The 50,825-nt window shown below is 43.7% G+C and carries 44 protein-coding genes and 2 tRNA genes; 24 read left to right on the top strand and 22 right to left on the bottom strand.

Annotated features, from left to right (window positions below):
- Window positions 1-1,157: 1,157 nt before the first annotated feature.
- Complete coding sequence (purU, locus tag EXT48_RS01730; protein ID WP_130163420.1) at window positions 1,158-1,988, bottom strand: formyltetrahydrofolate deformylase; 831 nt, start codon at window positions 1,986-1,988, stop codon at window positions 1,158-1,160.
- Window positions 1,989-2,105: 117 nt separating this feature from the next.
- Window positions 2,106-5,531: a PAS domain-containing hybrid sensor histidine kinase/response regulator gene (locus EXT48_RS01735; protein WP_130163421.1), complete on the bottom strand. Its 3,426-nt coding sequence runs from the start codon at window positions 5,529-5,531 to the stop codon at window positions 2,106-2,108.
- Between the two features lie 410 nt (window positions 5,532-5,941).
- Here EXT48_RS01735 and EXT48_RS01740 point away from each other — a divergent pair, with 410 nt between their 5' ends.
- The 12 genes from EXT48_RS01740 to EXT48_RS01795 all read left to right on the top strand — a co-directional run bounded on the left by EXT48_RS01740 (window position 5,942) and on the right by EXT48_RS01795 (window position 21,111).
- Complete coding sequence (locus tag EXT48_RS01740; RefSeq protein ID WP_010607553.1) at window positions 5,942-6,205, top strand: DUF4212 domain-containing protein; 264 nt, start codon at window positions 5,942-5,944, stop codon at window positions 6,203-6,205.
- 11 nt (window positions 6,206-6,216) lie between these two features.
- The gene (locus tag EXT48_RS01745; protein WP_017216580.1) at window positions 6,217-7,941 is read left to right on the top strand and encodes a sodium:solute symporter family protein; all 1,725 of its coding nucleotides are present in this window, start codon (window positions 6,217-6,219) and stop codon (window positions 7,939-7,941) included.
- Between the two features lie 90 nt (window positions 7,942-8,031).
- Window positions 8,032-9,870: a DUF294 nucleotidyltransferase-like domain-containing protein gene (locus EXT48_RS01750; protein WP_069022152.1), complete on the top strand. Its 1,839-nt coding sequence runs from the start codon at window positions 8,032-8,034 to the stop codon at window positions 9,868-9,870.
- 3 nt (window positions 9,871-9,873) lie between these two features.
- Window positions 9,874-10,491 carry a 3'-5' exonuclease gene (locus EXT48_RS01755; RefSeq protein WP_039491478.1) on the top strand — a complete coding sequence of 206 codons (618 nt, stop codon included), beginning with the start codon at window positions 9,874-9,876 and terminating at the stop codon, window positions 10,489-10,491.
- Window positions 10,492-10,600: 109 nt separating this feature from the next.
- A complete protein-coding gene (gene epd / locus EXT48_RS01760; RefSeq protein WP_010607557.1) occupies window positions 10,601-11,611 on the top strand; it encodes an erythrose-4-phosphate dehydrogenase in 1,011 nt (336 codons plus the stop codon).
- A 127-nt stretch (window positions 11,612-11,738) separates the two neighbouring features.
- Window positions 11,739-12,917, top strand: a complete 1,179-nt coding sequence (locus EXT48_RS01765) for a phosphoglycerate kinase (protein ID WP_039491475.1) — start codon at window positions 11,739-11,741, stop codon at window positions 12,915-12,917.
- Window positions 12,918-13,115: 198 nt separating this feature from the next.
- Window positions 13,116-14,180, top strand: coding sequence for a class II fructose-bisphosphate aldolase (fba, locus tag EXT48_RS01770; RefSeq protein WP_010378749.1), 1,065 nt, complete (start codon window positions 13,116-13,118; stop codon window positions 14,178-14,180).
- 729 nt (window positions 14,181-14,909) lie between these two features.
- Window positions 14,910-15,863, top strand: coding sequence for a porin (locus tag EXT48_RS01775; RefSeq protein ID WP_130163422.1), 954 nt, complete (start codon window positions 14,910-14,912; stop codon window positions 15,861-15,863).
- Window positions 15,864-16,163: 300 nt separating this feature from the next.
- Window positions 16,164-16,853, top strand: coding sequence for a phosphate regulon transcriptional regulator PhoB (gene phoB, locus EXT48_RS01780; RefSeq protein WP_010378755.1), 690 nt, complete (start codon window positions 16,164-16,166; stop codon window positions 16,851-16,853).
- Between the two features lie 51 nt (window positions 16,854-16,904).
- Entirely contained in the window at window positions 16,905-18,233 is a 1,329-nt protein-coding gene (phoR, locus tag EXT48_RS01785; protein WP_039491473.1) for a phosphate regulon sensor histidine kinase PhoR, read from the top strand.
- Between the two features lie 77 nt (window positions 18,234-18,310).
- Window positions 18,311-19,279, top strand: a complete 969-nt coding sequence (locus tag EXT48_RS01790) for a PstS family phosphate ABC transporter substrate-binding protein (protein ID WP_017216573.1) — start codon at window positions 18,311-18,313, stop codon at window positions 19,277-19,279.
- Between the two features lie 209 nt (window positions 19,280-19,488).
- Window positions 19,489-21,111, top strand: coding sequence for a methyl-accepting chemotaxis protein (locus EXT48_RS01795; protein ID WP_010378764.1), 1,623 nt, complete (start codon window positions 19,489-19,491; stop codon window positions 21,109-21,111).
- Between the two features lie 333 nt (window positions 21,112-21,444).
- Here the strand turns inward: EXT48_RS01795 and EXT48_RS01810 are convergent, their stop codons facing one another.
- From EXT48_RS01810 to sfsA, 10 genes are all read right to left on the bottom strand, one after another.
- Complete coding sequence (locus EXT48_RS01810) at window positions 21,445-21,852, bottom strand: phosphate ABC transporter substrate-binding protein (protein WP_045990319.1); 408 nt, start codon at window positions 21,850-21,852, stop codon at window positions 21,445-21,447.
- 11 nt (window positions 21,853-21,863) lie between these two features.
- Entirely contained in the window at window positions 21,864-23,057 is a 1,194-nt protein-coding gene (locus tag EXT48_RS01815) for a porin (RefSeq protein WP_069022159.1), read from the bottom strand.
- A 331-nt stretch (window positions 23,058-23,388) separates the two neighbouring features.
- Complete coding sequence (locus EXT48_RS01820; RefSeq protein WP_039491465.1) at window positions 23,389-23,619, bottom strand: hypothetical protein; 231 nt, start codon at window positions 23,617-23,619, stop codon at window positions 23,389-23,391.
- Window positions 23,620-23,628: 9 nt separating this feature from the next.
- The gene (gene panC / locus EXT48_RS01825) at window positions 23,629-24,477 is read right to left on the bottom strand and encodes a pantoate--beta-alanine ligase (protein WP_130163424.1); all 849 of its coding nucleotides are present in this window, start codon (window positions 24,475-24,477) and stop codon (window positions 23,629-23,631) included.
- Window positions 24,478-24,562: 85 nt separating this feature from the next.
- The gene (gene panB / locus EXT48_RS01830) at window positions 24,563-25,357 is read right to left on the bottom strand and encodes a 3-methyl-2-oxobutanoate hydroxymethyltransferase (RefSeq protein ID WP_017216568.1); all 795 of its coding nucleotides are present in this window, start codon (window positions 25,355-25,357) and stop codon (window positions 24,563-24,565) included.
- A gap of 20 nt (window positions 25,358-25,377) precedes the next feature.
- A complete protein-coding gene (folK, locus tag EXT48_RS01835) occupies window positions 25,378-25,860 on the bottom strand; it encodes a 2-amino-4-hydroxy-6-hydroxymethyldihydropteridine diphosphokinase (protein WP_130163425.1) in 483 nt (160 codons plus the stop codon).
- Window positions 25,861-27,177: a polynucleotide adenylyltransferase PcnB gene (gene pcnB, locus EXT48_RS01840; RefSeq protein WP_029215927.1), complete on the bottom strand. Its 1,317-nt coding sequence runs from the start codon at window positions 27,175-27,177 to the stop codon at window positions 25,861-25,863.
- A gap of 173 nt (window positions 27,178-27,350) precedes the next feature.
- Window positions 27,351-28,298: a tRNA glutamyl-Q(34) synthetase GluQRS gene (gluQRS, locus tag EXT48_RS01845; RefSeq protein WP_130125783.1), complete on the bottom strand. Its 948-nt coding sequence runs from the start codon at window positions 28,296-28,298 to the stop codon at window positions 27,351-27,353.
- A 10-nt stretch (window positions 28,299-28,308) separates the two neighbouring features.
- Window positions 28,309-28,752, bottom strand: a complete 444-nt coding sequence (gene dksA / locus EXT48_RS01850) for an RNA polymerase-binding protein DksA (RefSeq protein ID WP_039491461.1) — start codon at window positions 28,750-28,752, stop codon at window positions 28,309-28,311.
- Window positions 28,753-28,926: 174 nt separating this feature from the next.
- Window positions 28,927-29,646 carry a DNA/RNA nuclease SfsA gene (sfsA, locus tag EXT48_RS01855; RefSeq protein ID WP_039491458.1) on the bottom strand — a complete coding sequence of 240 codons (720 nt, stop codon included), beginning with the start codon at window positions 29,644-29,646 and terminating at the stop codon, window positions 28,927-28,929.
- A gap of 76 nt (window positions 29,647-29,722) precedes the next feature.
- Here sfsA and pepB point away from each other — a divergent pair, with 76 nt between their 5' ends.
- The gene (gene pepB / locus EXT48_RS01860; protein ID WP_010378789.1) at window positions 29,723-31,018 is read left to right on the top strand and encodes an aminopeptidase PepB; all 1,296 of its coding nucleotides are present in this window, start codon (window positions 29,723-29,725) and stop codon (window positions 31,016-31,018) included.
- A gap of 53 nt (window positions 31,019-31,071) precedes the next feature.
- On the opposite strand, the gene EXT48_RS01865 is transcribed toward pepB, so the two are convergent.
- Entirely contained in the window at window positions 31,072-31,491 is a 420-nt protein-coding gene (locus EXT48_RS01865; RefSeq protein ID WP_010378791.1) for an HPP family protein, read from the bottom strand.
- A 137-nt stretch (window positions 31,492-31,628) separates the two neighbouring features.
- Between EXT48_RS01865 and EXT48_RS01870 the strand changes: the two genes are divergently transcribed.
- The gene (locus EXT48_RS01870; protein WP_130163426.1) at window positions 31,629-32,282 is read left to right on the top strand and encodes a DUF2987 domain-containing protein; all 654 of its coding nucleotides are present in this window, start codon (window positions 31,629-31,631) and stop codon (window positions 32,280-32,282) included.
- Between the two features lie 21 nt (window positions 32,283-32,303).
- Here the strand turns inward: EXT48_RS01870 and EXT48_RS01875 are convergent, their stop codons facing one another.
- The 5 genes from EXT48_RS01875 to gpmM all read right to left on the bottom strand — a co-directional run bounded on the left by EXT48_RS01875 (window position 32,304) and on the right by gpmM (window position 37,561).
- Entirely contained in the window at window positions 32,304-32,777 is a 474-nt protein-coding gene (locus EXT48_RS01875) for a GNAT family N-acetyltransferase (protein WP_130163427.1), read from the bottom strand.
- Window positions 32,778-32,786: 9 nt separating this feature from the next.
- The gene (locus tag EXT48_RS01880; RefSeq protein ID WP_045990310.1) at window positions 32,787-33,530 is read right to left on the bottom strand and encodes a divergent polysaccharide deacetylase family protein; all 744 of its coding nucleotides are present in this window, start codon (window positions 33,528-33,530) and stop codon (window positions 32,787-32,789) included.
- An 81-nt stretch (window positions 33,531-33,611) separates the two neighbouring features.
- A complete protein-coding gene (locus EXT48_RS01885) occupies window positions 33,612-34,823 on the bottom strand; it encodes a S41 family peptidase (protein WP_069022176.1) in 1,212 nt (403 codons plus the stop codon).
- Window positions 34,824-34,861: 38 nt separating this feature from the next.
- On the bottom strand, window positions 34,862-36,007 hold the full coding sequence (locus tag EXT48_RS01890) for a murein hydrolase activator EnvC (RefSeq protein WP_069022178.1): 1,146 nt from the start codon (window positions 36,005-36,007) through the stop codon (window positions 34,862-34,864).
- 12 nt (window positions 36,008-36,019) lie between these two features.
- Complete coding sequence (gene gpmM / locus EXT48_RS01895) at window positions 36,020-37,561, bottom strand: 2,3-bisphosphoglycerate-independent phosphoglycerate mutase (protein WP_010607579.1); 1,542 nt, start codon at window positions 37,559-37,561, stop codon at window positions 36,020-36,022.
- 277 nt (window positions 37,562-37,838) lie between these two features.
- Here gpmM and EXT48_RS01900 point away from each other — a divergent pair, with 277 nt between their 5' ends.
- The 4 genes from EXT48_RS01900 to gpsA all read left to right on the top strand — a co-directional run bounded on the left by EXT48_RS01900 (window position 37,839) and on the right by gpsA (window position 40,124).
- On the top strand, window positions 37,839-38,270 hold the full coding sequence (locus EXT48_RS01900; protein ID WP_069022180.1) for a rhodanese-like domain-containing protein: 432 nt from the start codon (window positions 37,839-37,841) through the stop codon (window positions 38,268-38,270).
- A 12-nt stretch (window positions 38,271-38,282) separates the two neighbouring features.
- A complete protein-coding gene (gene grxC / locus EXT48_RS01905; RefSeq protein WP_069022190.1) occupies window positions 38,283-38,540 on the top strand; it encodes a glutaredoxin 3 in 258 nt (85 codons plus the stop codon).
- A gap of 84 nt (window positions 38,541-38,624) precedes the next feature.
- On the top strand, window positions 38,625-39,113 hold the full coding sequence (secB, locus tag EXT48_RS01910; protein ID WP_010607582.1) for a protein-export chaperone SecB: 489 nt from the start codon (window positions 38,625-38,627) through the stop codon (window positions 39,111-39,113).
- Between the two features lie 3 nt (window positions 39,114-39,116).
- Complete coding sequence (gpsA, locus tag EXT48_RS01915; protein WP_010607583.1) at window positions 39,117-40,124, top strand: NAD(P)H-dependent glycerol-3-phosphate dehydrogenase; 1,008 nt, start codon at window positions 39,117-39,119, stop codon at window positions 40,122-40,124.
- A gap of 32 nt (window positions 40,125-40,156) precedes the next feature.
- Here the strand turns inward: gpsA and EXT48_RS01920 are convergent, their stop codons facing one another.
- Window positions 40,157-40,453: a hypothetical protein gene (locus tag EXT48_RS01920; RefSeq protein ID WP_010378819.1), complete on the bottom strand. Its 297-nt coding sequence runs from the start codon at window positions 40,451-40,453 to the stop codon at window positions 40,157-40,159.
- Between the two features lie 127 nt (window positions 40,454-40,580).
- On the opposite strand from EXT48_RS01920, the gene EXT48_RS01925 reads away from it, so the two are divergent.
- The 6 genes from EXT48_RS01925 to msrB all read left to right on the top strand — a co-directional run bounded on the left by EXT48_RS01925 (window position 40,581) and on the right by msrB (window position 48,557).
- Window positions 40,581-41,315: an RNA methyltransferase gene (locus EXT48_RS01925; protein ID WP_205992050.1), complete on the top strand. Its 735-nt coding sequence runs from the start codon at window positions 40,581-40,583 to the stop codon at window positions 41,313-41,315.
- Window positions 41,316-41,379: 64 nt separating this feature from the next.
- Window positions 41,380-44,769 (top strand): AAA family ATPase, encoded by a 3,390-nt coding sequence (locus EXT48_RS01930; RefSeq protein ID WP_130163429.1) that lies wholly within the window; start codon window positions 41,380-41,382, stop codon window positions 44,767-44,769.
- 18 nt (window positions 44,770-44,787) lie between these two features.
- Window positions 44,788-45,513, top strand: a complete 726-nt coding sequence (gene zipA, locus EXT48_RS01935) for a cell division protein ZipA (RefSeq protein WP_130163430.1) — start codon at window positions 44,788-44,790, stop codon at window positions 45,511-45,513.
- 66 nt (window positions 45,514-45,579) lie between these two features.
- Complete coding sequence (gene ligA, locus EXT48_RS01940) at window positions 45,580-47,598, top strand: NAD-dependent DNA ligase LigA (protein WP_130163431.1); 2,019 nt, start codon at window positions 45,580-45,582, stop codon at window positions 47,596-47,598.
- A gap of 4 nt (window positions 47,599-47,602) precedes the next feature.
- The gene (locus tag EXT48_RS01945) at window positions 47,603-48,115 is read left to right on the top strand and encodes a DUF2919 domain-containing protein (RefSeq protein ID WP_045990300.1); all 513 of its coding nucleotides are present in this window, start codon (window positions 47,603-47,605) and stop codon (window positions 48,113-48,115) included.
- Between the two features lies 1 nt (window position 48,116).
- Window positions 48,117-48,557, top strand: coding sequence for a peptide-methionine (R)-S-oxide reductase MsrB (gene msrB, locus EXT48_RS01950; RefSeq protein WP_039491435.1), 441 nt, complete (start codon window positions 48,117-48,119; stop codon window positions 48,555-48,557).
- Between the two features lie 23 nt (window positions 48,558-48,580).
- Here msrB and EXT48_RS01955 read toward each other — a convergent pair whose 3' ends face one another.
- From EXT48_RS01955 to EXT48_RS01965, 3 genes are all read right to left on the bottom strand, one after another.
- Window positions 48,581-50,212, bottom strand: coding sequence for a response regulator (locus tag EXT48_RS01955; protein WP_039491432.1), 1,632 nt, complete (start codon window positions 50,210-50,212; stop codon window positions 48,581-48,583).
- Window positions 50,213-50,606: 394 nt separating this feature from the next.
- Window positions 50,607-50,682: transfer RNA gene (locus tag EXT48_RS01960), tRNA-Val, on the bottom strand.
- A gap of 65 nt (window positions 50,683-50,747) precedes the next feature.
- Window positions 50,748-50,823, bottom strand: a tRNA-Val gene (locus EXT48_RS01965).
- Window positions 50,824-50,825: the final 2 nt, after the last annotated feature.

Consider the following 50,825-nt stretch of genomic DNA (forward strand, 5'->3'; position numbering starts at 1 on the left):
CGAACTCAGAAGTGAAACAAAACAGCGTCGATGATAGTGTGGATTACCCATGTGAAAGTAGAACATCGCCAGGGCCAAATAGAGAAACCCGTTGCAGCAATGCGACGGGTTTTTTGCTGTCTAGGATTTAGAAAACCTCGCGAGATGAACTCACTCCTACCACACTATCAGCACAGTGCAACATGTTAGGAGGTGGTTTACCCGCCGATGGCTTGCGATTAAGGTTTCCAGTCAATGGTAGTGTGGATCTCCCATGTGACTCTCTATTTAAAAAATGAGAACATCCTACTTCGTAGCGAGCCAGGGCAAAATAGAGAAACCTGTTGCAGCAATGCGACGGGTTTTTTGCTGTCTGGGGTAAAGTACTTCCATGTAGTATCTCCCCTTCGCGCGTCCTTGCGCTCACTTCCTCGAACTGCGAAGCGGTGCTTCGGTTTCTCGTCACCCAAACTCAGAAGTGAAACAAAACAGCCGAAGGGTCGGCCCCGGTCAATGATAGTGTGGATTACCCATGTGAAAGTAGAACATCCTACTTCGTAGCGAGCCTGGGCCAAATAGAGAAACCCGTTGCAGCAATGCGACGGGTTTTTTGCTGTCTGGGGTAAAGTACTTCCATGTAGTATCTCCCCTTCGCGCGTCCTTGCGCTCACTTCCTCGAACTGCGAAGCGGTGCTTCGGTTTCTCGTCACCCAAACTCAGAAGTGAAACAAAACAGCCGAAGGGTCGGCCCCGGTCAATGATAGTGTGGATTACCCATGTGAAAGTAGAACATCCTACTTCGTAGCGAGCCAGGGCCAAATAAGAGAAACCCGTTGCAGCAATGCGACGGGTTTTTTGCTATGTGTGATTTGAAAATCTCGCGAGATGAACTCACTCCTACCACACTATCAGCACAGTACAACATGGTGGGAGGTGGTTTATCCGCCGATAGGTTGCAATGAAGTTCCGGCAAAAACCATGTACATAAAAACCCGTTACAGTAATGCAGCGGGTTTTTTGCTGTTTGGGGTATAGAGATTTGATAGATATAAAACCTCGCAAGCCAATCAACACATCGCGAGGTAAACTCGCTTCTACCACCGAATACACAGCATTGTGGGAGTGCACGCATCCATGCGTTTATTTCCTGAGTTGCTAAACTGCGTTTTTGGACTTGATTATGAAAAGACGACTGTTTTATTGCCGTTAATGAAAAGCTTATGCTCGCAGGCTAATTGTAACGCGTTACAAAATACTGTTTTTTCAATGTCTCTACCGATTTTTGCCATCTCTTCAGCATTTTGAGCATGGCTAACTTGCGTGACATTTTGGGCAATAATAGGTCCTTCATCTAATTCATCATTAACAAAGTGAGCGGTAGCGCCAATAATTTTCACGCCACGCTCAAATGCCTGATGGTAAGGTTTTGCACCGATAAAGGCAGGCAAGAATGAGTGGTGAATATTGATAATTTTCCCGTCAAAGCGTGAGACAAATTCCGGTGTTAAGATCCGCATATACTTTGCCAAGCCAACAATATCAGGATCATATTGTGCGATTAAATCGGCCATTGCACTGTCGTGTTCAGCTCTACTCAACCCTTCATGTGATACCAGATGAAAAGGAATACCAAAGCCTTTAACAAGGGATTCCAACGTATCATAGTTTGCAATAACTGCTTGTACTTCAATATTGAATGCTTGTTCATATTGTTTAAGCAACACGCCGCCTAAGCAGTGCGCTTCCTTCGTCGCAAGTAGCACCACTTTTGTTCGTTCTTGCCCGTATAGGTTTAATTTGGCGCCAGTTGGTAATGACTGACGAAGTTGTGTCAGAAAGTTATCACTGGGAGTACCTGTGAGCTCTGTACGCATAAAGAAGCGCTGTCCTTCTTTATCTACAAACTCATTATTGCGCGTGATGTTTAGGTCGTGCTCATGACAAAGGCTAGTGATCTTCGCGATCAGTCCGATGTCATCTTTGCACTCTGTCGTAAGTATGTAACTCATTTCCTCATTCCAATTCGTCTAAGCGAACTTTCAGAATACTGTGAATTGGCAGTGAGATAAATGCTTAACAACAAAAAACTTCGCGATTGCTATCGTATTCAACAGCTGTCTGTGCGCTCACCGCCCATGGTTGAGCAGAGCCTTGAGTTTTGCTGGCTTTACTGGCTTAGACAGATAATGGATCTGTTCATTCTTAGCGGCGACTTTTACTTCTTCATCCCTCACAGCGGTAATTAAAATAGCAGGAACCGTATCTTGCCACACGGAGCGTAGCGATTTGATCAAAGAGATCCCATCACAGTTATCGTTAAGTTGGTAATCCATTAAAATAACATCTGGTGCGGAATTATGTTTTGCGTAAGCAAGCGCGTCTTCTACTTTGTAAAACAGCTGATAGTAGCAATGCCATTTATCTAGCAGGCTCGCCATGGCTTCTAGGTTTTTCGGATCGTCATCAACCGCGATGACATTAAGTTGAGTTTTGCTTTGCGGTTTTTGGCTAATATCTTCTTTTACTTGGAGTAAATCCACATTGCCATAGGGTATGTCTATGGCAAAGCGGCTGCCTTGATTGACAACCGAGTTCACAGAAATTGTGATGGATAATAGATCGCATAGACGTTTTACAACACCAAGCCCAAGCCCAATACCTTTATTATCGCCTGCTTGAATACGATAAAAATCGTTAAAGATCTTATTCTGCTCATGGTTTGAAATACCTGGACCGGTATCCCACACTTCAAGCCTTAAACTATGTTTACGGCGTCGACAGGCGATGAGCACTTTGCCACTGTCGGTATATTTAACGGCATTGGAAACCAGGTTTTGAATGATCCGGCGCAGGTAAGTGGTGTCACTGTGCACAATACTGTGGGAGCTTCTCACCTTAAGTTCTAGACCTTTCTCTTTGGAAATGATGGCATACTCATTTGCCAGTGGTAGTAAGATATCGTCAATGTTGAAATGCCTAGGGGTTGGTTTCATTGCACCTTGTTCAAGTTTTGCAATATCCAAAAGCGCACTCATCAGATGTACGGTGGAGTCTAGGCTATCGGTGAGTTTTTCAAAGTTACCCTGATCTTTACTTATTAGATTGTGGGTATCAATCGCTGCTAAGTATAGGCGTGCGGCATTGAGTGGCTGCAAAATATCATGACTCGCAAGCGCTAAGAAGCGGGTTTTACTCTCATTTGCTTGTTCTGCTTCTTTTTTAGCTGCCATTAACGCCTGCTCTGTTTCGTGACGATTGGCTATTTCCGCTTTAAGATCCATATTAATAGTGCGGATCTCTTGGGTTCTGGCTTCAATACGGTTCTCTAGATCCATATTGATTTCTTCCAGTGCGTTTTGCGTCGCAATATGCGTAGTGATATCTGAAAAACTCGTCACAAACCCGCCTTCAGGCAGCGGGTTCCCCGTCATCTCAAATACTTGGCCATTACGACGGTGGCGAATAAAGTGGTGAGGAGTGCCATTTTTCAGATGTTGAACTCGTTTATCGACGTGTTTATCAATTTCACCAGGACCGCATTCACCGCGCTCGGCGTTAAATCGGATCACTTCCTCTATCGGTTGTCCGACTTCTAAGAAACCATCTGGGTAGGCGAACATCTCGTGATAACGCCTGTTCCATGCAACAAGTTTTAGATCTTTATCAACAACCGAAATCCCATGGCTTAGGTTTTCTAATGAGGTATAAAGTAGGTTTTGGTTGAACTGTAGTGCTTGTGTGGTTTCATCAAAAAAGTTAACCACCTCTTCAAATGCCATTTGGCGACCCGATGACACGGTACGGATCAGAGCTTGGGCAGATGAAGCACCGAGCACTCCCGTGAGTGCGCGCTCGCAGAATGAGATAAATTCAGGAGCTGGGTACGCGTCATTATCTTCTAAAATATTATTTTGAGCATAGTGCCCGAGCAGTTGCTGACTACGCTGAACGCCCAAGAAGGTTTGTAGTAGCACTTTAAAGTCATACACGGTAGCGCGAACTTGTTTATTCAAGCGTTTAGAGAGAGCAGCCTGATCTTTAGGGTTTACGAATGCCGCGGCCTGAATACGGTCGATTAGGCGCTCCTGTGCACCGATAGAAAAGCTAATATAGCAGCTAATGTTAGCGAGCAGTGCAAGTAAAGTTCCTCGGGTGATAAGGGTCTGACGCATTTCATAATCAAGTAATCCTCCAGCTTCCAGAATTGGAAACATAAGAAATAGCATCCAGCAGATAAAACCCGCGATGAGCCCCGCATATACGCCATACGCATGGCCTTTACGCCAATAAAGTCCACCGACAATCGCAGGCAATAGCTGAGTAACTAATGAGAAGGCAACTAACCCCATATTCGCGAGAGCTTCACCATGACCAAACCATTGCTGGTACATATACGAAAGTAATAAGATGGCGGCGATAACAAAGCGTCGAACTAAGAGTATTTGACTCTTAAAACTGCTGTTTAGAATGTTCTTCTTAAATTTACGCTTGAACAACAAAGGCAATACCACATCGTTTGATAACATGGTGCTAAGTGTGAGAGTCGCAACGACTATCATGGCCGTTGCCGCTGATAAACCGCCGATAAAGACAAATGTAGCGAGGATCGGATGCTCCATCATGATAGGTAAAGCAAGTACGAAACTATCCGGTGCGGCGCCATAGCCAATATCGGGGTGGATAGCGGCGGTAGCGATTGGGATGATCATGGCTGCTATCAATAACAAGTAAAGCGTAAATGCCCAGCGTGCGGTTTTTAAGTGTGAAGTATTGTGGTTATCTACTACTACAACATGAAATTGTCGGGGCAAACAGACGATGGCAGCCGCTGCCATAAGCGTTTGTCCAACGAAGTTGAAGTTAAAGAAGTCAAAAGATTGCCAATGTTCGCTCAATGCTTCAAATGAGTCTGGAACTTGAGCTAAAGATTGCCATGCAAGCACGGCAACAATACCGAGTGCGAGTAACTTAACGATAGATTCAAAAGCAACGGCCAACATCAACCCTGAGCGATACTCAGTCACATCTACCTTTCTAGTGCCAAAGAAAATCGCAAATAATGCCATGATCAAGGTGCCAGCTAATGCGAGCGCAGTGCCAGATACTTGCTCATCCTGCTGTAATAACAAAAAGCTACTACTCAAGGCTTTGAGCTGGAGTGCAATATACGGAATGGTTGCCAATAGGGCTATCATCGTTACCATGACGGCCGTAGTTTGGCGTTTACCGTATCGTGCCGAAATGAAGTCGGCAATGGTGGTGATATTCTGCTTTTTACTGACCAATATGAGTTTGCGCAAAAACCCCTGACCGAACAAAAACAGTAAAATGGGCCCTAAAAGAATGGGGAAGTAATGCCAACTACTGGTGGCCGCAGTACCTACCGAGCCGTAATAAGTCCAAGAAGTACAATAAATCCCTAAGGAAAAGGCATAAACAAACGGATGATGACTAATTTTGAGTGCGCGGGGGGTGGTTTTATCTCCCCAGTTGGCGAGCCAAAAAAGTACACCAATATAAGCAGCGGCAACAAGGAGTAAAATGGCAGTCATAATGTTTGTTATAGTTTTTGGTATTAATATCGTCATACTTTAGCAAACAAATGGCACCCATAGTCTAGTTTGCTCTATAATTTTATTTGAGATTTATATCTTATTTAAAATCAAAGTGTTATAGTTTTGTTTGGTGAGTAAAGAGGTTCATTCACCATTCAAGTTAGACTAATGTCTTACTGTCGTACCCACTCATTGAAAATACATCTTCATCCAACCTGTTTTGATTTATCTATTTGTTTATAAAGACTTTTTAATTCTAATGAATACCACGTATTTGCAGTTTACGTAAACGTTAACTTGGCGTTACGACTAAGGTCTCAATTTCAACTTACTAAGCCGTTGCTACTCTCATTAAGGTCTATTAACACAACTTGCTCCATGTTGGAGCGGGTGATAGGAGATTTAAAATGGCTTTTAAAAGTGAAGAACAAGCGAAAGCATATTGGTCAGAAAATCTCGCCTTGATGTTTAAGCTACTCGCTATCTGGTTTGTCGTTTCATTTGGATTCGGCATCCTGTTAGTTGATGTGCTCAACGAAGTTCGTTTTTTTGGATTTAAACTCGGATTTTGGTTTTCTCAGCAAGGCGCAATTTATACCTTTGTTGCGTTAATTTTTGTCTACGTTTCAAAAATGAATGCGTTGGACAAAAAATACGGCGTGGATGAGTGAGGAGCTAATCGATGGATGTTCAAATTTTAACTTTTATTATCGTCGGCCTTAGTTTTGCGCTTTATATCGGTATCGCTATCTGGGCGAGAGCTGGGTCCACGAATGAATTCTATGTTGCTGGCGGCGGTGTACCTCCTGTTGCAAACGGTATGGCAACTGCAGCAGATTGGATGAGTGCAGCGTCCTTTATTTCAATGGCGGGGATTATTTCCTTCGCTGGTTACGACGGCGGTGTTTACCTTATGGGGTGGACCGGCGGTTATGTATTACTTGCCCTGTGTTTAGCACCTTATTTGCGTAAATTTGGTAAGTTCACGGTACCAGATTTTATCGGTGATCGTTACTATTCTCAGGTTGCACGTGTGGTTGCGATCCTGTGTGCTATCTTCATCTGTTTTACCTATATTGCCGGTCAAATGCGTGGTGTTGGTGTGGTGTTCTCTCGTTTCCTTGAAGTGGATATTGAAACGGGTGTTTACATTGGTATGGTGATTGTATTCTTCTACGCGGTACTTGGTGGTATGAAGGGGATCACTTATACACAGGTCGCTCAATATTGTGTACTTGTCTTTGCTTATTTAGTTCCTGCTATTTTCATCTCACTGATGATGACGGGCCATTTACTACCACAAACTGGTTTTGGTGCAACGTTGGCTGATGGCTCGGGCACCTATCTACTCGACAAGCTAGATGGACTCAGTACCGAGCTCGGTTTTGCGCAGTACACCGAAGGCTCTAAGAGTATGGTTGATGTGTTTGCTATTACTGCTGCACTTATGGTTGGTACTGCTGGTCTGCCACATGTAATCGTTCGCTTTTTTACCGTTCCTAGAGTAAAAGACACTCGTATTTCAGCCGCTTGGACCTTAGTGTTTATCGCTATCGTATATACAACTGCACCCGCTGTTGCTTCGTTCGCTCGTGTAAACATGATCGATACTATCAACGGTAAAGATGGTAGTGGCACGGTATATGAAGAAGCACCACAATGGGTGAAAAACTGGGAAAGAACAGGCCTTATCGTATTCAATGATAAGAATGGTGACGGCAAAATGCAGTACTCTGCAGGCAAGATTGATGATCCTGCAAGTGCAAACGAAGTGAAGATTGACCGCGATATTATGGTATTGGCAAATCCAGAAATTGCGAATCTACCTGCGTGGGTGATTGCATTGGTCGCTGCAGGTGGTATTGCTGCGGCGCTATCGACAACCGCTGGTTTGCTACTGGTTATTTCAACATCGGTATCACATGACTTGTTGAAGCGTACCATCAAGCCGGATATCAACGATAAACAAGAATTGCTGGCTGCGCGCTTAGCGGCGATGGTCGCTATCGCAATCTCGGCATACTTTGGTATAAATCCGCCAGGGTTTGTCGCCTCGGTGGTTGCATTTGCCTTTGGTTTGGCTGCGGCGAGTTTCTTCCCTGCGATTATTATGGGGATATTCTCTAAGCGAATGAATAAAGAAGGTGCGATTGCTGGCATGGTTACGGGTATAGGCTTCACTGCAGCTTATATTATTTACTTTAAGTTTGTCAGCCCTGAGCTAAATGCCCCTGCAAACTGGTTGTTTGGGATTTCTCCTGAAGGGATCGGTATTGTAGGTATGCTAGTGAACTTCGTTGTAGCTGCACTGGTTATGAAGGTAACCGCGGATACACCTGAAGAAGTCAAAGTGATGGTTGATGGGATCCGTAACCCTAAAGGGTCTAGCGCTGCTCACGCACACTAAGCAATGCTAATCGAATTTGCCCAGCCAGTGTGCTGGGCAAATTTGTTTTTGATAGTGCAAAATTGTAGACGATTAAAAGGACAGTTAGGTATGACGCCAGAAATTCAAGATGTCTTTCAGTTTGTTTATAAACAAGCCCCGTTTTCTGAATTGCCCGAAGCGGCTGCCAGCTACTTTTCAAAACATATCGAAATTGTTTATCTTAGCCAGACGAATCAACAAGATTGGCTTCAAGATGGCAAGCCAAATCTATATTTGCTGCGCTCGGGTGTGGTTGATCTTATCTCAGCAAAAGACGAAGTCATTGGTCGTATGAGCGAGGGAGACTACTTTGGTTATCCTTCTTTATTAACCGGTGATGCCATTCAAAATCGCATCGAAGTTCAAAAAGATGGCTTGGTTTATATTCTCAATGAGCAGAACTTTGATTTTTTGCGCCGAGAATATAAACCTTTTGAGCAATACTTTGTTAGAGCACACGCTAACCGACTACTTTCTTCTCGTTATAAACAGCAAAGCGAAACTTGGTCAGAGCGGAAAATATCTGAGCTAATGACTAAAGATGCGGTTACTATCGCGCCGACAGCGAGTATTCGTGAAGCTGCCAAATTGATGAGCCAGCATCGTGTTTCATCAATTATGGTCACGGAGCAAGCGCGCTTGGTTGGCGTTGTGACGGATAGAGATCTGCGCAATCGAGTTCTAGCGCAAGACAAAGATCCCAGTGCTCCACTTGCTGAGATCATGACGGAAAAGCCAAAACATATTTTTGAAAACAATCGTGTGTTTTCGGCCCTGCATTTAATGCTTAAGCACAATATTCATCATTTACCTGTGTTAAATGAAGCGTATAAACCATTGGGCATGCTGACCAGCACCGATCTGCTGAGACAGCAAAAAAGTGATCCAGTGCAACTTATTGGCAGGATCTATAAAGCACAAAATCTTCTGGCTATCAAAAACTGCGCTCAGGAGATCCCAGATCTATTGCGTCAATTTTCCTATCATATCGAAGATATTTCACTGATTGGCAAGCTACTAAGTGGCCTCACTGATGCGCTAACATCAAGATTAATCTATTTATATCAACAACAGCACGGTGCCGCGCCATGTCGCTTCGCGTGGATCTGTTTTGGCTCTCAGGCACGAGAAGAGCAGACCTTACATTCAGATCAAGACAATGGTTTATTGCTACCAGACAATATCAGCGAAAACGATCGTCGTTACTTTGCTGCTTTAGGCGCGTTTGTCTGTGAGCAACTCAACGAGTGCGGTATTCAATCTTGCCCGGGAAATATCATGGCTAGTAATGCAGATTGCCGTGGCACAGTTGCCCAGTGGACCGCCAAATTTAGCAAGTGGATCTTGTCTCCTACGCCAAAAGCGATGCTTAATTGCAAGATCTACTTTGATATGCGTTTTATTGATGGCGCCAGCGATCTCTATGCGACCCTGCGCCAATCTTTGGAGCAGATCAGTCGAAACGAGTTGTTTTATGCGGCAATGGCGACAGACATCAACGCAAACTCGGTACCGATCGGGATCTTTCAACAATTTAAGCTGGAAAAAGACAAGAGCAAACATAAGTATTTAGATCTGAAAAAGCGTGGGGTTGCTATTATCAACGATGTGGTTAGGTTGTATGCGCTAAAAGTGGGGGTTGCAAGAGCTAACACCTTAGAGCGCCTAGAGGCACTGACTAAAAGCCCATTGCTTGCTAAGTCGGATATCGACAATCTAAAAGACTGTTGGCGATTCTTAACACAATTGCGGTTAAAGACCCAAATTAACCGTGAAGGATTACCTGGAAATTGTATTAACCCAGAAAACCTCTCTTCTCTTGAACGCCATCAACTCAAAGAAGCATTTTATTTAGTCAAACAAGCACAGCAGGCGAGTGCGTTTAAGTTTGCTCGAGGGAGTTTATAAGCAATGAACTGGTTTTCTCACTCTGTTGCTAAGTGGCGCTATAAACATCAGCCGTTTGCGCAAGCCGAGTTGGTGGTGCTAGACCTTGAGCTCACCGGGCTTGATCCTAAGCGCCATGAAATTGTGTCGGCTGGTTGGTTGCCGATTAAAAATATGCGGATCCAGGTGAAAGATGCACAGTATCATTTGAACAGTGAAGTGCGAACGCTTGCACAAAGTCCAGTTTTTCACGGTATTGATAGTAGTCAATTGGCAGATGGTGAGTCCTTACAAACTTTGTTGCTGGCGCTTCAGCGCGCGCTCCACGGTAAAGTGTTGGTATGTCATAACGTACAGATGGATTGGGCGTTTCTTAAGGCGGCATTTCAGCGCTTTGAGCTAAACGTAAGACCTGCTTTGTTGTTAGATACCATGCAGATAGATAAGCGTCGTGTGTTAAAGCAAGGCTATCCGTTGGCGCAAGATGCATTAACACTAAACGCTTGTAGAATGCGTTATGGTTTACCTCCTCACCAATTGCATGATGCGCTTAGCGATGCTTTAGCGACAGCGGAACTACTGTTGGCGCAATCTCAGGCCATTTGTGCTGGCGGTAAATGTAAAATTGCGGATTTAACTTGAGTTAAAAAATTGCCCTAGCCCCTTACACATTTCACTCAGGTCGATTACAATAGCGCCATCAAAACGAAGGGGAACTTTCGTACTTGCGACTTCATGGATTTTCAATTTAATGACAATCAAGCTTGCAATTAATGGCTTTGGTCGAATAGGGCGTAATATCGTAAGAGCACTCTATGAGTCGGGTCGTCACCACGAAATACAAATTGTAGCCATCAATGAGTTGGCGGATCCTAAAGGGATCGCGCATCTTCTAAAATACGATACCTCACATGGGCGTTTTGCTTTTCCAGTTTCGTTAACAGAATCTTTTTTGGAAGTAGCTGAGGATAAGATCCAGTTATTTTCAGAGCCAGATCCAAGTCACCTGCCTTGGCGCGCGCTGGATGTTGATGTGGTGCTCGATTGCACTGGCGTCTATCATTCTCGTCAGCACGCACTTGCGCATATTCAGGCTGGGGCAAAGAAAGTATTATTTTCACATCCTGCTGATGCTGATGTTGATGCGACGGTGATCTTCGGTATCAACGAAGAAATACTGTTACCTGAGCACACCATTGTGTCTAACGGCTCATGTACAACAAACTGTATTGTTCCGGTAATTAAAGTGCTAGACGATAAGTTTGGTGTTGAGTCCGGTGCTATTACTACTATTCACGCCTCTATGCATGATCAACAAGTGATTGATGCTTATCACAGTGATTTGCGTCGTACGCGTGCGGCAAGCCAATCCATCATTCCTGTTGATACTAAGCTGGCTCGCGGTATTGAACGTATTTTACCTAAGTTCCAAGGTCGTTTTGAGGCGATCGCGGTACGGGTGCCAACAATCAATGTTACGGCGATGGATCTGAGTGTGACGCTCAATGAAAATGTCACAATTGATGCGGTAAACTCAGTTCTAAAGCAGGCTGCTGGTGGCCGTTTAGAAGGGGTACTGAGCTACACTGAAGAGCCGCTAGTGTCGGTTGATTTTAATCACGATCCACATTCTTGTATTATAGATGGTACGCAAACTCGAGTGAGTCACAAGCGCTTGGTTAAGCTACTAGTTTGGTGTGATAACGAGTGGGGTTTTGCTAATCGTATGCTTGATACCGCTTGCGTGATGATGCGTGGCTAATCATTTGTTTCAGACGCTGTTATAATCAAATTGTCTGCACAAAATTAAAACAATAATTCAAACCGAGGTAGCAAACGATTGCTGCCTTGTAGATAACAAAATGTATCGTTCTTTAAGGAGATGTCCAATGTCAGTCATTAAGATGGCGGATTTAGATTTAAACGGCAAGCGTGTGTTGATCCGCGAAGACCTAAATGTGCCAATTAAAGATGGCAAAGTCGCGTCGGACGCGCGGATCCGTGCTGCACTACCTAGTATCAAATTAGCGCTAGAAAAAGGTGCTAAAGTGATGGTGATGTCTCACCTTGGTCGTCCAACTGAGGGAGAATATGATGCACAATATTCTATGCAGCCGGTTGTGGATTATCTTAATGATGCGTTATCTCAAGATGTACGTTTAGTGACTGACTATCTTGACGGCGTGGATGTACAAGACAATGAAGTTATCGTATTCGAAAACGTGCGTTTTAACGTTGGCGAGAAGAAAGACGATGAAGTACTCGCGAAAAAACTAGCAGCGCTTTGTGATGTCTACGTGATGGATGCCTTTGGTACTGCGCACCGCGCACAGGCTTCAACACATGGTGTTGGCTTGTATGCTGAGGTGGCTTGTGCAGGTCCATTGCTTGCGGCTGAACTAGACGCACTTGGCAAAGCACTAGATAACCCAGCTCGTCCTTTGGTGGCCATCGTTGGCGGCTCTAAAGTATCAACCAAACTAACCGTGCTTGATTCATTGTCTAAGGTTGTTGACCAACTCGTTACTGGTGGCGGTATCGCGAATACTTTCATTGCTGCAGCGGGTAACCCTGTCGGTAAGTCGCTATACGAAGCGGATTTGATCCCTGAAGCGAACAAGCTAGTGGCCGCTGCTAGAGCGAATGACGGTGATATTCCTGTTCCGACTGATGTGGTTGTAGGTAATGAGTTTTCAGAATCTGCAGTTGCTACCATTAAAGATGTAAGCGAAGTGTCAGACGAAGACATGATCTTCGACATAGGTCCTGATACTGCAACTCAACTTGCTGAGATCATTGCAAATGCCGGCACTGTGGTTTGGAATGGCCCTGTGGGCGTATTCGAATTTGACCAATTTGGTAATGGTACTGAAGCGATTGCTAATGCTATCGCTAAGTCGTCAGCATTCTCAATTGCTGGTGGTGGTGATACGTTAGCTGCTATCGATAAGTATGGTGTTGAGCAAGATATCTCTTATATTTCTACAGGTGGTGGTGCTTTCCTTGAATTCCTTGAGGGTAAAACACTTCCTGCGGTCGCCATGCTTGAGCAGCGAGCTAAAGACTAAAATTGATTGAGGTAGCGTTAAGCTGCCTCTTAATATCAGGTAAACATCACTCTCTCACATACTTGATGTTTGCTTGACGACGCGTAGCGTCCGGTTAGCCAACAAATAAAGTGGTTAACTTCATCAGCGTTGGCTGGTGTAAACATATTATCCGTTCAAACCGATAGCGGTGGCTATCAACAATTGGAGAAAAGCAATATGGCTTTAATCAGTATGCGTCAACTTCTCGATCATGCAGCTGAGCATGGTTATGGCGTTCCGGCATTTAACGTGAATAACCAAGAGCAAATGCGTGCGATCATGGAAGCTGCGGACAAGACAAATAGTCCGGTTATCGTGCAAGGTTCTGCTGGTGCACGCAAATATGCTGGTGCACCATTTATCCGCCACATGATTTTAGCGGCTGTAGAAGAATGGCCTCATATTCCAGTTGTAATGCACCAAGATCATGGTACTTCACCTGCTGTATGTCAGCGCTCAATTCAACTTGGTTTCTCATCAGTCATGATGGATGGTTCTTTAATGGAAGACGGTAAAACGCCTTCAAGCTACGAGTATAATGTGGACGTTACTCGCCGTACTGTTGAAATGGCGCACGCGTGTGGCGTGTCTGTTGAGGGCGAGCTAGGTGTACTTGGTTCTCTTGAAACCGGTGAAGCTGGTGAAGAAGACGGTATTGGCGCTGAAGGTAAATTAACAGAAGATCAGCTACTAACAGATCCTGAAGAAGCTGCAGACTTCGTCAAGAAAACCAATGTAGATGCGCTTGCTATTGCATGTGGTACATCACACGGTGCTTATAAATTTACTCGTCCACCAACGGGCGATATCTTAGCAATTAACCGCATCAAAGAAATCCACGCTCGTATTCCTGATACTCACTTAGTAATGCATGGTTCGTCTTCAGTTCCGCAAGACTGGTTAGCAATCATCAATGAGTTTGGTGGTGAAATCCCTGAGACTTACGGTGTACCGGTTGAGCAAATTGTTGAAGGTATTAAATTCGGTGTTCGTAAAGTTAATATCGATACCGATCTACGTTTAGCATCAACAGGTGCTATTCGTCGCCACCTTGCGCAAAACCCAAGCAATTTCGATCCACGCAAATTCTTAGCTGAAGCGACGAAAGCGATGACTGAGATCTGTATTGCGCGCTACGAAGCGTTCGGTACAGCAGGTCAAGCAGCTAAGATCAAGCCAATTTCACTTGATGATATGCACTTGAGATATCTAACAGGTGAGTTAGATCCTAAAGTGAAATAACTTACCGGATCAAAATTTGACTAAGTAAAATTGTGCATCGCACTTTGATACTTCAAAAAGCCTCTGAAATAGAGGCTTTTTTTGTATCTGATCCTTGATTGGAAGCCAATGTTCAATAGGGCTGCAAGGTGAAAATACACTTGGATCGCCATTTTACTAGCGAAGTAAATAACCTGAGCTGCGAATAATTAATGTCTTTCTAGCAGCCAGTTTTAGCGCTAACTGCGTTGAATTCACTTCCAATAGCCAGCTATTGGTGCGTAAATTCGCCTTGTTTTCCCTAAAACTCTCTGGCTAGATAAGGAAAAAACTAAGTTGTGGCTTAGTAACAATAAGTTGGAACATTTCTTATCCAAACCTCAGGTTAAATAGGGATCAGATCTTTACTAACAAAGATCATTGTTTGACTAAGTGGATATATTTCAAAACCTCAGATCAATAAGTTAGCTTCGCTTAGATCATTTTTATACCAACTTGATCGAGCGTGAAGTAGTAAGAGGTTAGTAAGAAAATGATCTTGGGGACGATCTTGCTAGTAAAAATCTGATCCTGACAGTGGATGATCCCCAGCAGTTAATAAAATACTGATCCCGGAGTCAGTTTCTTGATCTCCAGCTAAAAGTGTCTAACTTTAAAAATACGAGATCTGTTCGCTACGTCCTCTCTGTCTGGCTTCGGCATCTCAAACCTTGTTGTACTGCGCCCAAATACTATCCAAGGTGATCAAAGATGAAAATGAAATACCTACCATTTGTTGCTCTAAGCCTTTGCTCTATGAGTGTTTGTAGTTATGCAAACGAAGCTGTATCTCTATACGGTAGAGCTCATGTCGGTGTACAGAATTCTGATAAAGATGGTGACAGCGATACTTCAATTGAAAGTTATAACTCTCGCATGGGATTAAAGGGAGCTGCAAAGCTGCAAGAAGGACTTGAGATTTTTTATAAATATGAATTTCAAGTTGAGATCACGGATCAAGACAAAGATGGTAAATCAGGTGATAACCTTACAGCACGCTCTCAGTATCTTGGGGTTAAAGGGAGCTATGGTCAGCTCCTGATCGGCCGTGATGATACACCGATGAAAAAGTCGCAAGGCAAAGTGGACTTAATGAATGACTTTTCTGGTGATATTAATTCGTTCTTTGTTGGTGAAAATCGCCTTGGTGACACCGTGCAATATACGACTCCAGCGATCAATCATTTGCAGTTTACGGTGAGTTATATTGCCGAAGACAACAGCAAACAAAATGGTGAAGATGGCTTATCTTTGTCGGCAAGTTACGGTGATAGCAAACTCAAGAAAACCAATGTATATGTTGCTGTTGCCCATGATAATAAAGTCGCGGGACAAGACATTAATCGCGTGACGGTACAAGGAAAACTAGGGGACTTTAAACTCGGCGGTATGTATCAACAAAATGAAGCGATAGATAGTGATGAGGAAGTAGACAGTTTTATGGTGAGTGCTGCCTACCAAATTGAGTCATATACCTTACTGGCTCAATATCAAGATTCGGATGGGGCAGCAGGTAAGCTGAAGAACTCTGGCAATGCAGCCTCTGTGGGTGTGGAAAAAAGTTTAAGTAAACAAGCTCGTATGTATCTTTGGTATTCGAAATTTTCTTTGGATAACAACGAAGATCACAACACGATGGCGGTCACATTGAGGTATGACTTTTAATTTACAAAAGCGTATGGCTATTTACAAAAGGCGTGCTGATTTTGCGGTGAATTGCGGTGTCGCTTTTATTGTATGGCTTGGAGGTCTTAGTCTATATTTCGAAAACACTATTTTGAAACCAATATTTAGCATAAAATATGTTTAAAATCATATGACTATAAATAAATAAGGTATTCCCTTTGTAGCCAAAAAAGAGATTTTTTTGGCTTGTTTTGCGTTTACACGTTACACTTTCATAAAAATGTCACAGTTAGTCATAATAATGACATCAACAACGTCGGTAACGAGAGAACATTGGGAATGTCACGTAAAGTACTTGTAGTTGATGATGAAGCACCTATCAGAGAAATGTTGGTGTTCGTACTAGAGCAAAATGGTTTTCAAGCAATTGAAGCGGAAGACTATGATTCAGCGGTTGCTGCTATGGTAGAACCTTATCCAGATATGGTGCTACTAGACTGGATGCTGCCAGGAGGCAGTGGTATTCAAATTGCTAAAAAGTTTAAGCAAAGTGAATATACCCGTCAGATCCCAATCATCATGCTAACGGCAAGAGGTGAAGAGGAAGACAAAGTTAAAGGATTAGAGGTTGGTGCGGACGATTATGTGACAAAGCCTTTCTCTCCCAAAGAGCTAATGGCTCGTATCAAAGCGGTAATGCGCCGAGTTTCGCCGACGTCGCTAGAAGAAGCGATAGAAGTTCACGGATTACGTTTAGACCCTATTTCTCACCGAGTGACATCTGCAGGCACTGAGTTAGATATGGGGCCAACAGAGTTTCGTTTATTACATTTCTTCATGACACACCCTGAACGTGTTTATAGCCGTGAACAGCTGTTAGATCACGTATGGGGTACTAATGTGTACGTTGAAGATCGCACTGTAGACGTTCATATTCGTCGCTTACGTAAAGCTATCGCACCGCTTGGTCACGATCGCTTAGTGCAAACCGTACGTGGTGCAGGTTACCGCTTTTCGAGTAAACTGTAATTAGTATTCCAAGAGGAACTGAATTATTTGGTTCCTAAATGGATTTAGTCTATGTATCGAGTGATTGATAAACAGGCGTTAACAAGACGCCTGTTTTTGTATTTCCTACCATTAGCCTTAATTGGCTATTTAGTCAGTGCACCTTTTCTGTTTCTTTTCATCGGTGCTTTCGTCTTATTAGTTTGGCATTACAAACAACTCTATCGTTTGAGCGACTGGCTGCTCAACCAACGTAGTTTTAATCCACCTGAAGGTAAGGGCGCTTGGGAACAAGTGTTTGAAGGGATCTATCAGCTTCAACAACGTAATCGCAAAAAGCGTAATGAACTCGCTGAACTGATCCGACGTTTTCGAGAGGGCGCTGAAGCTATCCCTGACGCGGTCGTTGTACTGCAACAAGATCTCAGTATTGTGTGGTGTAACCAATTAGCCTTGAAAGTGTTAGGTTTGCAATGGCCTACAGATCATGGCCAAAGATTGGATAACCTTATCCGAGATCCTAAATTTGTAAAATACATGCATGAACATCGCTTTGATGAAGCATTAGAGCTTGAGACCGGGCTTGCACATGAGCAAGTGTTGGAAATACGAGTAATGCCTTATGCCGAGCAGCTTATGCTAGTGGCGCGTGATGTTAGCCGACTAAAGCAATTAGAGCAGATGCGCAAAGACTTTGTTGCAAACGTATCTCATGAGCTAAGGACGCCGCTAACCGTCATGGCTGGCTATCTAGAGATGATGGATAGCGATAATATGCCACCCCCCGCAATGTGGGCTAAAGCACATGGTACTATGATAGATCAGTGTAAACGGATGGACAGTCTGGTAAATCAGCTTCTTTCCTTGTCTCGAATCGAAGGGGCGAGAAAGCAAGACAATGACAAAGCCGTGAATATTCCAGCGATGCTTGACCTTATTCATACCGAAGCGAAGTCACTTAATCAGGAAAAGGGCCATGAGCTCGTTTTTGATATTGATCCGACTTTGGATATCAAAGGGGCTGGGGATGAGTTACGCAGTGCTTACTCAAATTTAATTTTTAATGCTATTCATTACACCAAACCCGGTGGGCATATTCATGTACGTTGGTATTTAGAAAACGACTTGCCGACGTTTAGTGTCGTCGATAATGGCGATGGTATCGCGCCTGAACACATTAACCGACTAACTGAACGTTTTTACCGTGTGGATAAAGCACGAAGCCGAAAAACAGGCGGCTCGGGCCTTGGTTTAGCAATTACTAAACATGTGTTGTCTCGCCATGACTCAGCTTTACATATTGAAAGCAAAGTGGGTGAAGGCTCTCGCTTTTGGTTTGCTTTCCCCAAACAAAAGCGAATTTTTATGACAAATGATGAAAGTCATAAAAGTGTAATTTAAGGGTAATTTTATTGTCATTTTATCGCTGCACAATGAGCTGCGTAAAATAACTGGGACCAACAACTGGAGTGACCCCAATGAAATTTAAAAGCTTAGTTGCCGCAATGGGTGTGGCTATTACTACATTAGTTTCTACTCAAGTATCTGCTTTAGACGAAAAGTTACCAGAGTATAATAAAACCAGCGGTATCTCAGGAAACTTCTCTTCTGTAGGTTCTGATACGCTTGCCAACATGATGACGTTTTGGGCAGAAGAATATAAAAGAATTTACCCTAACGTAAATATCCAAATCCAAGCTGCTGGTTCTTCTACTGCGCCACCAGCACTAACGGAAGCAACGGCAAACTTCGGCCCTATGAGCCGTAAGATGAAGTCAAAAGAAATCGAAGCTTTTGAAAAGCGTTATGGTTATAAGCCAACAGAAATCCGCGTAGCAATTGATGCGCTAGCGGTATTTGTACACAAAGATAACCCAATTGAAGGCTTAACAATTGAACAGGTTGATTCAATCTTCTCTTCAACGCGCAAGTGTGGTTCGGCAGCACAGGCAAATCGCTGGAGTGATGTTGGTCTAACGGGTGATTGGGCAGCAAAAGATATTCAGCTTTATGGTCGTAACTCAGTATCTGGTACTTATGGTTACTTCAAGAAAAAAGCACTGTGTAAAGGTGACTTCCGCAATAATGTTAACGAGCAGCCAGGTTCTGCGTCTGTAGTACAGTCTATCTCGTCTTCAGTGAATGCGATTGGCTATTCTGGTATCGGTTATAAAACGTCAGGCGTACGTACCGTACCACTAGCGAAAAAAGGCACGAACTACGTTGATGCAACATTAGAAAATGTGGCACAGGGTAAATACCCACTGTCTCGCTTCCTATACCTATATGTGAACAAGCACCCTAATAAAGAATTAGCACCTATCGAAGCTGAATTCTTGAAGATGGTATTGTCTAAAGAAGGTCAAAAAATTGTTGAGAAAGACGGTTATGTTCCTCTTTCTAGCGAAATGGCGACACGTGAATTGAAAAAGTTAGGTTTACTTTAATCAATTACTCAACCCGCTAATTACTTGTTGTTATTGATGCCGCTCATTGAGCGGCATTTTTTATTTTCACACTTCCATGTTCCCAGATTGAATAATTTGTTTAAATCTTCATCCTCAAGCGGCAAAAAAGCTGGAAATATTCTATATTTAGTTAAAATTTATAATAAATCAGTCGATAATGAACTCGTCTTACTTCAAAAGGTGTATATATGAGTCTAGGTACTGCTTTTGCTGATCTTAGTATCACCAAAAAGATCCACGCAATTACGCTCGTTGCGGTTGTCGCTTTTGTGGTTATCGTGTTTGTTAATTACAACGCTATTAGCTCTAATCAAAGGGCATTAAATGAATTAGAGGAGCAGACATACAAAATTCTTAACCTCGCTACAGAAAACGCAAATAAGCTGCAGAATTTAGATGAGCTATTCACTCAAGCTGTAACCTTCGGGGATGCTGAATTACTAGATAAAGCAAAAGAATATCAACAGCAAATCCAAGCTAACCTGCAAAAAATTGAGTCGGTACAAAGCGGCTTTATGCCTTCAGATAATAGCGACGAACTTGCACAATACGGCAAAATTGCGCAACAAATTGCTGGGGGAATGATAGATGGTACAGCCGATTTTTCCCGTATCCAAGAAGATGCCAAAAAGAAAACTGAAATCTACGAAGGCCTAGTTGCAGATTTTACCAAGGCTAAAACGAACGCGAATGATCGTTTTGTTGAATTACTTCAAAATACCGAAGAGCGCTCAGCAAACGCGCTCACGATAATGTTGATTGTGGCCGTTATTTCTTTACTTGTGCTGGTTTTCTTAGCGGTTGTGATTGCAAGAGGTATTGGCAACTCTGCTAAGGATGCGGCGCAAAATCTGAAACTATTAGCGCAGGGGCAGGGTTCTTTGTCTACTACGCTCAATGTACGCTCTCACGATGAAATTGGCCAAGTATCTATAAACTTCAATGAGTTTGTTGCGTTACTAAAAGGGGCGGTTGTCGAGGTGATGAGTGTCGTCGAGCCTTTGATGAAAGACTCAAGTCGTCTAGTTCAGGGGATGGAAAAAGCCGAAGGGGCAACGAATCAACAAACGCATGACGCGGAAGTGGTACGTCAATCTATGGAAGAAATGCGGTTAAGTGTGGGTGATATCTCTCACTCGGCGTCACAGGCGTCTGATGCTGCCCAGCTGGCCGAACAAGAAGTTGAGCAGAGTAAGCGCCAAATTCAGGTGTCAGTTAACGAATCACAAGCGTTAAGTGAAGAAATTAATCATGCAGCAGAGACGATCAATAAGCTAGCTGATGATACGCAGAACGTGACGCAAATATTAAATGTGATCACATCAATTGCAGAGCAAACTAATTTACTTGCTTTAAATGCTGCGATTGAGGCGGCTCGTGCTGGTGAGCAAGGTCGAGGTTTTGCGGTGGTTGCCGATGAAGTCCGCGAATTAGCCTCAAGAACAGCAAAGTCGACCAATGAGATAAGAGAACTTTTAAATGTGTTAACAGAAGCGGCAAATCAAGCGGTGAAAGCAATGACAAGTGCAAGCAGTATGGCAATTAATAACGCTGAAGCTGCAGCACAAACCGGGCAGTCGATTGAGCAGATAGCAGCACAAATCTTGTCAATTAATAGCATGAATGGTCAAATTGCTGCGGCAACGGAAGAGCAGACCTCGGTAGCAGCTATGGTAGTAAATAATGTGACATCTATGCACCAGTCTTTCCAAGACACAATGCAAGCGTTGAATGAAGTGCAAGACGTTGCTGAAAATCTCCATGTACTGTCCGACAACTTGAAAGATGCAACCTCAAAATTTAGAGTCTAGTGGCTTAATTTGTAAACGATAAATAAAAACAGCCACATTAAGTGGCTGTTTTTATTTGATAAGGAATATTAGGGCCTGTTTATCTTTCAAGTTTGCTTTTGCAGCAGTTTGATTGGTATTTATACAAGGCAGAGCCTGCGTAGCATAGTCATTCTATGTGAGTCAGGCGAGAACACAGTAGAAATGCCAATCAAGCGCTGCCCTTTGGGTTCACCTGAGTGCGCTTTGTTCATTGTTGCTCAACCTTTGCCTAGATCACTAGGCGGCAAGTCGAGCGTCGCGACCAAAAAACACTCAGGAGAACAAAAATCAAACAGCAAAGGTCAACAGGCCCTAGTATTTACCAATCACTTTGACGGCTCCGGTTACTTTACTTGCATCAATATAACCGATTGCGTCTGCATTGCTCGAAACAAAATCGATTACCGCTTGATCGCTATCTAGCTTCTTCGGAGGTGTTCCTTTACCGGTGAATACTAATTTAGACCAATGGGCATTTAGTTGAGAGCTCGATTTACCAATCACTTTGTCGTTAAACTCGTCAAATACAGCATTACCATCCTGATTCACAGGGGTCGCACTACTACCATCGGCAAATGATTTGCTTTTGCCAAGAAATAACTTTTTGATAGTACCGTCATCCACAGTAGATGCATTTGCTGAGTTCACGATAACGGCAACATCTGCTAAAGCTGCTTGGCTGGCTAACAGTAGCCCTAAGGTCATTATTTTTTTAATCATATTAGCCTCCGTTAGAATACTAAATCGATACCGAAGCTCAACAGTTCAACTTTTTGATCTGTCAATGTGTTATCGAATTGGTTTAGTTCAATCTTGAATGCTGCTGACGGATGGAAGTCATAACGTGCACCAATACTCCACGTTTCTGATTCTGCACGAGCACCTGCAAGCGCACCATTAACAAGTGTTCTTAAATAAGGTGCATTTGGATTGGTTGGATCGGTCGTGACAGGAATGGTTACACCATTTGGAGCGGTGATGGTGAGTGGGACAGAGTTAAACTCGTCATTCTCATTCTTATCTTCATTGTGTTCGTAGGTTAGGTGGACTGTCCATGCATCAATACGGTAACCGAGGGAAGCGTAATACTGCTGTTGTTTAGCTAGTATGCTGTTATCCACTTCAAACTGAGTGTATTCTGCATCGAACAAGATATCGTTATAGTCGATAGCAATACCAATCGCGGCAAAGTAAGCATCATCCTTATCGACAGCAATATCATCCGCTTGTTGAGTTAGCCCATAGCCAGTTAACCCTGCCAACAACCCCGATAGTTCAGGGCTATTAGCTGCACTAATGCTCGCTTCGGTAGCAAAGTAGGCCGCACGCGCACTAAACCAATCTCTGCTTAGTGTCCAGTTAATACCTACTGTGTTGTTCAACTCAGCTTCATCTGAGTAGGTAATAGCAACAATGTCGTCATCTACGCTGCCTAAAGCTAGCTGTACAGTGCTTTCCCACTCCCCTAATGTCGAATTATGGATATAACTCAATCCGTTATAGGTGCTAAAGCTTAGGTTATATACAGATTGAGGTGGTTTAACCCAGCGGTATGCATAACCCACATCTAAAAAGTCAGAATAGCGATAGAATGGTATACGCATTTTACCTGCGCTTATCTGTGACGAGTCTGAAATCGCATAAGTTAAGTATGCCCATTCAAACTCGGCATCAAAGTCATTCTGACCACGGCCTACGATCTGTGCTGTGGCAGTTAGACTTTCTTGTAGATCGGCGGAAAGTTGTAGGGCGAATAAACTACGGTTTTCCATATCAAAATCATTGTCATAGCCATATAGTGTGTCGTCACTATCTAGCGTTTGACCACCAATAATGGAAGCAAAACCATTAATTCTGATCTCAGCGGCGCTGTGAAAACTCACTGTCCCAAGCGCTATCGCTAAAGCAATTGCTGACTTTTTCATATTGATTCCCATTTTCTTTGCAAAGAGTCGTGTCTGTAACACTCATTAAAAGCGCTGATACTGAGCTCAACAATAGTGTTACTTTTGTCTTAGAGATTAGAATAAAAACCAGAAATAACAAGTTATTAAGAAAAGTTAGTGCTCACTGCTTGCATTGTTTAAGAAACCAAGTCTTGAGCCAAGTTAAGTTGGTGTTGTATGTCTATCTCATCAGACCAGTTTATTGTATCGCAAAATATTCTAAAAAGGTGAATAAAAAATAACGGCGGGAATTAGAAAGTGCTTGTATTTAAAAGAATATTAAGGGAATTTTTTTGCCAAAAAGAGCAAACTATCGTTTGCTCTCGGTAATTTTTTCAGCCTGTACTTTGCAGGCATTATACTGCTCAATACATTTATCAGTGCATATCTGTAAAGACATTGTCTCTGGTGTGTTTTGCATCTCACAGCTGCGTTCGCATTGATAGTTCTGCTGTGCACACTGATTCAACTCAGGTGAGATAGAGTTACTGCACCCCAATAGGGTGGTAGAAAATACTAATAAGGCGAACGCAATTTTCATTATTATTCCTTAGACTGTGACTTGAATATTATCAATCAGTCTGACTTTGCCAAGAAAAGCTGCGGCAAGAATGACGAGTTGATTATCTTCGAGTGTAGCAGGTTTCAAGCTATCTTTTTGACAAATGTTAAAATAATCCAACTTTAAACCCGCATTATGCAGCATTTCTGTTGCATTTTTTGTTACCTTCGAAAAGTCTTTTTCGCCATTCTCTATAGCGCCAGCTGCTGCTTTTAGCGCTTGAAAAAGTACTTTAGCAGTATCTTTTTCAGATTCAGAGAGGTAACCATTACGTGAGCTCATCGCCAGTCCAGAAACTTCTCTTTGAGTCGCAACACCAATCACTTCAACAGGAATAGACAAGTCTTTCACCATTGTTTTGATGACCTGTAATTGTTGAAAGTCTTTTTCACCAAAGCAGGCAAAATCAGGTTGCACTAAGTTAAACAGTTTAGTGACAACCGTTGCAACGCCACGAAAGTGTCCAGGGCGTGTACCACCACAGTGTCCTTCAGATACTCCCGGCACATCAACAAAACTCTGCGCATTTAGGCCGTTAGGATATATGGTCTCAACGGTAGGCGTAAATACAATATCGGTTTCTAGTTCTGCAAGGCCTTGCTTGTCTTGCTCAAGCGTACGTGGGTAGCTGTCGAGGTCTTCGTTCGCACCAAATTGCATTGGGTTTACAAAGATACTGACAACGACTTTATCCGCTAGGGTTTTCGCTTTTTCTACTAAGGAAAAATGACCACGGTGAAGGTTGCCCATCGTTGGTACGAAGGCAATGCTCAACCCTTGTTGGCGCCAAGCTTTAGTCTGGCTTCGTAACGATTTAATCTCAGTAACTGATTGCATGTTGTACTCTAACTCAATAATAACAATACCAACCCAAACAAAACGCTTGGATCAGACTCAGCGATAAGCATCGCTCATCGCAAATTTAATTAAATTCGTGATCAGGCCCTGGGAAGTCACCTGATTGCACGTCTGCACAAAACTTTTTCACCGCATCTGGCATGTTGCCAGTTTCGAGCAGGAAGTTCTTCGAAAACTTAGGAATATAGCCTGCAGAAATACCGACCAAGTCATGCATAACCAAAATTTGGCCATCGGTCTCTTTACCTGCGCCAATACCAATGACCGGAATTGCCACGGCGTCGGTAATACGTTTAGCCAGTGCTGAAGGCACACATTCAATCACAATCATTTGAGCACCAGCACGTTCTAACGCTTGTGCATCGGCTATCATCTTTTGCGCTTGTGCTTCTTCACGACCTTGAATTTTAAAGCCACCAAACACGTGCACTGATTGTGGTGTTAAACCTAAATGACCACAAACTGGGATCCCTTGCTGAGTAAGCAGTGCAATGCTGTCGTAAAGCCATTCACCACCTTCAAGCTTAACCATATTAGCACCAGAGCGCATCAAGGTAGCTGCATTCTGACAGGCTGACTGTGGATCTGAATAGCTCATAAAAGGCATATCGGCGATAACGAATAGCTCTTTACTACCAGCTCTTACACAACGGGTGTGATAGGCAATGTCATCCGTGGTAACGGCTAAAGTGTCTTCACCACCTTGTAAAACCATACCCAGAGAATCACCCACTAAGATGACATCTACGCCATTGTCGTGAAATAACTTTGCAAAACTTGCATCGTATGCGGTGAGGGCTGTTATTTTTGTTCCTTCACGCTTCATTTTGGCAAGTGTTGAGACGGAAATTTTTGCCATGGTAAACCCCTTGGATTGGTTTATTTGAGGATTGCTAATCCGTTAAGTGGTAACTTTTGTGTTAAAGAGCTAAGCTCAGTGCCATCAGGTAATTTGAGCTCTGGCGCTATCTCTAATAGTGGATAGACGACAAATTCTCTTTCTTTCAAGCCGTAATGTGGCACCGTAAGTCTATCACTGTTAATGGTGTCGGTATTAAAAAGCAGAATATCTAAATCGAGCGTGCGCGGTCCCCAGCGTTCAGCTTTGCGTACACGACCATGTTCAAGCTCTATTTGTTGCAACATATCGAGTAAAGATGGTGCTGTTAATGATGTCGCTAGTTTTGCTACGGCATTCACATAATCAGGTTGATCTTGAGGGCCCATAGGTTTTGAGCCATACAGGCTAGAGTGCTGGACAAGCGAGAGGTCTGGATGGGCGGCGAGCACATCGAGTGCTCGCTGTATTTGTGCCATCGGTTCGGATAGGTTTGCACCCAATCCAATGTACGCAATATTCATTTAATCTTCTTTTGGTTTTCTTTTTGGCTTACGTCTATTATAACGACGCTTAGGTTTGCTTTGGTTACCTAAGTTGCGCACCATGTCTTTTTGGCCGGTGACATCATTCTTGAGGTAGTCAGTCCACCAAGCTGCAAGTTCTTCTTGCTCTTGCTCACCACTTTCAACACGCAATAATAGGAAATCATATGCGGCTTTAAATCTCGGCTGCAAGCTTAGGCGGTAAGCACGCTGGCCTGAACGTTTATCTAGGCGTTGTTGAATATGCCAGATATCTCGGGCACCTAAAGTAAAGCGTTTAGGCACAGCAACGTGTTTAGCATTTTCAGCAAGGACGTGATTAATGGCTTGCATAAAGGCATCATATTCATTCATACCTTCGGCCGCGAGCGCTTCGCTTTTAGCTAAAATCGGGAACCATAAAAGTGCTGCATAGATAAATGCAGGGGTTACTTTTTTATCCGCGTTGATACGGCTATCCGTATTGGCAAACATTTGCTGAATAAAGCGACGTTCAAAGTCATTATCAGGCTGTGCTAGGATTTTATCTAACGCCGGGAATAATTGTGCAAACAAGCCGTATTCACGCATCTGAAGAAAGTTTTCTTCCGCTTTACCATTTAAAAATAGCTTTAGCGTTTCTTCGAACAAGCGTGCAGCTGGAATATGCCCAAGTAACGGCGCTAGTGCTTTAATCGGAGTGCGGGTCGGGGTAGCAATCTCCATATCCAGTTTGGTTGCAAAGCGGATAGCTCTCAGCATACGTACCGGATCTTCGCGATAGCGAGTTTCAGGATCGCCAATCAGCTCAATTTTACGTGCTTTAATGTCAGCAACACCGCCGGCAAAGTCGCGTAAAGTAAAGTCATTAATCGAATAATATAGCGCATTGATAGTAAAGTCGCGGCGCTCGGCGTCTTCTTCAATACTGCCGTAGACATTGTCGCGTAATAGCTGCCCGTGTTCGCTGGCCTGACTTGTCGTGGCACAAGAGTCATCACTTTGATGGTGGCCACGCATGGTGGCAACTTCAATAATTTCCCGCCCAAAAACAATGTGCGCAAGACGGAAGCGACGACCTATTAAGCGACAGTTACGGAAGAGCTTTTTGATTTGTTCAGGTGTTGCATTGGTAACGACATCAAAGTCTTTAGGCTCTATTCCTAGCATGATATCGCGTATACAACCACCAACTAGATAGGCATCATAGCCACCGTCTTTTAAGCGATAGAGCACTTTGATAGCGTTAGGGCTAAATTGTTTACGAGATATACCATGCTCGCTGCGAGGAATTATCGCAGGTGTCGGGCTGGCCATTTTCACCGTCTCATCGCCTTTTCCAGTTACAAACTGGCGGCAAAAGTTTACAAGCTTGGAAATAATAACTCGTCTCCTGAGCAATCAAGTTTTCTATTCTAGTCGTTGTGAACCACTGCTTTTGTCTTAAAACAGGTCGCATTTAAGGCTCGCTATCATATACTCAAATGAGACTAAATTGAAGTACTTGAAAACAGTGGGCGAAAAGCAAAATCGCCATTTTCTAGAGAGTCTAGTTGAATTTCCTGTACTTTAGGAACGCTATCTAGACTAAAAATATCAATAGCGTGAGTCAGCAATGCGTCAACGTCTTGATAATTATGGAGAGAATCAACCGGCACATGCAAATAACGCAGCGCGGCATAAAGGGTTGGTAACGGGTTATGGTTATCAATAGCTGGAGCATGATTCTGCTTAGATAACTTAAATCCGGGCTCTGCGACAGCCAGTGGTACGTGAGCGTACTCAGGTGATGGCTGATTGAGTTGTCGAAATAAACTAATTTGTCTTGCTGTGGGTTCTAGCAAATCGGCACCACGCACGATATGACTAATCTTTTGCTCTATGTCGTCAACGACCACCACCAATTGATAAGCAAATAAGCCGTCGCGGCGTTTAACGATGTAATCTTCATGCGCAATTGCAGGGGGAATGACAACCATGCCTTGTATTGCATCATTAAATTCAGTAACTGGACAGCGCTGCTGTAGGCGCAAAGCATTATCTTGCCAACTTAGCGCTAAAGCTCGGCAATGATTGTTATAAAACCCACCCATTGCTTTAATTTGCTTTCTAGTACATTGACACGCATACATAAGGGAGTCTGATTTTAGTGTCGTCAAATAGGCTTGGTATAGGGCATGGCGCTGCGATTGATAGACAACGTCTTCATCCCAGTAAAGGCCATATGCTTCAAGAGTGGTTAATATATTGTCGGCAGCACCCGCAACTACACGCGGTGTGTCTATATCTTCGATGCGAACGAGCCATTTACCTTGATTGACTTTTGCATCTAGATAGCTACTCAGGGCGGCCACAAGAGAGCCGAAATGAAGCGGTCCGGAAGGCGAGGGAGCAAATCGACCGCGATAGCTCCCAGTTTGCTTTAAGCTTGGGGACACAGGGCTGAGATTATCCTCTGCCTTGTTGTTTTTCTTTGATTTCTGCGAGAGATTTACAATCAACACAAAGATCAGCTGTTGGACGCGCTTCTAAACGGCGAATGCCGATTTCAATACCGCACGACTCACAATAGCCGAAATCATCATCTTCGATAAGTTGAAGTGTTTTCTCAATTTTCTTGATTAGCTTACGCTCGCGGTCGCGAGTACGCAGTTCAAGAGAAAACTCTTCTTCTTGCGCTGCACGGTCCACAGGATCAGGAAAGTTTGCCGCTTCGTCTTGCATGTGTGTCTTAGTTCGGTCTACTTCATTACGTAGATCGGCACGCCATGCTTCTAATATCGCTTTGAAATGAGCACGTTGTGCTTCATTCATGTATTCTTCGCCTGGCTTTTCTTGATAAGGTTCTACACCGGCTTGAGCCAATAACCCTAGTTTTTTCTGGTCTGGCATACCATTCTCCTAAATCCTTAATACATAACCCCAGCTTTCGCCGGCGGGTATAAATAGCAAAATCTTTACCCCTTAGCAAACACTTTTTTACTGCAAATGTCAGCCACTTTTTTCAATGTTTAACTATTTGGGGGAGAAAACTATCACGGCTATATGTGGGCAGCATGAAAAAAGTCAAGCGTAATCAAAAGGAATTTCTTCAATTAATTGTACTTGGTTGTCGTCAATATGCGCTCGATAAGCAATGATTTCTACTCCATGAGAAATTGCTTCTTTTACTAACGCTGCATATTTTTGATCGATATGACTGGCTGGTTTGACACAATTGATCCCTGTATGGAGCGCGGCAAACAGTAACACCGCACGATGACCTTGCTGTTTTATGTGGATTAATTCTCTAAGATGTTTTTGACCTCTTAAGGTTTCTGCATCAGGGAAAAAACCTTGCTGTTGCTCAAGCAAAGTCACCGACTTTACTTCAACGTAGCAGAATTGCGAGGATTGTCCATTTTCGAGGTTGCTCAACAAAATATCAATTCGGCTATTTTCAGCCCCGTATTTCACCTCAGTTTGAAGTGTTTTGTAGCCTTGCAGTTGCGTTATTCTTCCTTGCTCTATGGCCTCAACAGATACTTTATTAGCCACCGCTGTATTTACACAAATAAAATGACCATCATTATCTTGCGTCAGCTCCAACGAATGAATGTACTTTCGTTTAGGGTTATCGCTGGTGGAATAATAGGCTGTAAATCCCGGGTCTGCACAGTTGGTCATTCTACCCGTATTGGCGCAGTGTACGGTGAATTCGTCACCACTTGGGGCGCGTAAGTCGACAAGAAAGCGTTTATATCGTTTGAGCAAGGTTGCTTGCTGTAATTGCCTAGAAAACTTCATTGGTCGCTTTAGGTTGGGTGTATTTAGTGGCTAGTGTACACTTAACCACACTTACAAGCACAAGAGTGAAAAGAGAATGTCAGAGAAATTTATTGTACGACTGAGTGAAGACGCAAAACCAGAGTATTTATCTGCTGGTGCTGCATTGTCGTTTGAAAAGGACGGTGCTTTTATCCATTTACAACAAGACGAAACGCTGAAGAATATTCAAAAAGCGGCTCGTAGCATCGCACAACAAGGGATTAAACAAGTTCATCTAGAAGGTGACTTGTGGTGTACTGAATCTCAATGGGCTTTTTATCAAGGGTTTGTGTCACCAAAAGCGTTAGATGGTGTGGTGTTTGTTGACAACGACCAGTCAGATCTAAAAGAGCTTGATGCATTAAAAGCATCGGCAACATGGATGCGTCAGATGATCAACGGCACGGCCGAAGACATTTATCCTGAAAGCCTTGCTGGAAAAGCGGCTGAGTTTATTCAGTCATTGGCACCTGAGCATGTTAGCTATCAAATCATTAAAGGCGACGCGCTGTTAGAGCAGCAATGGATTGGTATCCACGAAGTGGGACGCGGCAGTGAGCGTCCACCAGTATTGCTTGAGCTTGACTACAATCCGACGGGTAATGATGACGCTCCAGTTAGCGCTGCGCTTGTGGGTAAAGGGATCACGTTTGACTCAGGTGGGTACTCGATTAAGCCAAGCGAAGGCATGCTTACGATGAAGTGTGATATGGGTGGTGCGGCAACCGTAACGGCTGGTTTAGCGCTGGCTATTCAACGTGGTTTTGACCGTCGTGTTAAGTTGTTCCTATGTTGTGCTGAAAACCTTATCTCAGGCCATGCCTATAAGTTAGGTGATATTCTTACCTACAAAAATGGTACCACAGTGGAAATCGTAAATACCGATGCAGAGGGTCGCTTAGTGCTTGCTGATGGCTTGATGGCTGCCGGTGAAACAGGCGCAGAGCTTATTATTGATGCCGCGACATTAACGGGCGCAGCGCTCGTTGCTGTAGGACAAGAGTACAATGCGTTATTTGGTTTAGACAAAACACTTGTCGGTGATGTGCAGCAGTTCGCGAGTGACGAATTTGAAGCCGCGTGGCCATTACCTCTAGAAAAGTGGCACCAAAATAACTGTCCATCGCCTTATGCGGATACAGCTAACAGCCGAGCACAAAAAGGTGGCGGCTTTGGTGGTGCATCAAATGCAGCGGGTTTCCTATCTCGCTTTGTGCCAAATGAAGGTCAAGGTTGGGTGCATATCGACCTTGCAGCTTCTTTCCAAAATAGCGCTAGTGGTCAATGGGCTGCGGGTGCAACGACGTTAGGTATGAGAACCGTAGCGAGAACGCTCCAAGAAAAAGCGTAATCATGCTGATTGCCGGGTGTATTCCGCGGAATACACTCGGTTTATTACCACGTTTAAGACAAAAGTGCAGCAGCGAGCCGCACAAAGTCTGATGATGTTAGTATTCCAACCAGTTTGTTTTGCTCGTCTACCACAGGCATACAGCCATGGCGATTATCGACAAAAAAGCGCACCACATCTTGTAGTGATTGACTTGGGCGCACGCTCGCAAAATCGGTCGCCATAATATCTTGTACTTTTGTTTGCTTTTCTTTTCTGGCAAGCGCATTTGCGCCATAGGTTGCCATTATTCCCATTACCTTTGCGATCATAATTTTTTGCGTGAGCATACCAACTAAGGCTCCAGCTTCGTCAATCACAGGAATGTGACGAACATTTTTTTCTTTCATTAAATTGTGCGCATCTTGCAAGGTATTTTCAGCAATCACTGCGAACGGATCTGGGGTCATTAAATCAGCTACGGTTTGGGTCATCTGCTACTCCTTTTCACTCCATATGCTTATGTTGAGTTTAGCCTGATCTATTTGGCATGTATGGAATTGAGATCAAGTTTTGAACTATTTCTCGAAGGACTCCTCTTATGAAGATAACAATAAGAAAGGATAACCCAATGAAAAAGTTACTGATGTTAGGTGCTGTTGCGAGCTTACTTTGCAACTCTGTTTTCGCCGCTGAGCGAAGTGTTGAATATGGTGAGATTAATCAAATTCTAGATTTAATCGCCAACAAAGCGCAGTCGCAATATATCTTGTCTAAATTTACAGTGGAAGTGAAGCAGCCTGATATCGCGCTAGAGGATATTAAGCTATGGCTGGAGCAAGATGGCAAGATCATTGCTGATGGTATCATAGATAAAGACGGCAATATTGACCTACCTATTCTCCCGCAGTCACGTGCTGATAAAGTTAATTTAGTGATCAATCAAGAAAAAGATGCTGTTGCGATTATGGTCAATACGGATATAGCGCCGCTGACTAAGCTGCGGGTTATGTATCGCGATTTGTTTATCCTTTTAGAGGATATGGACGCTTTTGTTGAGTTGATGGCAGGTAGCTTGTCTTGGCTTGCTCCAAGCTTTGATGAACTAGAGTTTACATTTACCGAACCTGCATCAATTCAGTTTGTGGATGAGAAGGGTAAAACTCAAAAGTTTGTGACGGATGATGAGTTTAAGATCCAAATCCCGAATAAGAAAAAGTGGATGAAGCAAAACCCATCTTTGCAATTTAGTGCCTTACCAACGCAGTTTGCGCCCATTGACTAGGGGAGATAGTCCGTATGCCTGCTAGCGGGCGGGCATATGCTTTTCCATCAGATAGTTAGTTAACACTTCGCCTCGAACCTTCACTTGTTGTTCCTTTATCACTTGGAAACCAAAATGTTCAAAGAAAGGTTTAGCCGTTTTACTAACATGGGAAAATAAGCGCGTTGTGTTGGTTATTTTGCTGTGTTCTAAGAGTGCGAGCATAAGTGCTTTACCTATGCCTTGGCCTTGATGTTCTGCATGGCAAAAAAAGTGATCAATAAGACCGTCAGCTTGGATATCGGCAAAGCCAACAATTTTACCATTTAGCACGGCGACGAGGGGTTGATTGCTCCTTAATCGGTCTTGCCAGCTTTTATCGACAACGTCGCTATGTGCCCATGCATTAACTTGGCTATTGGAGTAATGCTGTATATTTACCGAGCGTATTGTGTCAAACATAAGCTTGCGTAACACGGCTTCTTCGCCGCTTTGAAATTGTCTGATGATAATCATTGTTAATCTTTATTCTTGGAGCCTTAATTGCCCGGAAATAGCGTGTTGCTCAGCAATCTCTGCAAGTCGTACGTATTTTTGTTCAACCAGTTGAGACACGGGAACAAGTTTGGCATCAATACTTTCAAGCTCAGCTAACTTGGCTGCAAGAAAGGCGGCGGTTTCTTTATATGGGTGTGCAATGATAATAACATGCTCGTGATTATCAAGTAGCTTAAGCATATGTTGCCACTGCTTGTTGAGCGCCTCGGTGGATATATCATTGTCTAGAAAGACCTGCCGAGCTACGTTTTTTACGCCATAAAGGTTGGCTGCATATTGGGCTTGGCTGTGGCTAGTGGTGCGGCTATCTAAAAAGTATAATCCGCGCTTTTTTAGTATTTCCATTGTCCATTTCATTGGCTCTATTTGTTCGGTTAATGCTGAGCCCATGTGATTGTTTACGCCTTTAACTTGAGGTAGTGTCGATAGCGCATTGCCAAGTGTCATTTGCAACTGCCACTTTTCCATATCGGTGGTTAATGCGCCCGGGCCAAGGGCCTTTTCCGTGTCTTGTGCCTGCATTGGCACATGTAACAAAAGCTCGCGTTGTTGGCGGCTGGCTGCAAAGGCAAATTGTTGAGAAAAAGGCGTATGGGGCAGGATCGAAAAGGTGATCCCACCCGGCAAAGACAGTAACTCTAAGTCACGTTGGTGATTGCCAATGTCGTCTATAACAATGGCAAACTGTTTTGCTGGCACTGCAAAAGTCATGCAGGCCAGTATTATCCCGATTATTTTTTTTAGCACACAAATTATTATTATAGTTTACAGCCCTACAGGGCTGTTTTTTATTTACTGTGATTGAACTAACGCCAGCGCCTTAGGCCAATGCGATGCTAGCTGCTCAATACCTGTTGTTTTGATTGATTCTTCACCAGTGATTATAGCGCTTTTATCCAACAGGGAAAGCGCTTGTTTGGTAAAATATACATCGGGCTCTATGCCTTTACCTTCAATTGATGTACCTGCTGGTGTGTAGTATCTCGCTGTCGTTAACTTTAATGCAGTAGTACCATTGCCAATTGGGATCAAGGACTGAACCGAGCCTTTACCATAGGAACGTAAGCCAACGACTAAGGCACGTTTATTATCCTTGAGTGCGGCGGCTAAAATCTCGGCCGCTGAAGCGGAATTATTGTTGATTAATACCAAAATAGGCGCACCATTTAAAATATCTCCCCGCTTTGCAATGTAAGCCTGATTGGCGTCATAGAAGCGGCCTTTGGTCGTGACGATTGTGCCACTATCTAAAAAAAGATCTGAGATTGCCACGGCACTGTTAAGTGTGCCGCCGGGGTTGTCACGTAAATCAATAACCAGCTTTTTCAATGGACTGCCTAACTGTACTTGTAGTCGGTTTATGTGTCTTGCAACATCGTGATAGGTGTGATGATTAAAACTGTTGACGCTTAAAAAACCGGTACCGTCGTTTAAGAGTTTACTAGCGACACTTTCAATAACTATCTCTTGACGTTTAAGCTCAAGTGCAACCAGCTCGTCTTGTCTTAATACTACTAAATTGATGAGGTTTTTATTTGCAGCTTTGAGTAGGGCAGACACTTCTTCTATCGATTTACCCGCGACATTAGCGCCATTGATTGCGTGGAGTTTATCACCGCTCTCTATGCCTGCTTGGGCTGCTGGTGAATTGGGCAGGGTATCCAAAATAACCACGTAATTATCTTGCTCTTCGACTTCAATACCAAGCCCCGTGTAGCGTCCATTTGCTGCACTGAAGATGGATTCCAAGTCTTCCTCGTTGAGGTATTTAGAGTAGGGGTCTAAATTGTCAAAGAGGCTCGACAAGTTGCCTGCGTTGTAGCGACTGAGAGGTAAGTCTTCAACATAATAGGTGTGAATATGATACAGGATTTCATCGATTTCTTGAGCCGAGAACTTTTGTGTAGACGCGTGACTAAAAGCGCTAAAACTTAACAAAAGCAGGAAGCTTAATAATGCAACATAGCGCGCTGCAAGCGCGTAAAAACGGATTTGTCTATTCATGTGCTGCTCCTCATCAAGGTGCAGCACGGGTTATTCAGTTAACTGGATCTGCACCATTTTATCGGATCTACAGCGCTTCCCTTATGCCGTATTTCAAAGTATAGACCAGGATCTCTTTGTCCGCCGCTTTGTCCTACCAATGCGATCACTTCACCACTGCGAACTTGATCGCCAACATCGCGAAGCAGCGTTTGTGCGTGGCCATATAGACTCATAAAACCATGACCATGATCGAGCACAATAACCCAGCCAAAGCCATTTAACCAATCTGCATACACGACTTGACCGGGAGCGACACTCGCAATTTCAGCCCCTTCTTTTGCGCCAATGAGGACGCCCTTCCAGTTCATGCCAGCATGCTTGCTTTGGCCGAATTTATACTTAATTCGACCTCTGGTCGGTAAACTCATTTTGCCTTTTAGTTTGGTTAGTCCATCCAAGCGTACTTCGGCTTCTCTTTGCGCTTTGGCAAGCTCTTCTAACGTTTGGATTAAGGTTTGCTCATTTTCTTTTAAATAAGCGATAGCAGAGCGTGTTTCACTGAGTTTGTTATTTAGGTTTGCAAGCTGGTTTTGACGTTCTTGCTGCGCCTTATTGAGCGCTTCTAAGCGTTCATTCTGATGGTTTTGTAGCGCTTCTAAGCGTGCTTGTGTTCTTGCTAACTCAGCTTGAGTCTGTGCCAATTCTTGGCCGATAGATTTGAGCTGTTCGAGTTGTTTAATGCGCGCTTTATTTAGGTAATCATAATAGGCAATGGTGCGCTCTAGCTTTGTTGCATGCTCTTGATTAAGTAACATTCTAGAATAATCATGAGAGCCCGTCATGTAGGCACTTTTTAGTTGAGCCGCAAGGATCTTTTCAAATTTTTTCTTGTCGTTTAACAGCGTGATTTCTTGCTTTTTAAGTTCGGCCTGCTCAGTTTGGTTTTCTTTGATCCCGATTTCTGTGAGTGAGATAGCTTTGGCACTTTTGGCAATATCAAGTTCGAAGGCTTTGAGCTTTGCTTCGTGACTGTTAATTTCACCGCGCTGCTTTTCTAATGCTTGTTGGCTCGCTTTAAGCTGTTGCTGAACTTCGCTTAAGTCTTGTTTGGTTCTAGATTCGTTGGCAACAGCGCCCGCTGTTGCCATAAGTAGCGCCGCACCGAGAAGTGCGGCATAGTGAAATGTCGTTTTTAACGGCATACAGGCAGGCCGTTATTTTAAACGCATAATTGGAGTGCCTGTCATCTCGCTAGGCTGCTCCATACCAAGTAAATGCAGCATTGTTGGTGCAACATCGCTTAGGGCTTTTCCTGCTTGTGGCTCTGCATCACGACCTACATAAATAAATGGTACAGGCTCACTAGTGTGTGCTGTGTGAGCTTGGCCCGTTTTCGGGTTTTGCATTTGCTCAGCATTGCCGTGGTCTGCTGTGATCAGAGCTTCACCACCGGTTTCTTCTAACGCTGCAACCACACGACCGATACACTTATCAACGGCTTCACATGCTTTAACTGCGGCTTCGAATACACCTGAGTGTCCAACCATATCACCATTCGGGTAGTTACAGATAATGACGTCAAATTCACCGCTATGAATGGCTTCAACTAACTTATCCGTTAGCATTTCCGAGTTCATCTCTGGCTGCAAGTCGTAAGTGGCGACTTGTGGAGAAGGAATAAGCTCACGTTTTTCACCTTCAAAGAGATCTTCGCGACCGCCGCTAAAGAAGAAAGTGACATGGGCATATTTTTCCGTTTCTGAAATACGCAGCTGAGTTTTGTTGTGCTTAGCTAGCCATTCACCTAACACATTGACAAGTGCTTCAGGCGCGAAAGCGATAGGGGCTTTAATATCGGCAGCGTACTCAGTCATCATAACAAACGCACTTAGGTCCGGTGCTTTGCGTTTTTCGAAGCCGTTAAAGTCAGCATCGACAAAAGCACGGGTCATCTGGCGCGCTCGGTCTGCACGGAAGTTCATAAAGATAACTGTATCACCATCATTGATAGTTGCAGCGGGTTGCCCAGCTTCGGTGATCACAGATGCTTTAACAAACTCATCATTTTCATCACGCGCGTAAGCTGCTTGTAGCGCTTCAACACCATTACTATAAGTAAAATCAGCGTCGCCACTTACCATCAGGTTATAAGCCGACTCGACGCGGTCCCAACGATTGTCACGGTCCATAGCATAGTAGCGGCCAATAATAGACGCTAGGCGGCCACAATTGAGTGACTGCATCAAGGCTTCCATTTTCTCAATTGACGCTTGTGCGCTACGAGGTGGTGTATCGCGGCCATCCAAAAATGCGTGCAAATAAACGGTTGCACCGCGCTCAGCTGCTAATTTAATTGCTGCAACAATGTGGTCTTCATGGCTGTGAACGCCTCCTGGGCTCAATAATCCCATTAGGTGAACGGCTTTGCCCTTTGCCACGGCTTTGTCGATATTCTCAACCAGAGCTGGGTTGTGCTCAAACTCACCATCGTCAATCGCCTTAGTGATCCGCGTGAAGTCTTGATAAACCACACGTCCTGCACCGAGGTTAACGTGGCCAACTTCGGAATTCCCCATTTGTCCATCCGGTAGACCAACATCAAGGCCTGAACCTGAAATCAAGGTGTGCGGAGCAGAGCGCCATAGTTCATCTAATACTGGGGTATTGGCTGCTAAAATAGCATTGCTCTCGCTTTCTTCGCGATAGCCCCAACCGTCTAAAATCATTAATACCAATGGCTTTTTCTTAGCTGTCATTTGCGCTCCTGAAATCCTGAATTAGGCACGATGTTGATGTCTTATAGCAAACGCTACAAGGTTAGATTTACTAACTTGGGCTGCAGCGCTGCGATAAGCTTGCTCTGGTTGCTGGTAAGTAGAATACCTGTTTTTGTATGAATATTCAGCCCCACAGTGATGAATTATCAACTTTGAGATTGATATTTGCTCATGTTGAACAAGTCTGTTTTGTCGAGAATAAAGCAGGTATACTTGCTGCCACTTTATCGTTTAATAATTTTTGGTTGATAAATTAATGGAACAATACGTTGCGTTTTTAGGTAACCATCCGGTACTTAGCATCATTTGGGTTGTGTTAGCCGCGATGTTAGTGAGTAGTTGGTTTAAGAGTCAGTTTTCTAAAATTAGACAAATTAATCCCCAGCAGTTGACTATGCTTGTTAACCGCCAAGATGGTCAGGTACTCGATATGCGTGCAGCAAAAGAGTTTAATCAAGGTCACATTGCAGGTGCTGAGCAGGTGAATGCGGAAAAACTCAAGCAAAAAGATTTTGCTGGTCTTGAAAAACATAAATCTAAGCCCATTATATTGGTCTGTAACACAGGTATGACGGCATCTGCTGTTGCTGATAACATGTACAAAGCTGGATTCGAGCAAGTGTACGTATTATCAGGTGGTATTGGCGCATGGCAAAGTGCGGGTTTACCAATCTCTAACGGAAAATAACTGAGGTCTATGATGAGCCAAGTCGTAATTTACACCAAAGACTATTGTCCTTTTTGTCATCGTGCAAAAGCACTATTAGATGCAAAAGGTGTCACATACACTGAGTATGATATTGGCGCACAGCCTGAGCTTCGTGACGAGATGATCGAAAAAGCCAACGGTGGCTATACTGTGCCACAAATCTTTATCGCTGAGCGCCATATTGGTGGTTGCGACGATATGATGGCGCTTGAAGCGACAGGCGAACTCGATAAGCTATTACAAGCATAAGATTGATTGAGCTTTGGCTCAGCTTACTTTTTTATAATGACTGCTAAGAATTAGCAGGATCACAACAGAATTTAGGAAATTATCATGGCAGAACAAAACCAAGCAGCAGAACAACAACAAGAAGGCGCTCAGTTCAACATTCAACGTATCTATACTAAAGATGTATCGTTTGAAACGCCAAACTCACCAGGTATCTTCCAAAAAGAGTGGACACCAGAAGTTAAGCTAGACATGGACACACGTTCAGCAAAGCTTGATGACAACGTTTTTGAAGTTGTTCTAGCGCTAACGGTAACGGCAACTATTGGTGAAGAAACTGCATTCCTATGTGAAATCCAACAAGCTGGTATCTTTGCAATTGCAGATCTTGAAGAAATGCAAATGGCACACATGCTAGGCGCATTCTGCCCTAACATCCTATTCCCATATGCGCGTGAAGCGGTAGCTAGCCTAGTTAACCGTGGTACTTTCCCACAGTTAAACCTTGCGCCAGTTAACTTTGACGCATTATTCGCTCAGTATATGCAGCAACGTGCGGCTCAAGCACAGCCTGAGCAAACTGCTGACGCATAATTGATGAGTACAGCAAAATCAGCTGTAACTGTATTGGGGGCGGGGTCTTATGGCACCGCCCTTGCTATTTGTTTTGCCCGAAATGGTCACCAAGTGACACTGTGGGGCCGCAATAGCGAACACGTTGAGGCGCTAGCAGCTGAGCGCAAAAACCAACGTTATCTTCCTGACATCCAGTTTCCAAACACGCTTGAACTTGAGGCCGATTTAGAAACGGCTGTTAAGTCTAGCGAGCGTATTTTGGTGGTTGTGCCAAGTCATGCGTTTGCAGACACCTTGAAGAAGATTAAACCTATGCTACTTGAGAATGCAAAAGTAGCTTGGGCAACCAAGGGGCTTGAACCAAATACTGGGCGATTATTGCAAGAGGTTGCATTGGATGTGTTAGGTGATGATGTGCCGCTGGCGGTGCTAAGTGGACCTACTTTTGCAAAAGAAATGGCCGCAGGATTACCTACTGCTATTTCAGTGTCTTCGATTTGTGCAAAGTTTCGTGAAGAGCTCGCAGAGCTGTTGCATTGCGGTCGCTCGTTTAGGGTGTATAGCAACGAAGACTTTATTGGTATTCAGCTCGGTGGTGCGGTCAAAAACGTTATCGCAATTGGCGCGGGCATGTCTGACGGCTTTGGTTTTGGTGCGAATGCCAGAACGGCGCTTATCACCCGAGGACTCGCTGAACTTTGTCGTTTAGGATGTGCGTTAGGCGCGCGCTCTGAAACCTTTATGGGTATGGCAGGGCTTGGTGATCTCATTCTCACTTGTACGGATAACCAGTCGCGTAATCGCCGTTTTGGTCTTGCACTTGGCTCGGGAAAGTCGGTCGATGAGGCGATGTCGAGTATAGGTCAGGTGGTCGAAGGCTATCGCAATACCAAAGAAGTTTATTTACTTGCTAAACGCACTGGTATTGAAATGCCGATCACTGAGCAGATCTATCAAGTGCTTTATGAGCAAAAAGATGTGAAAGAAGCCGCAATGGCGTTGCTTGGTCGCGAAAAGCGAGCTGAGTGATAATCGAATAGAGAGGCGTAGCTACCTCTCTATTACTCTCCAAACTTAATGTTATAGCGACGTTTAAACCACAGTAAAAATGGGATTTCAATCACGCTAAATGCGACAATCGTAAACACCACCCAATTACTCTTAAAAAACACTAACGAAAATTCGATATCCTTACCATAGTACAAACTTCCAGACACGACTAAAGAAACCGCAGTAACCAATAAATCTTGTTTGCTGATACTGGCGAGACTTTTCTCTTTCAACTTTGGGTAAACGAATACGTAGGCCACAAAAAGTAGAATAAAGTTGAGTAAAATAAGCGTTAGCTCAGGTGACATGATTACCTCTATGCCTTGTGTGTCATTCGGCACAAGATAACATAATTTCTTAGCTTAATGCCTCGTGGAAACGCTTTTTATCTGATACTGAACAGGTATAATGGTAAATCCAACTTTTGAGGTGCACATGATCTCCAAGAATCAACAAAAACTACTTCGTGCTTTAGGGCAAAAAAAATATCGCAAACAACATGGCCTGTATTTAGTACAAGGTGAGAAGAATGTGATTGAGTTAGTTGATGCTGGGTTGGCTGTTGAACAGCTGTTCGCGACCAGTGAGTTCATGACAAAGTATAAATCCAAACTCGTTAATATTGCCTGTGTAGAAGCAGAAGAAGATGTGCTGAGTAAGGTGAGTACTTTGGTATCAAATAATGCGGCGATAGCGGTCGTTGCAATGCCGCCAGCAGAAGAAATCAATACTGCTGGGCTGGTGTTGGCATTAGATGGAGTCTCAGACCCGGGTAATCTCGGTACCATTATTCGTCTTGCTGATTGGTATGGATTAACGCAGCTTGTGGTGAGCGAAAACTGCGCCGATCAATTTAACCCTAAAGTGATCAGTGCCACCATGGGCTCATTTGTGCGTGTTAATGTGGTGAGAACCGATCTCGAGGCCTTTTTAAAGCAATATCAAGGTGAGTGCTATGGTGCATTCCTTGGTGGTGAGAGTGTGCATCAGTGCCAATTTAGTCGTAATGCCGTGTTGGTCATGGGCAGCGAGTCTCATGGTATTAGCGATACCATCGCGGCGCACATCAATAAAAAGGTGACTATTCCTGCGTTCGGTGGTGCTGAATCATTGAATGTAGCGATGGCTACCGGGATCATTTTGGATAATATCAAACGCTGTCATTGCTAACTCATAGATCTTACTAATGAATTGCCTTATTCTCAAAAGTAACCGCGAACAACAATAATAAGCTATGCGACTGAGTAGCATCAAACTGGCCGGCTTTAAATCTTTCGTAGAGCCAACCAAGATCCCGTTTCCTGACCAGATGACATGTGTGGTTGGGCCAAACGGCTGTGGTAAGTCTAATGTTATTGATGCAGTGCGCTGGGTACTGGGAGAAAGCTCTGCGAAAAACCTCCGTGGCGATGCCATGACGGACGTTATTTTTAATGGTTCAACCAAACGTAAACCTATCTCGCAAGCTTCTGTAGAACTGATTTTTGATAATACTCAAGGCCGGTTGCCCGGCACGTTTGCAGATCGTAATCAAATTGCCATTAAGCGCTTAGTAACGCGCGATGGCCAATCTCTTTATTTTTTAAATGGTAGTAAGTGCCGTAAGCGCGATATCACGGATATCTTTTTAGGTACTGGCCTAGGTCCTCGCAGTTACGCAATTATCGAGCAAGGGATGATCTCTCGCTTGATCGAAAGTAAGCCGCAAGAGTTAAGAGTTTTTTTAGAAGAAGCCGCCGGAATTTCAAAATACAAAGAGCGTCGACGAGAAACCCAAACTCGGATCAAGAGTACCCGCGAAAACATGGAGCGTTTGCTCGATGTTAGGCAAGAGCTACAGAGTCAGCTAGATAAACTGGCACTTCAAGCACAACAGGCGAGCGAATATAAGTCTTTAAAGTCGCAAGAGCGTGACTTAAAGTCGTGGATAGCAATTTTAAAGTGGCAAAGCCTTGAGCAAAAGCAGGCAATCAAAGCCAAAGAAATTGCCAAACTCAACGAAAAATTAGCATTTTTTAATGAAGCTCACAGTGGCCATGACAGCATTTTAGCGACGCTAGAACATGAAATTAAGCACTTCAATGATGGCTATGAGCAAGCACAACATAGCGTACACCGAATTGAAACCCAGTTGGCAACGCTTGAGCAACAGAAAGTCAATCTAACAGATAAAAAGCGTCAGCTTATTGAGCAGTCCCAAATACTGAAATCACAACAGCAAGAAGTGATTGAGGCGCAAGACGAGCAAGCCGAGTATGTGGCGAGCAGCGCTGAAAAAGTCGCTGAAGTTTCTGAACGACTTGAAATTGCGCTATTGCAACTGGAAGAAATTCAACTCGCAAATGAGCAAAGTGACACAGAGCAAACTCAGTTAGAAGCGCAGTTTAGTGGCGCACAGAAGCAGTACCAACAAATACATGCTCAGGTACAGCAAGGGGCAAGCCAATTAGCGCAACAACAGCAAGCTAAACTGCACGTAGATAAGCGTCAGGCTGAGCTGCTGGAACAGGCCGAAACGCATCACGCATCTATGTTGGAAAATGACTTGGCTGAAGCTCAGGATGCACATCATCAGCTAGTTCAAGCGATGGCAAAATTACAAAGCCAAGCTAGTAAGTTGCAAGGCCAAGAGCAAGCCAATAAAGAAGAAATCTTACAGGCGCAGACTCATGCTCAAAAAGCGCTTCAGGCGCTACAAGAAGTGCAATCTGAAATAAAAGCGTTATCACGCTGGGCAGAGGAAACGTCGGAGACTTCAGCTGCGACTATGTTATCGCAACTTGTTGTTGAGTCTGGGTATGAAGAATGCGTGGAAGCGGCACTGCTTGGGTTGACGCATTTAGTCGTTGAGCAAAGCGAAATGAATACGCTATGGCCCATTGAACTCGAAGTTCCCGTTGATTCCGTCGCGACAAAAATAAGCTCAGGACTGTTCCCCAGCTTTTTAACGAAAATAAAATTATGCGCTGAATCTACAGACTTTAAATCGTGTGAACAATTTCTTCTCGGCGTGACGGTCAGTGGCGTTATTGTGGGGGATAACTTTAAGGCCAAGGCGAAAAGCAATGAAGAGAGTGGCGCGTTAAAACGCTATGCCCAATTGCAGTCATGCCATACTCAGCTTCCTCATTTGCAACAACTCGCTGAAGAGGCTGAACAGGTTGTAGCGCAAAAACACATTGTTCTTGAGAACACGCAAGCTGGCTTATTAAAAACACAGCAATGCGTTCACGAAAAAGCCCAAGCGATCGCCAGCCATAAAACCAAAGTTGAAATGCTGGATGAGAATCTGAGCGCTTGGCGTGAGCAAGGACAAAAAATTCAGGAACAGCTTGATGTCATTGCTCAAGAACGAGGCGAGGTCATCGAACAACTTGAACTTTATACTGAACAGCAATTACAACGTGATGAGCTGCTAGCGCAAGCACAACAAACACAACAACTGGCCGAGGCTAAGTTGGCCGAGTTTAAACAACATAGTCAATCTCGACGCGCCGCATTACAAGACGCGCAGCAATTAGTTCATACCACTAAGCTTGCATCGCAGCAGGCAGAAAGTGAACTACAGCTCAGCAATTCTAAGTTGGAACACTTGCAACATCGTCGCGATGAAATAAACCAACGCATCGAGCAAACGCAAGCAGATATTTTGCTTTGTGAAGAGCCACTCGCGGAGGCGCATGAAGACATGGAATTATTGCTCGCCCAACATCTAGAAGCCAAAGCGCAAAAGCAAACGATGTTGGATACGCTTAACCAAGCTAAGGAAAACCTCTCCCAAAAACAAGCGGCATTAAAAGATGCACAAGGCGAAGTGAGTAAACTCAATGAGTCTTTGCAACAAGTGAAACTTGAAGAGCAAAGCTTGATGATAAAGGCGCAAGCGGCACTTGAACCTTTGCAGGAGCTTGGTCGGACGCTAAAAGCGGAGCTGGCGCAATTACCTGAAGATGCAAATTTGGGGCAGTATCAAGCTAATTTGAGTCGAGTCAGTAATGATCTTGGCAAGTTAGGGGCTGTGAACTTAGCTGCAATTGAAGAGTTTGAAGAAGCGAAGGCACGTAAAACCTATTTAGATACACAGCTGGATGATCTCACTAATGCGTTAGAAACGTTAGAAGCGGTGATCAGAAAAATTGATAAAGAGACCAAAACCCGCTTTAGTGCCACCTTTAATCAAGTGAATGAAGATTTAGCCGAGTTGTTTCCTAAAGTGTTTGGTGGGGGGAATGCATATCTAGAATTGACTAGCGATGACCTGCTTGAAAGTGGTGTTTCTATCATGGCAAGGCCGCCTGGTAAGAAAAACTCGACAATTCATCTGTTAAGTGGTGGAGAAAAAGCGCTGACCGCATTATCATTGGTGTTTTCAATATTCAGGCTTAATCCAGCCCCATTCTGTATGCTGGATGAAGTAGATGCACCGCTTGATGACGCAAACGTAGGGCGATTTTGTCGTTTGGTTGAAGAGATGTCGCAAACAGTGCAATTTATTTATATCAGTCATAACAAGGTCGCTATGGAAATGGCGGGTAGACTGACGGGGGTAACCATGGCAGAACCAGGGGTGTCGCGCATGGTTGCCGTAGATATAGAACAAGCGGTGCAAATGGCACAGGCATAACAACAAAAAAGGTGAGCAATGGCCACAGAGTTAAGATGGGCATTAATCGTGATCAGTGCGTTGGTCATAGGCGGGTTACTCATACATGGACTTTGGTCTGTTCGTAAGAAGAACAGCGATAAAGCTTCAAAAAAGGAGCCCAATGAACTCAAAGAGCAAACGCCGAATCATGATAAAGAGTCTGACGAACCTGAAATTGGAGAGATGACCTTTAGTGCGGTGGATGACGAGCCTGCGACTGAGGGCATTATAGCGACGGAAGAGCCTGAAACTGAGGTGCAAACCGAGAGCAGTGGATCTGAAGAGGCTGAGCCTGAAGAGAGTGCATTAGAGCCACAAGACTTTATTATTCTTCACGTTGATATGCCTGAAGGCCTGAAAATGGCAGGTTCAAGGTTGTTACCAACCGTGTTAAGCCTTGGATTTAAATATTCTGATGAGGGCTTCTTTAATCGCCATTTAGAGCCGTCCGGAAATGGTCCTGTGTTATTTAGATTGGTAAACATGTACAACCCAGGTACGTTTGATATCGATAACATGGAACAATTTAGCACCGCTGGCATTAGCCTATTTATGACCTTACCTTGTGAAGGCGATAACTTGGCTGCATTTAATATGCTTCACAGTGCATCGAAAAAACTAGCTGAAGAGTTTGGCGCAACCGTACTTGATAAAGACCGCGAACCGTTAACGGTTGAAGCCGTGCGCGGTTATGTTGAAAAAGTGCGTGAATTCGCCGCTTAATCGCTACTTAGAATCATTTTTAAGCCACTGGCATCCGCTGGTGGCTTTTTACGTTTAGAGGTTTAAATGTCAGACAACATTGAAAGCCAAGTTGCAGCACTTAGGCAGCAACTCGAAGATTACAATTACCAATATTATGTTTTAGATAACCCAAGTGTGCCTGATGCGGAATATGATCGTGTGATGCGCCAGTTGATGGCGCTTGAGCAGCAGCATCCTGAGTTACAAAGTCCTGATTCCCCATCGCAGAAAGTGGGTGGTGAAGCGCTTAGCAAGTTTGAGCAAGTAACACACAGAGTACCTATGTTGTCGCTTGATAATGCCTTCGACGAGAGTGAATTTACGGCATTTAATCGCCGTTTAAAAGAGCGCCTACTGACAAGTAAAGATGTTACTTTTTGCTGTGAACCAAAGCTCGATGGCTTGGCGGTGTCTATTTTGTATCGTGATGGTGTGCTCGTTCAAGCGGCGACAAGGGGAGACGGTCAAGTTGGGGAAAACATCACTGAGAACGTCAAAACCATTCGCAATATTCCGCTGAAACTGCGTGGAGAACATATTCCGCATGAAGTAGAAGTGCGTGGTGAAGTTTTTATGGATACTGCGGGTTTCATTAAGCTAAATGAAACGGCGCAAGCGAAAGGTGATAAGACCTTTGCAAACCCAAGAAATGCGGCAGCGGGAAGTCTGCGCCAATTAGACTCAAAAATTACCGCTAAGCGTCCGTTGATGTTTTATGCTTATTCTATGGGCTTGGTTGAAGGCGGTGAACTGGCCATCGAGCATTATGCGCAGCTACAGCAATTACAAGGTTGGGGCTTGCCAATGAGCCCTGAGACAAAGCTTGTCGATAATGCACAGCAAGCTTTGGCTTATTATCAAGATATCATGACGCGCCGTGCTGAGCTTCCCTATGAAATTGATGGCGTAGTGATCAAAGTGAATGATAAAGCGCAGCAAGAGCAGCTTGGTTTTGTTGCTCGCGCGCCGCGTTGGGCGATTGCATTTAAGTTCCCTGCACAAGAAGAGATCACTCAGCTGCTTGATGTTGAGTTTCAGGTCGGTCGTACTGGTGCTATCACGCCCGTTGCACGTTTAGAGCCTGTTTTTGTTGGTGGTGTTACGGTATCGAATGCCACGCTTCATAATGGTGATGAAATTGCGCGGTTAGGTGTAAAGATTGGTGATACCGTTATTGTACGCCGAGCTGGGGATGTGATCCCTCAGGTAACTCAGGTCGTTTTAGATAGGCGTCCTGATGATGCCAAAGAGATTGAGTTCCCAGATACTTGTCCGGTGTGTGATTCTCATGTTGAACGTGTTGAAGGAGAAGCGGTTGCGCGTTGTACTGGCGGTTTAGTGTGCCGTGCACAACGTAAAGAAGCAATTAAGCACTTTGCATCGAGAAAGGCCCTCGACATAGATGGGCTTGGCGACAAAATAGTTGAGCAGTTAGTTGAGCGAGAGCTTATCAAGACGCCTGCTGATTTGTTTATCTTAAAGCAGGGCCATTTTGAGTCTCTTGAACGTATGGGGCCAAAGTCTGCTAAAAACTTGGTTGCGGCACTTGAAGAGGCAAAGCAAACAACGTTAGCCAAATTTTTGTATTCGCTTGGGATCAGAGAAGTCGGTGAAGCGACAGCACAAAACTTGGCAAATCACTTCCTGACGCTTGAAAAAGTGATGGCCGCCTCCATTGATACTCTACAGCAAGTAAGTGATGTTGGTGTTGTTGTTGCGCAGCACATTCATAGCTTTTTTGCCGAGCAGCATAATCAAGAAGTGGTAACTGCATTGATCGAAGTGGGTGTAACTTGGCAAGATGTTGCAGCACCGTCAGAGGATACACAACCTTTAGCAGGGCTAACTTATGTATTGACTGGAACCTTGAGCCAATTGAACCGCAACGATGCTAAAGCGAGATTGCAAGCGCTTGGCGCTAAGGTCGCGGGTAGTGTGTCGAAAAATACGGATGCAGTTTATGCCGGCGAAAAAGCAGGCTCTAAGCTCACTAAGGCACAAGAACTAGGTGTTGAGGTGTTCGATGAAGAGGCGCTGATCGCACTGTTAAACAAATACGAGTAGTAAAATGAAATCAGTAACACGATACGGCCCTGAATACTGGGATAAATATGGCGTTTATCGTACGCCAATCGCTTTTAATTTAGCGCTGGTTGTGTTGCTCCGCCCCTTGCTTATTTGGGTGTTTTCTGCACTTGCGAGACGCCCAGACTTGGATTTGATGTCGTTATTCTTTGAGTCTAAGTTTCACTTTTTTGTCGCGACAGGGATCGCTTGTATCGCGCTCATACCAACCGTTGTGTTTTCTCTTAGGCGACCAACAAGCTCTCCAAAGCTCGCTGCCGTCTGGCGTTATATGCGTTTGCCACTTATATTAACAGCGGTACTCGATTTAGCGTGGTTGATCCTGCAAGCTGGGAAAACCCATTATAGTTTTTCTCCTTATATTGCCGTACAAATTGTGTTGGTGAGTTGGGTACTTTTATATTTAATTAAAAGTCGCTATCTAAGCTGCTTTTTTGGCGATTGGCCACTTCCTGTTGAAGAGCAAAAGACAGAAGTAAACAAGAGAGAGAATTGAGATGTTAAAGTGGTTAGATATACTAAACTTTGCCAGAAATGGTAATCCTGTTGCTCCTCGCAGAGTTGAAAAATCGGACCAGCAATGGCAATCAGAGCTTGCTCCAGAAATTTACATGATCACCAGGAAAAAGGGGACTGAACGCCCGTTTAGCTCACAAAGTTGTCAGCTTTTTGAACCTGGTAAATACTACTGTGTATGCTGTGGCGAGTTGTTATTCGATGCCGAAGAAAAGTTTGATAGTGGCTCTGGTTGGCCCTCGTTTACACAGCCTGCAGCTGTGGAAGCGGTTGCGTATCATGGCGATAAGAGTCATGGAATGACGCGCGTCGAAATCACTTGTAACGTGTGTGATAGCCATTTAGGTCACGTATTCCCTGATGGCCCTGAACCAAGTGGACTGCGTTATTGTGTTAATGCCCTTGCAATGGAAAAGAAATAGCTCAATTGCGATAAAACAAGTGACTACTCAAAGTCGAGTTTCATTTCATTTAGTTTAGCTTTGAGTTTACCGTAGCGGATCTGCTGTTCACTATCCAACTCAGACTGATTTAGCAAGGTTGTACAACGCTTTGCTAAATTGGAATTAAAAGTACTTCCTGACTTAGCACAACTATCACTCATACATTGCAGTAAATTTAGCGCTATTCCCGAGTTTTTAGGCATAATTCTAAATGCTTGAGTGAATGCCTCCAAAGCGGTTTCATATTGTCCTTTGTTAAACTGTGTGACCGCATGGTTATTCAGCTCTCTAGGACCCATAGTGATCTCTTTTTTCTCTTGTTGCTGCTGATATAGATAGTGCATTGTGATGGGATCTGCGCTTGAGTTATGGCGTTCACAGTGTGCAATAACTTGACTAAATAGCTCCTGAGCTTTGTGGTTTAACCCCACCTCATGTAGTGCTTTTGCTTTGTCTAAAGTGGAATCTACCGAGCGAATAACGGGTTCATCTTCTAACTGTTCTAGCAGTTGTTTCGCTTTTTTATGCTCATCTTTTAGATAATGGACGCGGGCGTTGAGGACATCGATTTGCGCTTGGGTTTGTGCGTTTGGAAATTGGTGCTTTAAATCACTCAGGTATTGTTGTGTCTGCCTTGTGAGACGAGTAACTTGGTCTGATTGATCGGTACTCAGGGCAAAGTCTATTCCAGCTCGTGCTGCATTCAAATACACTTCGGGTTTGTCATGGATCGAGTAGCGCGCGAAACTTGCGATATCTTTATGTGCTTTATAGCTGGCTTCATAGTCGTGATTAATTTGCGCAACTCGACCAAGTGACTGTTGCCTATTTATGTTTCTGGGTGCCATCTCAATTGCTTGCTCTAACAATTGTTGGGCATTCTCATATTGGTTTAGCTTTATTTCGAGTTTGCTCAATAAATCGAGCGCAGGAAGACGAGTTTCCGGTCGCTCGATTAAGGTTTTTAACATCTTTTGAGCAATAACATCTTCATTGTTGGTAATGAGCGCCTCGACCAAGCCTAGCTTAGCCCATGTAAACTTTTGCAGAGCCAAAACCGACTTGTAAAAAGACTTAGCTTCTTCTAGTTGATTAAGTCTGAGTAGAAGTTCTCCTTTTAGCTTTAGGAGTAGGGAAGTGTAGTTATGATCTTTGTTGTCTAGTTCTAGATCTAGCGCTTTTAAGGCCTTTGAATAGTTCTTATCGTCTACAAGCAAGTTTATATGCCTTAAAGCCTGTTTACGCTTTAAAACTCGTTCTATACGGTTTTGTAGTTCTTTTATTGAAAAGGGCTTAACTAAAAAGTCATCGGGTTGGAGTTCGATAATACTATGGACTAACTCGGGGCTAGTTTCAGAAGAAATAAAAATAAAAGCGGTACTTGAGCGAATTAACTGTTTGGACCGTAACTCTTCATAAAATTGATAGCCATTTTGCTTTTTTGCTAAACCAAAAGAGCATACGATGAGATCAAACTTATTGATAGTGCAAAGCTCTTTTGCACTGTCTGCACTTTCTGCAAATTTTAAATTTCTGAAATCTAACTGTTCTAAAGATTGTTTCATATAGCTCAATGCTAATGGTTGATCTTCAACGATTAACATTTTGGCATTTTGAATAGATGGAGCTGACATAGAAACAATTTTTAGACAATGGCTTTGCTTCTAGTCTAGTACTTAGGTGTAGTTTTGAAAACAAAAATTAACTCATTTTTAGTAGGTTAGTCTATTTAGCTTATCCCAACTATTTACTGAGGTTAGTGGCAAAATAGTTAAGGATATAACTAAAATTTGGGAGGCTAAGAAGAGTAACTAATTAGTTAATAAATGAGAAAAACGAGGTTGTTTCTATGGGCTTTATGGCAGGTTTAAATTTATTCAGTTTGATGTGCTGTTTGAGTATGTGACAAGTAACAATGACTATAAATAAAGTGAAAAAGTGTCTTGTACTAGATTTAAAGTTATGGTTTTAGCCTTGCTTAGATTTAGCGTGATGTTTTGTATCGGCCACTCTATCTAGAAAATAAAGTGGTGGGTTGTACTGGACTTGAACCAGTGACCCTCGCCTTGTAAGGGCGATGCTCTCCCAACTGAGCTAACAACCCAAATTGTGTTTCAATTTATACTCTTGAATTGAGTTTAATGTCCAATTCTAATCTAAGAGTAGAAGTGGTGGGTTGTACTGGACTTGAACCAGTGACCCTCGCCTTGTAAGGGCGATGCTCTCCCAACTGAGCTAACAACCCAA

Origin of the sequence: Pseudoalteromonas sp. CO348 (assembly GCF_004208845.1) — a bacterium.
In the GTDB taxonomy this organism is placed as follows: Bacteria; Pseudomonadota; Gammaproteobacteria; order Enterobacterales; family Alteromonadaceae; genus Pseudoalteromonas; species Pseudoalteromonas maricaloris.

Coding starts and splice junctions, on each gene's coding strand:
- purU (WP_130163420.1), bottom strand. CDS start 1,988: ATGAGTTACATACTTACGACAGAGTGCAAAGATGACATCGGACTGATC.
- EXT48_RS01735 (WP_130163421.1), bottom strand. CDS start 5,531: ATGACTGCCATTTTACTCCTTGTTGCCGCTGCTTATATTGGTGTACTT.
- EXT48_RS01740 (WP_010607553.1), top strand. CDS start 5,942: ATGGCTTTTAAAAGTGAAGAACAAGCGAAAGCATATTGGTCAGAAAAT.
- EXT48_RS01745 (WP_017216580.1), top strand. CDS start 6,217: ATGGATGTTCAAATTTTAACTTTTATTATCGTCGGCCTTAGTTTTGCG.
- EXT48_RS01750 (WP_069022152.1), top strand. CDS start 8,032: ATGACGCCAGAAATTCAAGATGTCTTTCAGTTTGTTTATAAACAAGCC.
- EXT48_RS01755 (WP_039491478.1), top strand. CDS start 9,874: ATGAACTGGTTTTCTCACTCTGTTGCTAAGTGGCGCTATAAACATCAG.
- epd (WP_010607557.1), top strand. CDS start 10,601: ATGACAATCAAGCTTGCAATTAATGGCTTTGGTCGAATAGGGCGTAAT.
- EXT48_RS01765 (WP_039491475.1), top strand. CDS start 11,739: ATGTCAGTCATTAAGATGGCGGATTTAGATTTAAACGGCAAGCGTGTG.
- fba (WP_010378749.1), top strand. CDS start 13,116: ATGGCTTTAATCAGTATGCGTCAACTTCTCGATCATGCAGCTGAGCAT.
- EXT48_RS01775 (WP_130163422.1), top strand. CDS start 14,910: ATGAAAATGAAATACCTACCATTTGTTGCTCTAAGCCTTTGCTCTATG.
- phoB (WP_010378755.1), top strand. CDS start 16,164: ATGTCACGTAAAGTACTTGTAGTTGATGATGAAGCACCTATCAGAGAA.
- phoR (WP_039491473.1), top strand. CDS start 16,905: ATGTATCGAGTGATTGATAAACAGGCGTTAACAAGACGCCTGTTTTTG.
- EXT48_RS01790 (WP_017216573.1), top strand. CDS start 18,311: ATGAAATTTAAAAGCTTAGTTGCCGCAATGGGTGTGGCTATTACTACA.
- EXT48_RS01795 (WP_010378764.1), top strand. CDS start 19,489: ATGAGTCTAGGTACTGCTTTTGCTGATCTTAGTATCACCAAAAAGATC.
- EXT48_RS01810 (WP_045990319.1), bottom strand. CDS start 21,852: ATGATTAAAAAAATAATGACCTTAGGGCTACTGTTAGCCAGCCAAGCA.
- EXT48_RS01815 (WP_069022159.1), bottom strand. CDS start 23,057: ATGAAAAAGTCAGCAATTGCTTTAGCGATAGCGCTTGGGACAGTGAGT.
- EXT48_RS01820 (WP_039491465.1), bottom strand. CDS start 23,619: ATGAAAATTGCGTTCGCCTTATTAGTATTTTCTACCACCCTATTGGGG.
- panC (WP_130163424.1), bottom strand. CDS start 24,477: ATGCAATCAGTTACTGAGATTAAATCGTTACGAAGCCAGACTAAAGCT.
- panB (WP_017216568.1), bottom strand. CDS start 25,357: ATGGCAAAAATTTCCGTCTCAACACTTGCCAAAATGAAGCGTGAAGGA.
- folK (WP_130163425.1), bottom strand. CDS start 25,860: ATGAATATTGCGTACATTGGATTGGGTGCAAACCTATCCGAACCGATG.
- pcnB (WP_029215927.1), bottom strand. CDS start 27,177: ATGGCCAGCCCGACACCTGCGATAATTCCTCGCAGCGAGCATGGTATA.
- dksA (WP_039491461.1), bottom strand. CDS start 28,752: ATGCCAGACCAGAAAAAACTAGGGTTATTGGCTCAAGCCGGTGTAGAA.
- sfsA (WP_039491458.1), bottom strand. CDS start 29,646: ATGAAGTTTTCTAGGCAATTACAGCAAGCAACCTTGCTCAAACGATAT.
- pepB (WP_010378789.1), top strand. CDS start 29,723: ATGTCAGAGAAATTTATTGTACGACTGAGTGAAGACGCAAAACCAGAG.
- EXT48_RS01865 (WP_010378791.1), bottom strand. CDS start 31,491: ATGACCCAAACCGTAGCTGATTTAATGACCCCAGATCCGTTCGCAGTG.
- EXT48_RS01870 (WP_130163426.1), top strand. CDS start 31,629: ATGAAAAAGTTACTGATGTTAGGTGCTGTTGCGAGCTTACTTTGCAAC.
- EXT48_RS01875 (WP_130163427.1), bottom strand. CDS start 32,777: ATGATTATCATCAGACAATTTCAAAGCGGCGAAGAAGCCGTGTTACGC.
- EXT48_RS01880 (WP_045990310.1), bottom strand. CDS start 33,530: ATGACTTTTGCAGTGCCAGCAAAACAGTTTGCCATTGTTATAGACGAC.
- EXT48_RS01885 (WP_069022176.1), bottom strand. CDS start 34,823: ATGAATAGACAAATCCGTTTTTACGCGCTTGCAGCGCGCTATGTTGCA.
- EXT48_RS01890 (WP_069022178.1), bottom strand. CDS start 36,007: ATGCCGTTAAAAACGACATTTCACTATGCCGCACTTCTCGGTGCGGCG.
- gpmM (WP_010607579.1), bottom strand. CDS start 37,561: ATGACAGCTAAGAAAAAGCCATTGGTATTAATGATTTTAGACGGTTGG.
- EXT48_RS01900 (WP_069022180.1), top strand. CDS start 37,839: ATGGAACAATACGTTGCGTTTTTAGGTAACCATCCGGTACTTAGCATC.
- grxC (WP_069022190.1), top strand. CDS start 38,283: ATGAGCCAAGTCGTAATTTACACCAAAGACTATTGTCCTTTTTGTCAT.
- secB (WP_010607582.1), top strand. CDS start 38,625: ATGGCAGAACAAAACCAAGCAGCAGAACAACAACAAGAAGGCGCTCAG.
- gpsA (WP_010607583.1), top strand. CDS start 39,117: ATGAGTACAGCAAAATCAGCTGTAACTGTATTGGGGGCGGGGTCTTAT.
- EXT48_RS01920 (WP_010378819.1), bottom strand. CDS start 40,453: ATGTCACCTGAGCTAACGCTTATTTTACTCAACTTTATTCTACTTTTT.
- EXT48_RS01925 (WP_205992050.1), top strand. CDS start 40,581: ATGATCTCCAAGAATCAACAAAAACTACTTCGTGCTTTAGGGCAAAAA.
- EXT48_RS01930 (WP_130163429.1), top strand. CDS start 41,380: ATGCGACTGAGTAGCATCAAACTGGCCGGCTTTAAATCTTTCGTAGAG.
- zipA (WP_130163430.1), top strand. CDS start 44,788: ATGGCCACAGAGTTAAGATGGGCATTAATCGTGATCAGTGCGTTGGTC.
- ligA (WP_130163431.1), top strand. CDS start 45,580: ATGTCAGACAACATTGAAAGCCAAGTTGCAGCACTTAGGCAGCAACTC.
- EXT48_RS01945 (WP_045990300.1), top strand. CDS start 47,603: ATGAAATCAGTAACACGATACGGCCCTGAATACTGGGATAAATATGGC.
- msrB (WP_039491435.1), top strand. CDS start 48,117: ATGTTAAAGTGGTTAGATATACTAAACTTTGCCAGAAATGGTAATCCT.
- EXT48_RS01955 (WP_039491432.1), bottom strand. CDS start 50,212: ATGTCAGCTCCATCTATTCAAAATGCCAAAATGTTAATCGTTGAAGAT.